Source organism: Plantactinospora sp. CNZ321, assembly GCF_004217235.1.
This window is the reverse complement of record NZ_SHKQ01000001.1, coordinates 3,978,055-4,034,546: the sequence shown is the minus strand read 5'-3', so window position 1 is coordinate 4,034,546 and position 56,492 is coordinate 3,978,055. Positions and strand designations below refer to the sequence as shown.

At 71.8% G+C, this 56,492-nt stretch carries 54 protein-coding genes, 1 pseudogene and 1 riboswitch (2 of these 56 only partly in view); of the genes and pseudogenes, 26 read left to right on the top strand and 29 right to left on the bottom strand.

What is annotated here, in order from left to right; all coding sequences use genetic code 11:
* The 5 genes from EV371_RS17695 to EV371_RS17675 form a co-directional block, all read right to left on the bottom strand.
* Positions 1-593, bottom strand: the 5' end (the start) of a protein-coding gene (locus tag EV371_RS17695; protein ID WP_130463021.1) for an alanine racemase. Its footprint begins 673 nt before the window's first position; only the first 593 of its 1,266 coding nucleotides appear in the window; its start codon is at positions 591-593; the stop codon falls past the left edge of the window.
* Between the two features lie 18 nt (positions 594-611).
* The gene (locus EV371_RS17690; protein ID WP_130463020.1) at positions 612-1,592 is read right to left on the bottom strand and encodes an ABC transporter permease; all 981 of its coding nucleotides are present in this window, start codon (positions 1,590-1,592) and stop codon (positions 612-614) included.
* A complete protein-coding gene (locus EV371_RS17685) occupies positions 1,593-2,621 on the bottom strand; it encodes an ROK family protein (protein ID WP_130463019.1) in 1,029 nt (342 codons plus the stop codon).
* The gene (locus tag EV371_RS17680) at positions 2,621-3,613 is read right to left on the bottom strand and encodes a phosphotriesterase family protein (RefSeq protein ID WP_130463018.1); all 993 of its coding nucleotides are present in this window, start codon (positions 3,611-3,613) and stop codon (positions 2,621-2,623) included. The genes EV371_RS17685 and EV371_RS17680 overlap by 1 nt, the downstream gene beginning before the upstream one ends.
* Positions 3,614-3,737: 124 nt before the next feature.
* Positions 3,738-4,856, bottom strand: coding sequence for a substrate-binding domain-containing protein (locus EV371_RS17675; protein WP_130463017.1), 1,119 nt, complete (start codon positions 4,854-4,856; stop codon positions 3,738-3,740).
* A 406-nt stretch (positions 4,857-5,262) separates the two neighbouring features.
* Here EV371_RS17675 and EV371_RS17670 point away from each other — a divergent pair, with 406 nt between their 5' ends.
* Entirely contained in the window at positions 5,263-6,456 is a 1,194-nt protein-coding gene (locus EV371_RS17670; protein ID WP_130463016.1) for an ROK family transcriptional regulator, read from the top strand.
* A 194-nt stretch (positions 6,457-6,650) separates the two neighbouring features.
* Complete coding sequence (locus tag EV371_RS17665; RefSeq protein ID WP_130463015.1) at positions 6,651-7,658, top strand: RNA polymerase subunit sigma-70; 1,008 nt, start codon at positions 6,651-6,653, stop codon at positions 7,656-7,658.
* 74 nt (positions 7,659-7,732) lie between these two features.
* On the opposite strand, the gene EV371_RS17660 is transcribed toward EV371_RS17665, so the two are convergent.
* The 4 genes from EV371_RS17660 to EV371_RS34370 all read right to left on the bottom strand — a co-directional run bounded on the left by EV371_RS17660 (position 7,733) and on the right by EV371_RS34370 (position 10,581).
* Positions 7,733-8,296: a dihydrofolate reductase family protein gene (locus EV371_RS17660; protein WP_130463014.1), complete on the bottom strand. Its 564-nt coding sequence runs from the start codon at positions 8,294-8,296 to the stop codon at positions 7,733-7,735.
* A 252-nt stretch (positions 8,297-8,548) separates the two neighbouring features.
* Positions 8,549-9,868, bottom strand: a complete 1,320-nt coding sequence (locus EV371_RS17655; protein ID WP_130463013.1) for a tolB family protein — start codon at positions 9,866-9,868, stop codon at positions 8,549-8,551.
* The gene (locus EV371_RS17650; protein WP_486484670.1) at positions 9,865-10,383 is read right to left on the bottom strand and encodes a SigE family RNA polymerase sigma factor; all 519 of its coding nucleotides are present in this window, start codon (positions 10,381-10,383) and stop codon (positions 9,865-9,867) included. The genes EV371_RS17655 and EV371_RS17650 overlap by 4 nt, the downstream gene beginning before the upstream one ends.
* A gap of 72 nt (positions 10,384-10,455) precedes the next feature.
* Positions 10,456-10,581, bottom strand: coding sequence for a hypothetical protein (locus EV371_RS34370; protein WP_486484669.1), 126 nt, complete (start codon positions 10,579-10,581; stop codon positions 10,456-10,458).
* Positions 10,582-10,620: 39 nt separating this feature from the next.
* On the opposite strand from EV371_RS34370, the gene EV371_RS17645 reads away from it, so the two are divergent.
* Positions 10,621-11,016 (top strand): VOC family protein, encoded by a 396-nt coding sequence (locus tag EV371_RS17645; RefSeq protein ID WP_130463011.1) that lies wholly within the window; start codon positions 10,621-10,623, stop codon positions 11,014-11,016.
* 94 nt (positions 11,017-11,110) lie between these two features.
* On the opposite strand, the gene EV371_RS33430 is transcribed toward EV371_RS17645, so the two are convergent.
* Positions 11,111-11,254 carry a hypothetical protein gene (locus tag EV371_RS33430; RefSeq protein WP_165436723.1) on the bottom strand — a complete coding sequence of 48 codons (144 nt, stop codon included), beginning with the start codon at positions 11,252-11,254 and terminating at the stop codon, positions 11,111-11,113.
* Positions 11,255-11,365: 111 nt separating this feature from the next.
* On the opposite strand from EV371_RS33430, the gene EV371_RS17640 reads away from it, so the two are divergent.
* Positions 11,366-12,310 carry a C45 family autoproteolytic acyltransferase/hydrolase gene (locus EV371_RS17640; RefSeq protein WP_130463010.1) on the top strand — a complete coding sequence of 315 codons (945 nt, stop codon included), beginning with the start codon at positions 11,366-11,368 and terminating at the stop codon, positions 12,308-12,310.
* A 323-nt stretch (positions 12,311-12,633) separates the two neighbouring features.
* Here EV371_RS17640 and EV371_RS34365 read toward each other — a convergent pair whose 3' ends face one another.
* Both EV371_RS34365 and EV371_RS17635 read right to left on the bottom strand, forming a co-directional pair.
* Positions 12,634-13,191 (bottom strand): hypothetical protein, encoded by a 558-nt coding sequence (locus EV371_RS34365; RefSeq protein ID WP_486485004.1) that lies wholly within the window; start codon positions 13,189-13,191, stop codon positions 12,634-12,636.
* 38 nt (positions 13,192-13,229) lie between these two features.
* Positions 13,230-13,565: pseudogene (locus tag EV371_RS17635) on the bottom strand (DUF4158 domain-containing protein); the annotation flags it as partial.
* Positions 13,566-14,185: 620 nt separating this feature from the next.
* On the opposite strand from EV371_RS17635, the gene EV371_RS33425 reads away from it, so the two are divergent.
* Both EV371_RS33425 and EV371_RS17630 read left to right on the top strand, forming a co-directional pair.
* Complete coding sequence (locus tag EV371_RS33425; RefSeq protein WP_165436722.1) at positions 14,186-14,341, top strand: hypothetical protein; 156 nt, start codon at positions 14,186-14,188, stop codon at positions 14,339-14,341.
* Positions 14,342-14,466: 125 nt separating this feature from the next.
* Complete coding sequence (locus EV371_RS17630; RefSeq protein WP_130463008.1) at positions 14,467-14,943, top strand: hypothetical protein; 477 nt, start codon at positions 14,467-14,469, stop codon at positions 14,941-14,943.
* A gap of 764 nt (positions 14,944-15,707) precedes the next feature.
* Here the strand turns inward: EV371_RS17630 and EV371_RS17625 are convergent.
* From EV371_RS17625 to EV371_RS17615, 3 genes are all read right to left on the bottom strand, one after another.
* Complete coding sequence (locus EV371_RS17625) at positions 15,708-16,052, bottom strand: peptidoglycan-binding domain-containing protein (RefSeq protein ID WP_349339289.1); 345 nt, start codon at positions 16,050-16,052, stop codon at positions 15,708-15,710.
* 184 nt (positions 16,053-16,236) lie between these two features.
* Positions 16,237-19,029 carry a BTAD domain-containing putative transcriptional regulator gene (locus tag EV371_RS17620; RefSeq protein WP_130463007.1) on the bottom strand — a complete coding sequence of 931 codons (2,793 nt, stop codon included), beginning with the start codon at positions 19,027-19,029 and terminating at the stop codon, positions 16,237-16,239.
* Positions 19,030-19,173: 144 nt separating this feature from the next.
* On the bottom strand, positions 19,174-19,641 hold the full coding sequence (locus EV371_RS17615; RefSeq protein WP_130463006.1) for an HNH endonuclease family protein: 468 nt from the start codon (positions 19,639-19,641) through the stop codon (positions 19,174-19,176).
* A 173-nt stretch (positions 19,642-19,814) separates the two neighbouring features.
* Here EV371_RS17615 and EV371_RS17610 point away from each other — a divergent pair, with 173 nt between their 5' ends.
* Positions 19,815-20,810 (top strand): tyrosine-type recombinase/integrase, encoded by a 996-nt coding sequence (locus EV371_RS17610; RefSeq protein ID WP_130463005.1) that lies wholly within the window; start codon positions 19,815-19,817, stop codon positions 20,808-20,810.
* Positions 20,811-20,864: 54 nt separating this feature from the next.
* Here EV371_RS17610 and EV371_RS17605 read toward each other — a convergent pair whose 3' ends face one another.
* Entirely contained in the window at positions 20,865-21,350 is a 486-nt protein-coding gene (locus EV371_RS17605) for a deaminase (protein WP_130463004.1), read from the bottom strand.
* A gap of 521 nt (positions 21,351-21,871) precedes the next feature.
* Here EV371_RS17605 and EV371_RS17600 point away from each other — a divergent pair.
* The 7 genes from EV371_RS17600 to EV371_RS17570 all read left to right on the top strand — a co-directional run bounded on the left by EV371_RS17600 (position 21,872) and on the right by EV371_RS17570 (position 28,204).
* Positions 21,872-23,095: a sensor histidine kinase gene (locus EV371_RS17600; RefSeq protein WP_207230525.1), complete on the top strand. Its 1,224-nt coding sequence runs from the start codon at positions 21,872-21,874 to the stop codon at positions 23,093-23,095.
* The gene (locus EV371_RS17595; protein WP_130463003.1) at positions 23,092-23,751 is read left to right on the top strand and encodes a response regulator; all 660 of its coding nucleotides are present in this window, start codon (positions 23,092-23,094) and stop codon (positions 23,749-23,751) included. Before EV371_RS17600 ends, EV371_RS17595 begins: the two co-directional genes overlap by 4 nt.
* Before the next feature lie 116 nt (positions 23,752-23,867).
* Positions 23,868-24,185, top strand: coding sequence for a type II toxin-antitoxin system PemK/MazF family toxin (locus EV371_RS17590; protein ID WP_130463002.1), 318 nt, complete (start codon positions 23,868-23,870; stop codon positions 24,183-24,185).
* Between the two features lie 113 nt (positions 24,186-24,298).
* The gene (locus EV371_RS17585; protein ID WP_486484668.1) at positions 24,299-24,796 is read left to right on the top strand and encodes a GNAT family N-acetyltransferase; all 498 of its coding nucleotides are present in this window, start codon (positions 24,299-24,301) and stop codon (positions 24,794-24,796) included.
* Positions 24,797-24,907: 111 nt separating this feature from the next.
* Positions 24,908-25,333 (top strand): Hsp20 family protein, encoded by a 426-nt coding sequence (locus EV371_RS17580; RefSeq protein WP_130463001.1) that lies wholly within the window; start codon positions 24,908-24,910, stop codon positions 25,331-25,333.
* 208 nt (positions 25,334-25,541) lie between these two features.
* Positions 25,542-26,534 carry a tyrosine-type recombinase/integrase gene (locus tag EV371_RS17575; protein WP_130463000.1) on the top strand — a complete coding sequence of 331 codons (993 nt, stop codon included), beginning with the start codon at positions 25,542-25,544 and terminating at the stop codon, positions 26,532-26,534.
* Between the two features lie 227 nt (positions 26,535-26,761).
* Positions 26,762-28,204, top strand: coding sequence for an FGGY-family carbohydrate kinase (locus EV371_RS17570; RefSeq protein ID WP_130462999.1), 1,443 nt, complete (start codon positions 26,762-26,764; stop codon positions 28,202-28,204).
* On the opposite strand, the gene EV371_RS17565 is transcribed toward EV371_RS17570, so the two are convergent.
* Positions 28,193-29,902: an acyl-CoA dehydrogenase family protein gene (locus EV371_RS17565; RefSeq protein WP_130462998.1), complete on the bottom strand. Its 1,710-nt coding sequence runs from the start codon at positions 29,900-29,902 to the stop codon at positions 28,193-28,195. The two genes, EV371_RS17570 and EV371_RS17565, sit on opposite strands and share 12 nt — an antisense overlap.
* 211 nt (positions 29,903-30,113) lie before the next feature.
* Between EV371_RS17565 and EV371_RS17560 the strand changes: the two genes are divergently transcribed.
* Positions 30,114-30,572: an Rv0361 family membrane protein gene (locus tag EV371_RS17560; RefSeq protein WP_130462997.1), complete on the top strand. Its 459-nt coding sequence runs from the start codon at positions 30,114-30,116 to the stop codon at positions 30,570-30,572.
* Between the two features lie 94 nt (positions 30,573-30,666).
* On the opposite strand, the gene EV371_RS17555 is transcribed toward EV371_RS17560, so the two are convergent.
* The 5 genes from EV371_RS17555 to EV371_RS17535 form a co-directional block, all read right to left on the bottom strand.
* Entirely contained in the window at positions 30,667-31,338 is a 672-nt protein-coding gene (locus tag EV371_RS17555; RefSeq protein WP_486484948.1) for a thymidine kinase, read from the bottom strand.
* A gap of 95 nt (positions 31,339-31,433) precedes the next feature.
* Positions 31,434-31,808 (bottom strand): hypothetical protein, encoded by a 375-nt coding sequence (locus EV371_RS17550; protein WP_130462995.1) that lies wholly within the window; start codon positions 31,806-31,808, stop codon positions 31,434-31,436.
* Positions 31,809-31,916: 108 nt separating this feature from the next.
* Positions 31,917-34,250 carry a beta-L-arabinofuranosidase domain-containing protein gene (locus tag EV371_RS17545; RefSeq protein ID WP_130462994.1) on the bottom strand — a complete coding sequence of 778 codons (2,334 nt, stop codon included), beginning with the start codon at positions 34,248-34,250 and terminating at the stop codon, positions 31,917-31,919.
* Between the two features lie 383 nt (positions 34,251-34,633).
* Complete coding sequence (locus EV371_RS17540; protein WP_130462993.1) at positions 34,634-36,010, bottom strand: MFS transporter; 1,377 nt, start codon at positions 36,008-36,010, stop codon at positions 34,634-34,636.
* Positions 36,011-36,054: 44 nt separating this feature from the next.
* Entirely contained in the window at positions 36,055-36,828 is a 774-nt protein-coding gene (locus EV371_RS17535; protein WP_486484667.1) for a PI-PLC domain-containing protein, read from the bottom strand.
* A gap of 42 nt (positions 36,829-36,870) precedes the next feature.
* Here EV371_RS17535 and EV371_RS17530 point away from each other — a divergent pair, with 42 nt between their 5' ends.
* Positions 36,871-38,253, top strand: a complete 1,383-nt coding sequence (locus EV371_RS17530; protein ID WP_486484666.1) for an Hsp70 family protein — start codon at positions 36,871-36,873, stop codon at positions 38,251-38,253.
* An 85-nt stretch (positions 38,254-38,338) separates the two neighbouring features.
* Here EV371_RS17530 and gndA read toward each other — a convergent pair whose 3' ends face one another.
* The 4 genes from gndA to EV371_RS17510 all read right to left on the bottom strand — a co-directional run bounded on the left by gndA (position 38,339) and on the right by EV371_RS17510 (position 44,000).
* Positions 38,339-39,805, bottom strand: a complete 1,467-nt coding sequence (gene gndA, locus EV371_RS17525) for an NADP-dependent phosphogluconate dehydrogenase (protein ID WP_130462990.1) — start codon at positions 39,803-39,805, stop codon at positions 38,339-38,341.
* A 111-nt stretch (positions 39,806-39,916) separates the two neighbouring features.
* Positions 39,917-40,570, bottom strand: a complete 654-nt coding sequence (locus EV371_RS17520; protein ID WP_130462989.1) for a hypothetical protein — start codon at positions 40,568-40,570, stop codon at positions 39,917-39,919.
* Positions 40,567-42,486, bottom strand: a complete 1,920-nt coding sequence (locus tag EV371_RS17515; protein WP_130462988.1) for a dynamin family protein — start codon at positions 42,484-42,486, stop codon at positions 40,567-40,569. The genes EV371_RS17520 and EV371_RS17515 overlap by 4 nt, the downstream gene beginning before the upstream one ends.
* The gene (locus EV371_RS17510; protein WP_130462987.1) at positions 42,483-44,000 is read right to left on the bottom strand and encodes a dynamin family protein; all 1,518 of its coding nucleotides are present in this window, start codon (positions 43,998-44,000) and stop codon (positions 42,483-42,485) included. The genes EV371_RS17515 and EV371_RS17510 overlap by 4 nt, the downstream gene beginning before the upstream one ends.
* A gap of 209 nt (positions 44,001-44,209) precedes the next feature.
* On the opposite strand from EV371_RS17510, the gene EV371_RS17505 reads away from it, so the two are divergent.
* Together EV371_RS17505 and EV371_RS17500 are read left to right on the top strand one after the other, a co-directional pair.
* Positions 44,210-46,894: a helix-turn-helix transcriptional regulator gene (locus tag EV371_RS17505; protein WP_486484665.1), complete on the top strand. Its 2,685-nt coding sequence runs from the start codon at positions 44,210-44,212 to the stop codon at positions 46,892-46,894.
* A gap of 20 nt (positions 46,895-46,914) precedes the next feature.
* Positions 46,915-47,445, top strand: a complete 531-nt coding sequence (locus tag EV371_RS17500; protein ID WP_130462986.1) for a LuxR family transcriptional regulator — start codon at positions 46,915-46,917, stop codon at positions 47,443-47,445.
* 40 nt (positions 47,446-47,485) lie between these two features.
* Here the strand turns inward: EV371_RS17500 and EV371_RS17495 are convergent, their stop codons facing one another.
* Positions 47,486-48,280 carry a lysophospholipid acyltransferase family protein gene (locus EV371_RS17495; protein WP_130462985.1) on the bottom strand — a complete coding sequence of 265 codons (795 nt, stop codon included), beginning with the start codon at positions 48,278-48,280 and terminating at the stop codon, positions 47,486-47,488.
* A gap of 186 nt (positions 48,281-48,466) precedes the next feature.
* Here EV371_RS17495 and EV371_RS17490 point away from each other — a divergent pair, with 186 nt between their 5' ends.
* From EV371_RS17490 to EV371_RS17480, 4 genes are all read left to right on the top strand, one after another.
* Complete coding sequence (locus EV371_RS17490) at positions 48,467-49,969, top strand: cytochrome ubiquinol oxidase subunit I (RefSeq protein ID WP_130462984.1); 1,503 nt, start codon at positions 48,467-48,469, stop codon at positions 49,967-49,969.
* A 25-nt stretch (positions 49,970-49,994) separates the two neighbouring features.
* Entirely contained in the window at positions 49,995-50,990 is a 996-nt protein-coding gene (gene cydB / locus EV371_RS17485) for a cytochrome d ubiquinol oxidase subunit II (RefSeq protein ID WP_130462983.1), read from the top strand.
* Entirely contained in the window at positions 50,987-51,109 is a 123-nt protein-coding gene (locus EV371_RS34360; protein WP_486484664.1) for a hypothetical protein, read from the top strand. Before cydB ends, EV371_RS34360 begins: the two co-directional genes overlap by 4 nt.
* An 85-nt stretch (positions 51,110-51,194) precedes the next feature.
* Positions 51,195-51,608 carry a VOC family protein gene (locus EV371_RS17480; RefSeq protein ID WP_130462982.1) on the top strand — a complete coding sequence of 138 codons (414 nt, stop codon included), beginning with the start codon at positions 51,195-51,197 and terminating at the stop codon, positions 51,606-51,608.
* 185 nt (positions 51,609-51,793) lie between these two features.
* Here the strand turns inward: EV371_RS17480 and EV371_RS17475 are convergent, their stop codons facing one another.
* Positions 51,794-53,254, bottom strand: coding sequence for a glycine hydroxymethyltransferase (locus EV371_RS17475; protein WP_130462981.1), 1,461 nt, complete (start codon positions 53,252-53,254; stop codon positions 51,794-51,796).
* Between the two features lie 19 nt (positions 53,255-53,273).
* A riboswitch (ZMP/ZTP riboswitch) is annotated at positions 53,274-53,364 on the bottom strand.
* Between the two features lie 64 nt (positions 53,365-53,428).
* Complete coding sequence (locus EV371_RS17470; protein WP_130462980.1) at positions 53,429-54,148, bottom strand: hypothetical protein; 720 nt, start codon at positions 54,146-54,148, stop codon at positions 53,429-53,431.
* Between the two features lie 229 nt (positions 54,149-54,377).
* On the opposite strand from EV371_RS17470, the gene EV371_RS17465 reads away from it, so the two are divergent.
* From EV371_RS17465 to EV371_RS17450, 4 genes are all read left to right on the top strand, one after another.
* Positions 54,378-55,106 carry an SDR family oxidoreductase gene (locus EV371_RS17465; protein WP_130462979.1) on the top strand — a complete coding sequence of 243 codons (729 nt, stop codon included), beginning with the start codon at positions 54,378-54,380 and terminating at the stop codon, positions 55,104-55,106.
* Between the two features lie 84 nt (positions 55,107-55,190).
* A complete protein-coding gene (locus tag EV371_RS17460) occupies positions 55,191-55,640 on the top strand; it encodes a helix-turn-helix domain-containing protein (protein WP_130462978.1) in 450 nt (149 codons plus the stop codon).
* 5 nt (positions 55,641-55,645) lie between these two features.
* Positions 55,646-56,056, top strand: coding sequence for a VOC family protein (locus tag EV371_RS17455; protein ID WP_130462977.1), 411 nt, complete (start codon positions 55,646-55,648; stop codon positions 56,054-56,056).
* 178 nt (positions 56,057-56,234) lie between these two features.
* Positions 56,235-56,492 carry the start of an excinuclease ABC subunit UvrA gene (locus EV371_RS17450; RefSeq protein WP_130462976.1) on the top strand. Its footprint extends 2,118 nt past the window's final position, so the window shows 258 of its 2,376 coding nt (coding positions 1-258); its start codon is at positions 56,235-56,237; its stop codon lies off the right edge, out of view.

Sequence of the window (56,492 nt, the reverse complement as noted above, 5' to 3'; positions counted from 1 at the left end):
AACAGCTGGGTCGGGAAGCTGGTGACGCCCGCGAACCGCGCCCCGGGGAGGGCGTCGAGCCGGTCCGCCACCGCGACGATCTCGTCGGCTGGATAGCCGCCCTCGTGACCCCGGTAGAAGCGGTCGCCGGGGGCCATGACCCGGGCGAGCAGTGCCTGCTCCCGGCCGCTCGCGGCGCTCGCGGCCGCCGCCTCGCCGGCCTTGGTGTCGTCGAAGACGGTCCAGTACCTCGGGGCGAGCGCGGCGGCGGTGGCCGCCTCGTGCCGGGGAATCTGCACCAGATGGCCGAGGTGGCCGATGTCGAGCTCGCCGCGCCGGTCGGCGAGCGCGCACCGCAGGTCGACGCCGACCGCCTCGGTGATGCCGGCGTCGCGGATCGTCCGGCAGAAGTCGGGATTGCGCCCGACCTGTTTGGTCATCGCATAGGTGGACAGCCCGAGGCGGTCGGCCTCGCCCCGGATCGCGGCGGCGTTGACCGCGACCGTGTCCAGGTCCAACGCGTAGCAGTTGGCTGGCAGGTCGCCACTGTGGTGCAGGGACGCGGCGGCGGCCAGCAGGCGCGGGTTGCGTCGGCGCAGCAGATCCAGAAACATGCCTTGCTTCCTTCCTGGTCAGCCGCGCTTCTCGCGCAGCGAGAGGGAGACGGCCACGAGGATGATCGCGCCGCGCGCCATCATCTGCTGGGACACGGAGAGCCCGGCCAGGATCAGGCCGTTGTTGAGCATGCCCATGAGCAGGCTGCCCAGCAGCGCCCCGACGATGGAGCCCTTGCCGCCGAACAGGCTGGTCCCGCCGACGATTACGGCGGCGATCACGGACATCAGGTCGGCCTCGCCCAGGGTGTACCGGGCGCCCTGTAGGCGGCCGGCGTACAGCAGACCGGCGAGGGCGGCACACATCGCGCTGCCCATCAGCACCATGATCTTGACGCGGACCACCTTGATGCCGTTGACCCGGGCCGCGGCCACGTTGTCGCCGACCGCGAGGGTGTGCGCCCCGTACCGGGTCTGCCGCAGCACGAAGTAGCCGACCACCACGGCCGCCGCCGACCAGAGCACCAGGCCGGGGATGCCGAAGATCTCACCCTGGCCGAAGAGGGCGAGGAACGCCTCGTTGCCGACCGGTACCGACTGGAGGCCGGTGACCTCGCGGGCCAGCCCGGCCACCGCCCCCATGGTGGCGAGGGTGACCAGGAAGGAGGGCAGCCGGACGAGGGTGACGAAGACCCCGTTGACCAGGCCGACCGCCGCCCCGGCGGCGAGCCCCGCGGCCGCACCGAGCAGCATGTTGTCGGTCTCCCGCAACGTGACCGCGCCGACCAGCGCGGAGAGCGCGACGACCGAGCCGATCGACAGGTCGATCTCACCGGCGGCCAGTACGAAGACCAGCCCGACCGCCATGACGGTGATCGGCGCGGTCTGGATGATGATGTTGGTCAGGTTGCTGGTGGTCAGGAAGCCGTTGCTGCCCTGGGTGACGGCGAAGAACAGGAACACGACGGCGAAACCGATGTAGACCACGTAGTCGCGCCAGTTGACTCGGCGCCAGGCCGGCCGGCTCCTGGCCTGCACCGCCGCATCGGTCTGGGTCATCTAACGTCCCTCCGCTGATTCGAACGAGGTGCTCCGGTCGGGCTCGGTCGCGACGGGCCGCGGCACCGAATCGAGCTGAGGCAGTAGATCGGGATCGATCCCGGCCTCCTGGCGGGCGACCGCGACGGCGCCGAGCAGGCCGGCCCGGTCGCCGAGCCGGCTGGTCTTGATCACCGGTGCGTTCGCGCTCAACGCGGCAACCCAGCGCCGGACCGGTTCGACCAGCTCGATCCGGGAGCCGATGCCCCCACCGAGGATCACCGCCTCCGGGTCGAGGACGGCAGTGACCGCAGCGACGCCGAGGGCGATGAACCGGGCCTCCTCGTCGATCGCCGCCCGGGCGTCCTGATCGCCGGCCGCAGCCCGGTCGAAGACATCGGGGACGCTGGCCGGCTCACCGCTCGCCGTGCGGTACCGGCGGGCGAGGGCAGCGCCGGCCACCGCCTCCTCCAGCGCGCCACGAATCTGGTTCGCCGGATCGAACGGATCGGTGCCCAGCGGCAGGTAGGAGATCTCGCCGGCCGCGCCCCGAGCGCCGCGGACCAGTTCCCCGTCCAGCACGATGCCCATGCCGATCCCGGTGCCGACCGCCACGAAGACGAAGTGCCGGTGGGTACGTCCGCTGCCCAGCCACCGCTCCCCGGCGGCCGCCATGTTGACGTCGTTGTCCAGCACCACCGGGTGTCCCAACCGGTGGACCAGCTCGGCCCGGATGTCGAGGCCGCCGAGTTCGGAAACGTTCGGGGAGAGTTCGACCGTGCCGGTCGCCGGGTGCGGGGCGCCGGGCAGACCGATCGCGCTGACCCGGACGTCGGACCAGTCGACGCCGCCCCGAACGGCCAGTTCGCGCAGCAGGGCGTCGATCTGTGCGGCGACCGCCGTCCCGCCCCGGGGATCGGTGGCCAGCACGTCCTCGGCGACGATGTGACCGGCGAGGTCCGCGAGCGCGGCCCGGAGCTTGGTGCCGCCGAGGTCCACCGCGGCGACGTACTCGGTCGGACCGGCTGGCGAGCGAGGATGCCCGGCCATCAGCCGACCGTCAGGAGTCGGGCCGGGTTGGCCACCAGCATCTGGTCGAGCGCCTCCGGCGGCACGCCGAGCCGGGCGAGACCGGGCACGATCTCCCGGCCCAGGTACGAATAGCCGAGGCGGCCGTGCGTGCCCGGGTTCAGGTACGCCTCGGCGCCGGTCAGGTCCATCGAGAGCAGGATCCGGTCGGCGTACCCGTCCCGGACCAGCCCGGCGAGCACGTCCAGCCGGGCGCGGTCCGGCCGGTGGTACGCCCGCTTGCCGAACTCGCCCTCCGGCAGGTTCGCGGGCAGCGGGGCGAGTACGAAGTCCCAGATCTCCTTGCCGAGCGTGTCGAAGGCGATGTTGACGCCGGTCGCCAACACCGTCCGCAGGTAGTCCGGGTCGGGGTTGATGTCGAGGTGACCGATGACGACCCGGGAGAGGTCGGCGTTCTCCTCGCGCAGGATCTCGACCTGCTCCAGCGCCATCGTGCCGTGCGTGGTGTGGGTGTTGACCGACAGCCCGGTGGCGACGTGGGCGCGGGCGACGGCTCGCAGGCACTTCTCCTCGTGCGGGGTGATCTCGTTCAGCCCGGTGGCCTGTTCCCCGAAGATGCCGACCTTGACACCGGTGTCACCGACCCCGACCGTGGCGTCGGCGACGAACCGCTCCCGCATCTCGTCCACGCTCGCGTCCAGCGCCCAGCGCGGCGAGTACGGCTCCAGGTAGACCGCGGACCCGGCGACGATGTGCAGCCCGGTACGCTGGGCCACCTCGCGGAGCAGGGTCACGTCGTGACCCACCACCTCGTACGGGGACAGGTCCACGATCGTGCCGAAGCCCAGTTCCGGCAGGCCCCGTACCGCGTCGACGGCGAGGTCCGCGCGGTGGTCACCGGCACCGCCGGACAGCCACGGCCCGGGCACCAACGCGCCGAGGTGCTCGTGACTCAGCACCCGGCCGAGCGACTCCGGGGCCACCGGCCCGAGGACTGTCTGGACGTACCCCATCTGGCTTCTCCTTGCCCATCGCTTCGCCCTCGGTCGCGTCACCCGGCCGAGGGCTGGGTGACGCGACCCGGACGGGGTCCGCGGTCCTCCCCCCGGAAGACCCCGGACCCCGGGTTTGCGGCTGTCAGTTGCCGAGTACCTCGGCCGGCGGCTCCTGGCCGTAGTCGTCGCGCCAGGCCTCGGCGATGTTCTCCTTGGTGGCGGCCATCGGCGACCCGACGACCATCTCCGGAGCCTCCTTGCCGAGCAGTCCGTAGGCGGCGACGATGCCCAGGTTCTGGCCGAGCCGGGTGGAGCCGTTGGCGACGATGCCGGCGATGTTGCCGCCCTTGACCATGTCGGCGGCGAGGTTCGCCTCCAGGTCATTGGTGACGATCTTGACGTCGGTACGCCCCTGCTGCCGGGTCGCGGCGAGCACGCCCTCGGCGGCGGTGGCCCAGGCGACGTAGACGCCGTTCAGGTCGGCGTGGCGGGTGAGCATCGCGGTGGCGATGTCCTCGGTCCGGGCCGGGTCGGAAAAGCCGGTCTCCTCGACGATCTCGATGTCCGGGTAGAGGTAGCCCAGCCAGTCCTTGAACGCCTTGTCTCGCTGGTTGGTGAACCAGAAGTCGGCGTCGTGGTAGACGTAGCCGACCTTGCCCTTGCCGCCGAGTGCCTTGCCGAGCATCTCTGCGTTGGCCTTGCCGAACGCGGTCAGGTCGGCGGTGACGATTCCGACGATCTGCTCCCCGGACCTGTAGTCCTTCGGCGGGGTGGTCATCACGACCAGCTTCACGCCGGCGTCCACGGCGGGCTTGAAGGCCGTGGCCGCCGCGGTGGGGTCGACCGCGATGGTGACGATCAGGTCGGGCTTGAGCGCCAGTACGGTCTGCACGTTGTTGGCCTGCCGGGCCGCGTCGAACTCGGCGCTGGTGCTGGCCAGTACCCTGATGCCGAGCTTGTCGAACTCCTGGCGAACCCCGGACTCCACCGCCTTGGTCAGCGCGGAACCCTCGTGCCAGACGAAGGCGGCCGAGTAGTTGCCGTCCTTGACCTTCTGCTGCTCCTCGGGGGTCAGCGAGAGCTGGTCGGCGGCGGTCGGGGTCTCCCCGCCGGGGCCGACGAACGACAGGCTCGGTTCGGTACGAGGGCCGCTCGACGCGCCGCCGTCGTCACCGGATGTCTCGTTAGAACAGGCACCGATCATGAGTGCCAGGGCGCAGAGCGCGCTCAGGGCGGCCCCACGTCTACGGCTGAGATTCATTGCCCTTCCCTCCACAGCAACGGATCCGGACCCGGTGGCTCCGGACGGACACGGGGTTCCGACGCGACCGGCGCGGCACGTGTGGCAGACGCGTGCCGTTACCCCGGGCTCCGGTGCCTACCGGTGGGGGCCGGTGACCTCTATTTCCGTTCAGACTGAAAGTATTATCGCGTTCATCACACTCCGTCAAGGGGGCGGCCGGAGACGCAGACCACTCGATTGGCCAACCAAAGACCCCTGTTCCGCTGGTCTGTAGGCAGCGCAGGGTCAGCGTGCGCACGATCAGCTGACCGGAGCGCCACGCTTGGTAACTCTGCTTGCCGGGCCGGCGCGGAACCGCGGTGTTGCTCTTCCGCGGGGCGGGTCTTAGCATTCGGGCGGAAAATAAATCGGTGGAGAGGTGGACGTGGAAGCCCGAGCACCCCGGCTCGCAAACCGGTCGACCGTACTGGCCCACGTCCTGACGCACGGCCCGGTGACCCGCACGGCCATCGGTCAGCAGACCGACCTTTCCCCCGCCACCGTCTCGCGCATCGTCGAACAACTGCTCGACGAGGGGCTGCTGATCGAGACCGACGGCGCTCCGACCACCGCCCGGGGTCGGCGGGCGACCCGGGTGGCGATCGCCGCCGGACGCGGCGTGGTCTGCGGGGTTGACGTCGGCGGGTCCAACGTCCGGCTGGTCGTGGCCGACCTCGCCGCCACGCCGCTGGTGAGCCGGACCGTCCCCGCTCCGACCGACTACGACGCCCCCCGGCTGGCCAACTGGCTCGCCGACCTGGTCCTGCAGACCGTCGGCGACAACCGGGACCAGCTCGACTGCGTGGCGGTGGGGCTGCCGGGCGCCGTCCGCCAGCACGACCGCGCGGTGTCCAACGCGCCGAACCTTCCCCAGGTGGAGGATCCGGAGTTCCTCCGGCTGCTGGAACGGCGGCTGGCGACCGGACTCGTGGTGGACAACGACTCCAACTACGCGCTCCTCGGCGAGCTGCGCTTCGGCGCCGCCCGCGACGCGCAGACCGCGGTGATGTTCACCATCGGGGCCGGCCTCGGTGCTGGCGTCGCCATCGACCGGCGACTGTTCCGCGGCCGCAGCGGTCTGGTCGGCGAGTTCGGGCACCTGCCGGCCGGCCCGCTCGGAGCCTCGCTCGAACAGATCATCAGCGGGCCCGGCATCCTTGCCCGGGCACGCGACCTCGGCCTACCGTTCGACAACCCGGCCGATGTGTTCCACTCCACCGACTCCCGCCTGGTGCCGGTCAAGCAGTACGTCGAGCAGGCGCTGCTGGTCATCCTCACCGCCGCGGTGGTCGCCTACGAGCCCGAGGTGATCGTCCTCGGTGGTGGCATCTCCCATGCGCTCAAGCCCGGCCTCGGCCGGCTGGGCGGCCGGTTGCGGGAGATCGTGCCCGTTGCCGCGGTGGCCGTGCACAGCGCGGAGCTTGGGGACCTCTCCGGTGCGTTGGGCGCCGTGGTGGCGGCGCTGCACCATGCGTACGGGCGACTCGGGCTCGCCGAACTCGACCTCGCCCACGTACCCCACTCGGACGCCGTCGTCGGCTGCGACCTGTCCGCACTGCCCACCAGGGTGAGCGCGTAGTTGCTCGCGGTACCGTCCTGCGCGTGGTGCCGGAGCGGTACCCGCGCCTGGCACCACGCGCAGCACGTCCCCTGGATCGACCCGACCCATCCGGCCTGGCGAACGGCCTGGTGTGAGTGGCCTCACCGATCAGAAATCCTCCGCCACGTCGTCACTTTCGTTAGCCCTCTCGCACCGGTGGAAGGATTGATGACATGACCGACGCCAGCCGGCTGGGCGCCGACGAGGCCACGTTCGTCGCGGCGGTCCGCGCGGGGGACAGTGCGCGGTTCGCGCTCCTGACCGAGCGCCACCGGCGTGAGCTGCAGGTGCACTGCTACCGGATGCTCGCGAACTACGAGGACGCCCAGGACATGACGCAGGAGACGTTCCTACGAGCGTGGAACAAGCGGGAGTCGTTCAAGGGCCACGCGGCCCTGCGGACCTGGCTGTACCGGATCGCGACGAACGCCTGCCTCGACTTCCTGGAGAAGCGCAACGACCGCACACCCGTACCGTCCGGGCTGCCGGACCCCGGCTCCGATGTGCGGTACCTGCAGCCGTACCCCGACCGGATGCTCCCCGAGGACCCGCAGGAATCGGTGGTGGCGCGGGAGACGATCGAGCTGGCGTTCATCGTCGCCGTCCAGCACCTGCCGCCGCGGCAGCGGGCGGTGTTCATCCTGCGCGACGTCCTCGGCTGGCCGGCGTCGAAAGCCGCCGAGGCACTCGAGCTGACCGTCGCATCGGTGACCAGCGCAGTGCAGCGGGCCCGTGTGACGATGCGCGAGCAGTTGCCCGACCGTCGCCTCGACTGGCGGAGCCCCGCCACCCACGAGCTGTCGAATGACGAGCGCGGCGCGGTGAGGTCGTATATCGACGCCCATGAGCGCAACGACCTCGACCGGCTGGTGTCCCTGCTCCGCGACGACCTGCGCTTCGCGATGCTGCCCGAGCCGGGCACCTTGATCATGACGGCCAAGGACGCGGTGGACGGCTGGGTCTCCAGTGGGCTCTTCCAGCGTGGCTACGACGACTGGCGCGGTATCACCACGACGGTCAACCGGATGCCTGCCGCCGCGCTGTACCTCCGCGCCCCCGACGACCCGGAGTACCGGCTGTTTGCCATCGCGGTCCTGCGCGTCGCCGAGGGGAAGGTCGCCGAGCTCACCGGATTCGACGCCCGCGACAAACCATGGCTGGGCCTGTCCCCGACACTGTAATCAGACCGGGGTCGCGGTGGGCACGCCAGAAAGGATGTCGACCTGGCGTCATGGGCCGAGCATCTGTCCCGTGCTCATCGCCTCGTCTCGTATCGGGTCAGTACCACGCCGCCGGGAAAGGTCCGCGTCTCCACCAGGTTCAGGTTCACCCAACTGTCCAGGGCGGTAAAGAACGGCGTGCCGCCGCCCAGCAAGGCCGGTGCGGTGACCAGCACGTACTCGTCGATCAGCCCGGCCAGCATGGCCGCTGCGGCGAGGGTGGCGCCGCCGATGTCCATCGGGCTGCCGCCTTCGGCCTTGAGCCGGGTGATCTCGGTGACCGCGTCGCCGGTGACCAGGCGGGTGTTCCAGTCGACCGTGCTGGTCGTCGAGGAGAACAGCACCTTCGGCATGTCCCGCCAGCGGCGGGCGTACTCGATCTCCGCCGGTGTGGCGCCGGGCTGCTGGTCGGCGGTCGGCCAGTGGGAGCTCATCGTCTCCCACAGTTTGCGCCCGTACAGCGCCAGGCCGGTCGCGCCCACCCGGTCGGACCACCACTGGAACAGCTCGTCGCTCGGTACGCTCCAGCCGAGGTCGCCGCCGGGCGCGGCGATGTAGCCGTCCAGGCTCAGGTTCATGCCGAAGATCAGTTTCCGCATCGTGCCAGCCTCTCGTGAGTCGATCTCACACGTACAGACGGGTACGACGCGGAAACCTGATCGGTGCGCGATCTGCGTCCGCAGGTGCCCTCGCGTTCCGGACTCGGCACGGCGTACTCGGCTGGGCTCGACCACCACCCACCGGATCCCGACGTCACCCTAGCGTCCATTGCAGTCGACCAGCACGCGGAACTGACGATGTCGGGAGTGTCTCCGGGAGCGGCCGGGCCCGCGTCAACGGCGCGGTATTGGTTACGGCGACAGGTCGGGCTCCGGGTTGGTGGGTGTCGCTGCGGCTGCTGGTTTCGAGGTACGGCTGCGGCGTCTGATCCACCTGCCGATCAGGGCGAGCCCGGCGAGCAGTGCGGCTACCGGTATGTACGTCCACCGTTGGGCCTGCCATGGTGAGGGTGTGATGCCGGGGCCGCCGAGGGTGGCTGCTTGGAGCAGATCGCGGGCGTAGTCGGCGCAGCCGCGTCCGGCGACGGTGAGGGGCAGGGGCTGGGCGCCTGTCTCGGTGAGTGTGATGGTGTCGCATGTACGGTTGCCGTGGGCTTGCTGGACGATGGGTTGGCCGTCGCGCCAGGCGATCGCTTTGGGATCGCCGGGCCGGCTGCGTACGGTCTCGTCGGCGATCGTGCTGGTGGCGAGGTTAAGGCGTTGGAGGTGCCAGGTCTGGTTGGCGCAGTACTCTGCCCAGGCGCAGACCTCACCGGCGGCGAGGAGGATCTGGGAGTCGTCGGGTGTCCACGCGGCCGGTCCGGCGAGCCGCTGCCGTTCGGTGAGGGTCACGGTGTTCAGCGGGTTCATGGTGCGGGTGTCGATGATGGTCAACCCGTTGCTCTGGCCCGGCAGGGAGGTGTGGAAGGCGAGTTTGCTGCCGTCCGATGAGAACGCCGCCTGCCATGGCGCCCCGTCCACCGCGGTAGCGATCTTGTGTGTGGCGCCGCTGGCGACGTCGACGAGGACGATCTCGTCGTCCGGGATGTCGAGCGGTTGACCGTGCGAGTCGTAGGAGACGCCGCCGTCGCCACCGATGTCGCCTACCGCGGTGCGGCTGTCGGGAGCCCATACCGCCGGCCAGCGGCCGCTGAGCTTGCGATCCAGTTTTCGTGTCTCGCCGGTGGTGAGGTCGCGTAGGTTCTGGCCGAGTAGCCACCGGCCGTCCGGGGAGAGGGTGTCGGCTTCCTCCCCCGGCGACAGGTAGTCCAGCCGATATGTGTCATCGCGTCCGATCAGGACCAGCGCGGTTTCCAGGTTCAGGCTGTGGCCGGTGCTGAAGGTGAGCTTGACCGGACCGTTCGGGCTTCCGGCCAGGGTCTGCTGCCACAGGTACGGTTCGGCGACCGATGCGGGCAACACCTCCTGGTCCGTCCCGCTGATCTCGGGAGCGGTCCGGGACTGCACCGGTATCAAGGCCAGGGCCGTGACCAGCAGCAGGCAGGCCAGAACGGCGCCGCCGCGGCGCCGTCGCCGGCGGAGGCGTCCGCGTCGCCACAACGTGTCCGGGGGCGGTACCGGGGGAGCGTCCTCCGCCGCGTCGAGCAGCGCCTGCGTCAACCGGGTCGTCATCGGGGTACCTCCTGCGGGTCGACGAGATCGGCAGCGACGACGCGCAGCCGGGCGAGCGCGTCGCGGACCTGGCTCTTGACGGTGCCGACGCTGATCCCGAGCACTGCAGCGGTCTGCGCCTCGGTGAGGTCATCGAAGTAGCGCAACACCAGCACCGCCCGCTGCTTCGGGGCGAGCCGTCCCAGTGCCTGGCGTACCACGATCGTGGTCATCAGCGGTCCGTGTGGGTCGAACCCGGTCGGCTCGGGCAGCCGCTCGACCGGTACCGGCTCCCGCCGCCACCGCCGCCACCACGAGATGTGCTGGTGGTAGAGGGCTTGCCGTACGTAGGCGTCCGGGTCACCACCGGCCAGGATCCGCTCCCACCGTGAGGCCACCCCGATGAGGGTCTGCTGGACCAGGTCCTGGGCCAGATGCGGGTCGCCGGTTAGCAGCAGCGCCGCACGCGACAGCGCCGGGCCACGCGCGTACACGTAGTCGCGGAACGAGTCGGCGGCCGGAGGTTTACGGGGCACATCATCTACACGCTCACGACATCGCATTTGGAGGGGCGCCAACACACGGAATCCAGGCCCGTGAGGCCGTGCTCATGCCGTTGCCTGCCCGTCCTCGGGATCGAGGGCTCGCCACTCGCGGAGCTTGGTGCGGGTGGCGTCGGCTACCTGGGCGACGTCGCGGTGGCTGTAGGCGGTGCGCGCGCCGGAGATGGACATGCCGGCGGCTCGGCTAGGCGCCGCCCCTACGCTGCCCTGGTGCAGATCGGCCTGGTAGCGCTGATCGTCGAGGAGTACGACCCGGCGATCGCGTTCTTCACTGACACTCTCGGCTTCGAACTCGTCGAGGATTCTCCGTCGTTGACCAACGACGGACGACCCAAGCGGTGGGTGGTCGTCCGGCCCCCTGGCGCGCAGACCGGGATCCTGCTGGCCCGCGCCGACGGAGAACACCAGCGTGCCGCGATCGGCAATCAGGCGGCAGGCCGGGTCGGGTTCTTCCTGCGTGTTGACGACTTCGACGCCGCCTATCAGCGGATGACCGACGCCGGCGTCACGTTCGTCCGGCCGCCGCGTACCGAACCCTACGGCCGGGTCGCGGTTTTTCTCGACATCTCCGGTAACCGATGGGACCTGCTCGGCGCTGCCGTATGACACCCGACCGGCGAGGCCGAATTATCCTGCTCAACGGCCCCGCCTGCGTGACCACCTGACCCTGCCCGGTCCTGGGCGATCGGCAGGACGGCGCTCAAGCCTTGCGGAGCAGCAGGTAGCCCTGCGGGCATGCCTCCGAGTCCTCGGGCGGACGGCTGCCCTGGAACACCAGGTCGCCGGCACCTGCCGCCAAGTCCAGCATCTGCCGGGTTGACAACCAGTACGAGTCGAACTCCACTCCGACAGTTCCAGCGCCTGGCCGTCACCGATGGTGGCCACCTGGTGATTCACCCCGCAATTGGCTAGGTTGCCCTCACCTCGGTCGATTCTCACAGGGGGAGTGGCAGCCGTGCGGCAAGAGCACAAGACCTTTCAGGCGATCGAGGTCGGCGACGGCGGCGACGGGCGGTGGGCCGCCTACGCCCGGGGCCTGTGGCAGGAGATGGAGGGTCTGCTGACCGAGGAGGGCCGGACTCCGGAGGGCGCGGATCGTGTTCGGGCGCTGTTCCGTGCGCACATGCCGGAACTGGTCCCGGTTCTGGACCGCCTGGCCGGCCAACTCAACCGGCCCGAGGCAGAAGTCTTCCTCACACACGTCGCACTGCGGCCGTTCTCCCAGGCGTGCACCCAGATCGGCAGGAACGGCACTCTGCTGCGCAACTATGACCTACGGCCCGATCAGTGCGAAGGGACCATCGTCTCCTCCTGCTTCCTGCGCCCCGTGATCGGGATGCAGGACATGCTGTGGGGCTTGCTGGACGGGATGAACGACGCCGGTCTCGCGGTCTCGCTCACCTGGGGTGGACGTTCCGTCTACGGACGCGGCTTCGCCATTCTCATCCTCGTGCGCTACCTGCTGGAAACGTGCGACACCGTCGATGAGGCGGTCGACAGGCTGCGATTTCTACCGGTCGCCGTCCCCCAGAACCTCACCCTTGTCGATCCCACCAAGGCGGTGACGGTGTTCGTGGGGCCGGATATGTCACCGACGGTGGCACCGGACGCCTGCGCCGCCAATCACCAGCACCTGCCGGTGACCGACGAGCAGGAACGGGCCATGCGGACGCAGGAGCGGCTGCGAGCCATCCGCGCCGCGGGCGCGGATGTGGCGGCGATGCTGAGGCCGCCGCTTTATCGATCCGTCGACGAGCAGGGGTCGAGAACGCTCTACACAGCCCGCTACCAGCCCATCGAGGGCCGTGTGACGTACTACTGGCCCGGCGAGTCCTGGCAACAGTCCTTCGGTGACTTCGCACCCGGATTCCGCACCGTGACCTTGGGCCGGGCCATCTGAGAGGCTTTCCGGACCCCTACTGCATGAAGATCCTGCAAGAACGTGATGTCACCCGCCGCCGACAGGCCCTCCCTCGGCCCGCCCCGCCACGGCCACACGATGAACCGGCAGGGGCTCGGCATCGCTCCACCGGTCGGACGAGCGCCTCCCCCCGATACACCCCCGACGAGGCGTCTCTCGCTACATAGTTACCAATCCACAGGTCTTGACAATTGCTCTGCGCCTCGCGAAGTTCTTCGGTTTGCGCATCCACGGCCAGAGACGCTATCGGCCCGGCCAAGATGGCCGGACATTGCGCCGCCCGGCCGGGCCGGCTCGGTGAGTTAACGCAACGGCTCCAGGTCCTCATCCTCCTTGTTCTCATCGTCCGCAGAGCCTTCGGCGTTGGGCGCGAGGGCTTCGCGCAGCCATCCGAGTTCGTCTGGGTAGAGCGCCACGCTGGTCCACCGGCAGATGGTCATGCCGTCATCGAGGTCGTCTTCGCCGTCGTACTCACCAGACAGCTTGACCGCGATCCAAAGATCATCGCCGAGCAAGCTGGCGGCCTGGCGCAGCCGTGCGACGGTGGGGTCCCCAGGAAGGCGGGAAGGCCGATCGCCCGGATCGCCTCCAGCCGGGAGATCTCCGTGAGCATCGACGACAAGCTCACGTTTCCGGTCGCCGCCCTTGATCGACGCCAGCACGCTCGGGTCCGTCCCGTCGACCTCAGTGTCCGCGACGGCGACCAGTGACAGCAGCCGGGCCCTCACGGCCGCCGGAAGCCGGCTGGCGATCTGTTCGACGAGGATCTTCTCCGCCTGGTGTAGGCCCGACCTGACGATCTTCTCCACCCGGTCCGGCGTGGGTGGTTCGATCGAGCGAGCCCGGGGCTCGGCCAGCACCGCATCCTTGGCCAGCTCGACCGGCGTTCCTTCTGCGCGTAGTCGCTGGCGAGCCAGTGGGTCAGCTTCTCCGCGTCCGCGACCGTACACTCCCGAAACCCCAGGTGAGCAAGGATCTCGGCCCGATGGCGCTTGATCGTGCGACCGGCCCACTGGTAGACGCCGAGCGAGGCGGCATCCACGTCCAACTGCCGCGCGACGAAATCGACTACGTCGTCGTGCGACTCCACCCGCCCCCGCGGGAACCGGCCAAATCGACCGTAGAACTTCAGCAACAGCACAAAGCCGAGCTGGGTGTCGCGGTGTTTCGCCGCGACCAGGTCCTGCTCGGCACGGACCAACGTCCAGTGCTCAACCAGGTCCCCGAGATTCATCGAAGGACGTTTCACGGCCGGAGGTCATTCCGACGCTCGACACACCTCCAACAGCCCTCATGCCTAGATCATCTATTTGACCCCTGGTGTCGCGGTTCTTACCAACACCCCCGGTAGCGCTCGCACCAGATTATCGAATTACTATTACGCGATAATCTGATAATAGCCCCGAGTGGACTGGCGTGGGCTGCCGGAGCGCCACAGCGAGGGATGCACCATAATGACAGTTCTTTGGCGTAAGGAATTGCGCTGGTGTAGTCCGGGTTCCTGTGGCACAGATAAGAAACAACCCGCCAGTTCCTGAGGCGGGCTGGTGAACTGGCAAGCCGTTCCCTGTGCCACCACGCGGCCACGGGCCCATGCAGCGGCTGCCGCCGTGAGCAGCCGCTGCGCAAGAAGTACTGCCGGCTGTGCTGGTGCCAGGCCCGCGCCGAGGCCAGGGCGACCGGTCGGCTGCACGGCAACGCCACCGCCGTGCACTCTCTGGCCCAGGTCGGCGACCACCATCAACTGCCCAACACCGCCAACCCGCACCTGATCATCAACCAGATGAGCGCCGTTAAGACCAGCCCGGTCAGCACGTTCTCCTTCAGGAAGACCCTGCGGGGCGCGAGTTCGAGATGGACCCGTTCGACCTGTTCGCCGATTCGCCGGCGCCGTACTGCTGGTATGGCATCACACCAACGCTGTTCGACGCGCCGTCCCGCCTCGACACCCGGCCGATGAACTGGACAGCGCACTTCGACCTTGTCGACCAGCGTGGTCGGGGGAAGTGACAGTCTGGAGGCTCGCTGTCCCGTCGTCCAGTCGCGCTCCAGATTCTGTCCAGTGCCGGGCGCCATATTCGGATTCTCCCGATGGCGGAGTCGCCCCATCGGAACCCGACCGAGGAGCTGGCCACATGAGTCGACCGTCCGCCGGATCGAGGTCCGGCATCGCAACAACACTGCGGCTGGTGGTAGCCGCGCTGGTCACGTTGGCAGCGTGCGCCGTCATCGCGACACCGGCCTCTGCGGCACCGGCGCCCGCACCGGCACCGGCCGGCGACCTGGCCGTGGGCAAGGGCCACCCGGTGGCCCCGGGGATTTTCACCGTCCAGAAGGGCAAGCCCGACCTTTCCCAGATGACGCAGATGCCCACCTCCGCCAAGACCGCCGCCGTTTCGCAGTTCAACTGCTACTACGGGTACTACCCGCCGGGCTACTCCATCGACTTCTACTGCTACGTCTACACCGGTGCGATCCAGATCTACCTGGAATGCACCGACCCGCTGATCCGTGGGTACAGCCCGGTGCTGCCGGCTCCGGGGGCGTACAGCCTTCGCGCCGTCTGCGGGCCGCCAGCGGTGTGGTCCTACTGGAACGTCGTGGACGCGTAATAGGCCGGTCGTCAACCGACCGGGCCGGGGCGACCAAGCTGCACGCTGGTCGCCCCCCAGTTTCTGCGCGACCCGGTTGGGCAGTCAGCCGGCGTTGCGCATCTAAGAAACAACCCGCCAGTTCCGGAGGCGGACTGGTGAACTGGCAAGCCGTTCCCTGTGCATGGACATCGACTTCCGCTACGGCGAAACCAGCGGGCGCGTATCCGTCTCCTGCGTACCCAAGATGACCCCACCGCACTCGGCAAGACGACCCGCGATCGCGGCCTTCCCGTCTGCACAGCCACAGTCCACTCCACCGGCCATGGCTACTGGGCGCTGCTGGGATGGGTGCAACTGGTCCGCTATCCCGGCAACGCCTCACAAGGCCGCGAGTTCGAGATGGACCCGTTCGACCTGTTCGCCGATTCGAGCGACTTGTGGCACCACTGGCCGGTTCTCGTGGGGCTACTCGGTCAACGACGACGGCGATGTCCGCCTCACCCCGCCCAACCGCCTCACCGGCGCGGACTGGGAAACCCACAACGCGCACCTCATCAGGCAGTACCCCCACTGGACCTTCGGCGACGGCTCCACGCTCGGGGAATCCAGCAGCCGAACCGCCGATTCCAGCGAACCCAAGGAGCCAGGCACGCTGCCCAGCACCAACCCGGTCGACCAGCCATCAACTTCTGCGAAGGATGCGGGAGACCTGCGATGACAACAGATCCCCCAACACCCTTCACGGATGCCCGCAGCCTCGAACGCCCCGGCCTCTTCGTCGATCAGGCGTAGGTCGGGATGACCGACCAGCAGCCGCCGCCGTGCGGCCACATGGGGTAGCCGGCCTTGTAGTTGACCATGTCGATGAGTGCCGTGCCGGTGGCCTTGCCGACAATGCCGTCGACGCCCAGGCCGAAGAAGCGCTGGAAGTTCTCGACGGCGCCCTTGGTCGCCTGCCCGAAGCGGCCATCGACAGTCAGGCCCTGGCCACCGACGTAGTTCAGGCCGGCCTGGACGCATCGCACCCCGGACGTGTTGGACGAACCCAGCCCGATGTTGCCGACCGTCGGCGACGCCTGGGCGGGCGCCACGGACACCCCGAGGAGCAGGGCGACCGTGGCGAGCACACCGATCAGGACACCCGACAGTCTCTTTACTGGCTTCACAGGCCCTCCTCTGCCGCGACTGACATGCCACTCCCGTTGTGAAGGGCGTGGCTGGCAACCTCTGCGGTTGCCGCCTCAGCATCCGGCGGGGCTGTGGGTCGAGTTCTCAACGGATTGTCGACGGCCGCGGGCGTGGGCTGGATCGTCAGCCGGCCAGCTTGGCGCGGACCTGCTCGGCCTCGGGGTGTCCGAGCTGATCGAGGATCTCCAGGGTGCGCTGCCAGATTCGCTGGGACTCGCCGATGTCACCCGCCGCCCGGCGGGTGTCGCCGAGATGGTTGAGGACCGCGGCCTCGGAGTAGCGGTCGCCGAAGCCGCGGATCAGCTCGAGGGCGTGCTCGTAGCAGACCGCGGCCTGGTGGTGGTCGCCGAGCTGGTGATGGGCGTAGCCGAGGCTGTCCCAGGTGTCGGCCTCGCCGGGACGGTCCCCGATCTCCCGATGCAGGACGATGGCCTGCTGGCAGTGAGTCAGCGCCTGCCGGTGGTCGCCGAGCAGGGTGTGGAACCAGCCGACGGAGTTCAGCGCCCTGGCCTGCCCGCCCCGGTGGCCGGCGATCCGGTACAGCTCGAGTGCCTGTTGGGCGTGGCGCAGTGCCTCCCCGCAGCGCCCCTTCTGCTCGCACACCCAGGCCAGACCACGGTGTGTGTACGCCTGGCCGGTGTGGTCGCCCAACTCGCAGAAGAGCGCGAGCGCCTCCCGATAGTGGGTGTACGCGTCGTCCTCCCGCCCCTGCCGGGCATAGGCGCGGGCCAGACCCCGATGGGCGTACGCCTGACCGGTGCGGTCGGCCAGCCGTCGCGCCGCAGCCAGCGCGGCGGTATGGGCGGTGATCTGGTCCTGCCAGTGCCCGCCCCGGTCGAAGAAGTCGGTGAGGGTCCAGGTCAGCTGCCAGGTGTGGGTGCCGAACCCGACCCGGACGGCCAGCCGGACGACCTCGAGCAGGACGGCGTGCTCGACGGTGAACCACTCTGTCGCCCGAGCTTCGTCGCCGAGTTCCTCGGGCGTCGTCCCGGGATGGACGTCGGCCAGGGTGATCAGGTCGCGGTGCGGGTCCAGCAGCCGGGCGGCGCGGTGCGCGGTGTGCAGGTAATGGTCGAGCACCCGCCGCACCGCCGTGTTCCGGTCGTCCTCGTCGTCGAGGGCATGGGCGAGTTCGGTGGCGTAGGCACGCAGCAGGTCGTGCAGAACGTACCGGCCCTGGGCCTGCTTGGCGACGAGGTGGGCGCGGGTGAGTTCGGCGAGCAGCGGTCCCACGTGCGCGGGTGGGGTGCCGTCGAGGCTTGCGGCGGCGGGAAGGCCGATGTCCGGGCCGGGGTGTACCCCGAGTAACCGGAACAGCCTCGACGCGCCGGGGCTGAGCGCCCGGTACGACGAGGAGAACACGGACCGGGCGTCGATCGCCGCATCGGCGCCGGCGAACGCGTCCAGGCTGCCCCGGGTGTCGCGCAGTTCACCGGCCAACGTTGCCAGCGGCAGGCTCGGATCGATGGCTGCCCGGGCCGCCACGATCGCCAGCGCCAGCGGCAGCCGCGCGCACCGGGTGATGATCTCGTCGACGGCCGGCAGTTCGCCCGCCACCCGGGCCGGTCCGAGACGGCGGGACAGCAGTTGTCGTGCCTCGTCGACCGGGAGTAGGTCCAGCGCGATGGGACGGGCACCTTCGGTGGCGACCAGGCCGGGCAGCTGGTTCCGGCTGGTCACCACCACCAGGCAGCCCGGTGCGCCGGGTAGCAGCGGGCGGACCTGGTCGGCGTCCCGGGCATTGTCCAGCACGACCAGTACCCGCCGGCCGGCCAGCAGGCTGCGGTAGAGGCCGATCTGGGCGTCCACCCCGGCCGGGACCTGCTGCGGCGGTACCGCGAACGCGTCGAGGAACCCGCGCACCGCCTCGGCCGGGTTCATCACCGAGCCGCCCGGGCCGAACCCGCGCAGGTTCACGTACAACTGTCCGTCGCCGAACCGGTCGGCCACCCGATGCGCCCAGTGCACCGCCAGCGCGGTCTTGCCCACCCCGGCGGTGCCGGACAGCGCCGAGATGACCACTGCGGTGGGCTGTTCGGCGGCCCGGTCCAGGATGGTGTCGAGCTGATCCAGCTCACCGCCGCGGCCGGCGAACCCGTACACGTCAGGCGGCAGTTGCGCCGGCACGTGCCGGCTTGGCGCCGTGGGTGGCGTGGGTGCGGCCCGGTCGAGCTCTCCGCGCAGGATCGCCACGTGCAGGGCCCGCAGTGTGGCTCCGGGCTCGACGCCGAGCTCGTCGGCCAGCCGCTGGCGGGTCGTGGCGTACCGGTCCACGGCTTCCGCGTCGCGACCGGTGGCGTGCAGGGCCCGCATCAGGGCGCCGGCCAACGGCTCGACCAGCGGGTACTCGTCGAGCAGGTCGGTCAGCGGGCCGACGACGACGATCGGGTTGCCGATCTGTAGTTCGGCCTGGGCCCAGGCCAGCACCGCGTCGAGATGCTGCTGCCGGCACCTCTCGCGGGTCCGCTCCACCCATCGCCCACTCAGGCCGGTGAGTGGCTCGCCGTGCCAGAGATCCAGGGCCTCGCGCAACATCGCGGCCCGTCGGTCTCCGGAGCAGTGCGACTCACCCGCCCGCCTTACCAGGTCACGAAACCGGTGCAGGTCCACCCGGAGACGGTCGATGTCGAGGACGTATCCTGCGGCGGTGCGGCGCACCGGTCGCACAGGCCGGTTGTCGGTGGTGTCGGAGTGCTCCAGCAGGCGCCGGATCCGGGTGACATAGGTGTGCAGCGTCCGGCGTGCGCGCGGCGGTGCGGCCGGGCCCCATACCCGGTCGACCAGGACGTCGACGGAGACCGGTCGGCCCGCGTCGATGGCCAGGGCCGCCAGCACCGCGCACTGCTGCGGCGGCCCGACCGGTACCACGCGAGCAGCTACCCGGATCTGCACCTGCCCCAGCATCCGCAACTCCATCGCCAGCCTCCGGCCGCTCCCGCCTCGCTGCTTGCAGCAACACTCAACGCGCAACACTGCGTCGACATGGTATAGGCAGATAGTTGCCATCGTTGATTTTCCAGTGCCCGGCCCGGGTACGGGACGGAGGTTTCGGCGTCGGCGTCAATCCGTTGCGCGGCCGTAGCTGGCGCGTCCCTCGGCGACCTGGCGTGCCTGCCGTTCGCGCCAGCGCTTCTGCGCGTCACTGTTGCACCGTCGGCAGACCTTGCGATAGCGACCGGTGCGGGCATCGATCTCGCGATCGTGTCCATTGCGGCACCGAGGCTGCTGCCTGCGACTACGACAGTTCTCGGCACGGCTGACCTGACGCAGGTGGGTCGGCTCGATGCAGTCCGGCACGGCGCAGACCTGGTCGACCTCCAGCTCGGGATCGTAGCCGCCGACGAAGACGACATATGCGGCGATGTGTGCCCATGCCCGACCGGCGACCTTCTGGTGCACGCCTCGCCGGCTTCCGTAGCCGCGTACGATCAGGCAGCCGTCCGCCACGCGTGCCGAGCGGTCCAACAGGTACGTCCGGAGTGTTTCCTCGGTGAAATGGCGGGACAGTCCGCTGATCCGGGAGAGCACGTCGAGAGGATAGCGGGGCCGCTCCGATTGTCCTGGCGGTCGGCGGTGGCACCCGCCGGGGACGGTCGGTCAACGACACCCGCCACCCTGCGGCGTGTCGTCCCGGCCGCGATGCCTTTCCTCACGTACGCTTTTCGACTCGTACGGCGTCGGGCACCCGAGGAAGAAGTCGAATGCCGCCTTCCGAAGCCGTGCCCCGCAGGTCGAGCACTCCGGCACTGACGGCCGCCGGGCCCGCCGACTTCACCGAGGCCTGGCTGGACAACCGGCGGCTGTCCACGCACACCCGCGAGGCGTACCGGCGGGATGTCGCCGGCTGGCTGCGCTGGTGCGGAGAGCACGACCTCGATCCGCTGCGGGCGACGTTCCTCGACGTCAACGCGTACGCCCGTGAGCTGGAGGCGACGCTGGCGCTCCGCAGTGGCCGCCCGCTCAGCCCGGCCACCGTCGCCCGCCGCCTCTCCGCGCTGTCCAGCTGGTACGACTTCCTGGTCAAGCTGCACGCCGTCGAAGCCAATCCGGTGGCCGCCGCCGACCGCCCGCGAGTCGACCGGGACCACTCCGCCACCGTCGGGTTGACCCCCGACGAGGTCGATGCGCTGCTGAGGGCGGCCGAGGCCGACACCGGGCCGACCGCCGTCCGCAATCGCGCCACCATCGCCCTCTTGGCCGACCTGGGTCTGCGGGTCGGCGAACTGATCTCGCTGGACCTGACCGACCTGGGCACCGAGCGTGGGCATCGCAGCATCCGCTTCGTCGGCAAGGGCGGCAAGGTCCGCCGCCGCGCCCTCACCCCCGGCACCGCGTACGCGGTGGATGCCTATCTGGCCGCCAGGGCCGCCGCCCAGGGGCTGAGCGTGCCGGAGTTGACCGGTCCGCTGCTGGTCACCGCGACCGGTGCCCGGCTGGACCGCAACGCGGTGTTCCGGCTGGTCCGCCGACTCGCCCGGGCCGCGGGGATACACGCCTGGGCGAGGCTGTCGCCGCACTCGCTGCGGCACGCGTTCGCCACCACCGCCCGGGCCGAAGGGGTGTCGTTGGAGGACGTGCAGGACGCGATGGGGCACGCGGACCCGCGCACGACCCGCCGCTACGACCGAGACCGGCACAACCTCGACCGCGACCCCGCGTACGTCATCTGGGCGGCTCGGGCCCGCCGCCGTCGCTAGCAGGACGGGACCGGCGGGGCAGTGGGGGCCTTCGTATCCCGTGGAAGGCGCTCGTCAACCGTTGCGTGGACCGGCGACCGGTCCGAGCAGGTGCGCGTTCATCGTGACCACGAGCTGACCCAGTTCGCCGATCTCGACGATCTCGACCCCGCCGCCGCGGAGGGTCTCCACGCCGTCGCAGTCGGCGAAGAGCAGCGGTTCCCGCAGCGCCAGCACCACCCGCGCGATGCCGGCATCGAGCAGCAGGTCGGTGCAGGGATCCGGCCGTGACCTGCGGACGGTGCACGGCTCCATCGAGGTGTAGAGGGTTGCCTGGGACAGATCCGGGACTACGCGGTCGGCGAGTTTGGTCAGGGCGGCCTCCTCCGCGTGGTGATGCGGGTCGGTCTCGCCCGTGTAGCCGGTGGCCAACACGTCGCCGCGCCGGTCGACGATGATGGCACCGACCGCGTAGTGGGTCAGCGAGGGTGGTGACAACCGGGACAGCTCGATGGCCTTCCTCAGCCATCGGCGATCCTGTGCCGGGTCACCGGCGTTCATGCCGTGCCGGAAGGGCTCGGTCGCCGTCCATGATCATCTGTACCGCCGCCGGCCGCCGAGCGGGCCGAGAACGGCCCGCTCGGGCGATGCGCCAGTTCCGCGTCTCCGGCACGATGACCGGTCCTGTTCCGCGCCCGCGACGCATGCCCCCGCCTCCCCGAGCCTCTGTTCGGCCATCCCGCACTCCGTACGCTACGGCCGCGGTCGGGTCTACCGCACCCTGGTGGACGACGACGCCATCATGAACGAGATCACCGACCGGGCGGCGGCCGGGGCCGTGGTGACGTGTCGGGTCGTTGCCGCTGCGTACCGCCGGTTGGTGGGCACGGGGCGGTCGTCCGGGCCGACCTCGTCGACTCGGAGCACCTCCCGACGACCGGCGCCCGCCGGTCGGCACGTCCGGAGGAGGTCGACCCCCGCCGGTGTTCGCGGGTGGCGGACCCGGCCGATACGGCGCCAGCCTGCGGGATTACGTCCGTGGACCGATGCCGTGCCGGCCGGTCGGTGGCTAGTCTCGCCGGGTGGACGCCACCCTGCACCTGCTCCGGCCACCGCTGCGGTACCGCCTGCCGGCGGCGGCGCGCACGGCCGTGATCTGGTGCGCACTCGCCGCGTTCCCGATGGCACTGGCCCTTACCGTGGCGATCGTCCCGGACGGCCCCGGCCGTTACCACCAGAGCATGCTGGAGACGATCCCCCGGTACGCGCTGCCGGCCCTGGTGATGGCACTGCCCGCCGTCCTGCTGCGACGCGGCCCGCTGGCCGGCCTGGCGCTGATGCTGATCGCGTCGGCGACGATGACGGCCACGATCAGATCCTGGGATCAGGACTACCTCGTCGACCTGAGGTACCTGCAGCTGTTGGCGATCAACCTGGCCGTCGGGTTCGTCGCGGCGACCAGGTCCCGGCGGCTGTCGGTGCCGGTCGCCGCGCTGACGCTCTGCGCGGAGATCGCCATCGGCTACCTCGACCCTGGCGACAACGCCGTCTACCAGCCGGAGATCCCCGCCCTGGCGATGCTGGCCACCTGGATGATCGGCAACTCGGTACGGGCCCGGCGCCGGTACGCCGAGGCGCTGCGGTCGCAGGCCACCGCCCAGGCGGTCACCGCCGAACGGCTGCGGATCGCCCGTGAGCTGCACGACATGGTGGCGCACAGCATCGGCGTCATCGCGATCCAGGCCGGGGTGGGCAGCCGGGTGATCCAGACCCAGCCGGCCGAGGCCGGCGCCGCGCTGCGGGTGATCGAGACGACCAGCCGGGAGACCCTCGCCGGCCTGCGCCGGGTGCTCGGCGGGCTGCGTCAGGGGGACTCGTCCGACCCGGCGCCCCGGGATCCGGCGCCCGGGCTCGCCGACCTCGACGGGCTGCTCCGGGCGACTTCGGAGGCCGGCGTCCGGGTCGAGCTGTGCCGGCGGGGTGGGCCGCGTCCGCTGCCCGCCGACATCGAGCTGTCCGCGTACCGGATCGTGCAGGAGGCGGTGACCAATGTCGTCCGGCACGCCCGTACGGCACGGTGCCGGGTGATTCTCGACTACCGGGCCGACGACCTGTGCGTCGAGGTCGTCGACGAGGGGCGCGGCGGCCCGGTCGCGGCCACCGGGTTCGGGATCACCGGGATGCGGGAGCGGGTCGGCCTGCTGCACGGCGACTTCGAGGCCGGACCGCTGCCCGGCGGCGGTTTCCGGGTGGCGGCCCGGTTGCCGCTGCCGGAGACCGTTCCCACCCCGGCGGTGCCGCGATGAGTGTTCGGGTGGTACTCGTCGACGACCAGCCCCTGGTCCGTTCCGGGCTGCGGGTACTCGTCGCCGACACCCCCGACCTGTCGGTGGTGGGGGAGGCGGGTACGGGCGCGGAGGCGGTCCAGCTGGCCCGGGAGATCCGGCCCGACGTGGTGGTGATGGACATCCGGATGCCGGGCATGGACGGCATCGAGGCGACCCGGCGGATCGTGGCCGGTAACGGAGCGACCCGGGTGCTGGTGCTGACCACCTTCGACGAGGACGAGCACGTCTACGGCGCACTCCGGGCCGGTGCCAGCGGTTTCCTGGTCAAGGACATGGCAGTGGACGACATCCTCGGGGCGATCCGGGTGGTCGCCGCGGGTGACGCCCTGATCGCGCCGAGCGTGACCCGCCGGCTGATCGCCGGCTTCGTCGAGGCCGCCCCGGCGGTGGCCCGTCCGGTACGCCCGGTCGCCGGCATCACCGAGCGGGAGCGTGAGGTGCTGACCCTGGTCGGGCAGGGCCGTTCGAACGGTGAGATCGCCGAGGAGCTGTTCATCACGATGGCGACCACCAAGTCGCACGTGGCCCGGCTGCTGGCCAAACTCGGCGCCCGGGACCGGGTACAGCTCGTGATCATCGCGTACGAGTTGGGGCTGGTCGGGCCGGGCCGCTGACCCCGACACACGCGTGCGGGCGTCTCCGCCGATGCCGCCGGGCGTACCATCGCCGATATGGCAGGCAAGGTCGTGCTCAGCCTGAACCCGGACACGCTCGCCGGACCCCGTGCCGCGTGAAGCGGGGCGAGATCTGGACCGTCGGCGACCGTACCCAGCAGGCCAGGCACCGGGTCATCGTGCTCTCCGGCGAGGGGCACAACGACCGGCCCTCCGCGTCCCCGTACTGTGCCCCGATCGTCCGGCAGCGCGGCAGTGGTGAACTGCCGCCGTTCGTGGTGCCGCTGGCCGAGACGGATCCGGTGACCGGGGTCGTGGTGGTGAACCGGCTGCGCCGGGTGCCGTCGGCGGTGGCGGTGGAGCGGGTGGGGATGGCGACCGGCGCGAGCATGGCCCGGATCGGCGAGGCGTTGCGAGACCTGTTCGAGTGGTGACCGCCCGGCCAGGCCGCCCCCGCGCCGCGTCGCGCCGACCGTTCGGCCGGCGCGGGAACCGGTAGCGGGACGGTAGCGGGAAAACCGCTGGACGGTAACGCCAGAATGACCAGGTGGAAAGCTATGTGGCCCAGGGCTGGACGATCCGCGCCGAACCCGTCGACGGCCCGGTGGCGGACGCCCTGCTGAGGGACTACTACGCCGAGATCGTCAGCCGCTACCATCGCCGGCCGGCCCTCGACGCCGAGATCGAGCAGGTGCTGGTGGAGGAGCCGAGCGGTGACCTGCGCCCGCCGACCGGGCTGTTCCTGGTCGGCTGGTACCACGACGAGCCGACCGGTTGTGCCGGCGTACGGCTGGACGCCCTGCCGTACGCCGAGGTGACCCGGGTGTTCGTCCGGGCGGCTGCGCGCCGGCGCGGGGGCGGAGCGCGGCTGCTCGCCGCCGTGGAGCAGGCCGCGGCGGCGCGCGGCGCGACGACGATGCGGCTGGACACCCGGCACGACCTGGTGGAGGCCAGGGCGCTGTACGTCCGGCACGGCTACCGGGAGGTGCCCGCCTACTCGGAGGCGCCGTATGCCGAGCACTGGTTCGAGAAGCGAATGAGCTGACCGGCAGAGCCGGGGTTGACGCCGGAGCCATCGCGCGGTAACAAGGAAGAGAAGTTGAGTCACCTCGACTCAACCCGACCTTCGACCCAGGAGAACCGAGGAGGACCGACGATGTTGATGCGTACCGACCCGTTTCGTGAGATCGACCGGATCGCCGAGCACTTCTTCGGCACCAGCAGCCGACCGGCGGTCATGCATCTGGACGCCTACCGCGACGGCGACTACTTCTACGCCGCGTTCGACCTGCCCGGCGTCGATTCGGAGAGCATCGAGTGCACCGTGGAGCGCAACGTGCTCACCGTCCGGGCCGAACGGCGCCGGCCGACCGGCGACAAGGTGGAGCTCGTCGCCGCGGAACGGCCGATGGGGGTCTTCACCCGCCAGCTCTTCCTCGGCGACACGCTCGACACGGACAAGCTCGAGGCGGGTTACGAGGCCGGGGTGCTGACCCTGCGCATCCCGGTGGCCGAGCGGGCCAAGCCGCGCCGGGTCGAGGTCGCCGTCTCCGGCGCCACTCCCCGCCAGATCAACTCCTAATCTCCGCCACCCGCCGCCGCGCGACGCGCGCCCGTCCGGTCGAACCGGACCGGCGCGCGTCGGCCGTCCGGCCAGCGATTCCGGCTGCGCCAGCGATCGCCCCGATCAGCCCGGGCACCTCCGGCGCGACCGCCCGGCCGCCGGGAGTTGGAGATCGTCGGGCGCGTCTGGCGGGGGATCGGGCGAATGGTCTGAAAAACTTCCTCACGTGTCCCGATCCACCCTGGTTCGCCGGCCGGCGGCCCGACCGGTGCCGGTCTCCACCCCGGCCGACTTCACCGACGCCTGGCTGCGTAACCGCCGGTTGTCCGAACACACCCGGGCCGCGTACCGGCGGGACATCGCCGGCTGGCTCGGCTGGTGCGCCAGCCGGGAACTCGACCCGCTCGACGCGACCTTCCTCGACGTCAACACGTTCGCCCGCGAGCTGGAGGCGAGCGTCGACCCGCGCAGCCACCGCCCGCTGACCGCAGCCACGGTGGCCCGGAAGCTCTCCGCGTTGTCCAGCTGGTACACGTTCCTCGGCAAGCTCGGTGCGGTGCGGGCCAATCCGGTTTCCGGCGCCGACCGGCCCCGGGTCGACCGGGACCACTCCGCCACGGTGGGTCTGACCTCGGACGAGGTCGACGCGCTGCTCGCCGCGGCCGAGGCCGACGCCGGCCCCAACGCGCTGCGCAACCGGGTGGTACTGGTTCTCCTCGCCGACCTCGGGCTGCGGGTCGGTGAGCTGGTCTCGCTGAACCTGGCCGACCTCGGTCGGGAGCGAGGGCACCGCAGCGTGCGGTTCGTCGGCAAGGGCGGCCGCGCCCGCCGCCGGGCGTTGACCCCGGGCTCGGCGTGCGCGGTGGACGCCTACCTGGCCGCCCGCGCCCTCGTGGCGGGGCGACCGGTGGAGCAGTTGACCGGAGCGCTCCTGGTGACCGCCACCGGCAACCGGCTCGACCGGCACGCCGTGTTCCGGCTGGTCCGGCGGCTGGCCCGGACGGCCGGCATTCCGGCCTGGGAACGACTCTCCCCGCACTCGCTGCGGCACGCCTTCGCCACCTCGGCCCGCGCCGAGGGAGTGCCGCTGGAGGACGTGCAGGATGCGATGGGACACGCCGACCCGCGCACCACCCGTCGCTACGACCGGGACCGGCACAACCTGGACCGGGACCCGGCGTACGCGATCTGGGCCGCCCGGGCCCGCCGCCACGGCTGAGCCGCTGGCCGCCACGCCCGCGCCACGCCGGCCAACCCGGCGCCCCTGCGTCCCGGTCTTGACAACGCCCCTGGCGCGGCAAATAATTCACCCAATAAACAAATTGTCCACCCGTTCGAGGGCGTCGGGTTCGTTCGGCTCGAACCAGCTCTCCGTAGACCACCTGCTCCGCTCCCCGCTGACCAACCGCACCACCTGCTCCGTACCCGACAACCCGGGAGGGACCGGTGCCACTCGTCGCCGGGGTCGACTCGTCGACCCAGTCGTGCAAGGTCGTCATCCGCGACGCCGAGACCGGGACGCTGGTGCGCGAGGGTCGCGCACCGCACCCCACCGGCACCGCCGTGCCGCCAGCGGCGTGGGCAGCCGCGCTGTCCGACGCGGTCGCGCAGGCCGGCGGACTGGACGACGTGGCGGCCGCCTCGATCGCCGGGCAGCAGCAGGGCATGGTGTGCCTGGACGCCGACGGCACGGTGGTCCGGGACGCCCTGCTGTGGAACGACACCCGCTCGGCCGGCGCCGCCGCAGACCTGATCTCTGATCTCGGCGGCGGCGAGGCCGGGCGACGAGCCTGGGCGGAGGCGGTCGGCCTGGTACCGGTGGCCAGTTTCACCGTCACCAAGCTGCGCTGGCTGGCCTCGGCAGAGCCGGACAACGCCGCCCGTACGGCCGCGGTCTGCCTGCCGCACGACTGGCTGACCTGGCGACTAGCAGGCGCACCAGGGCTAACTGCGCTGCGTACCGACCGCAGCGACGCCAGTGGAACCGGGTACTGGTCGGCCGCGACCGGTGAATACCGTCCGGACCTGTTCCGGTTGGCGTTCGGCCGCGACGACGTGCTGTTGCCGCAGGTGCTCGGCCCGACCGGGCGGGCCGGGCACCTGCCCAGCGGCGCACCGCTGGGCCCCGGCGCCGGTGACAGCGCCGCGGCGGCGCTGGGTGTCGACGCCGACCCGGGCGACGTGGTCGTGTCGATCGGCACCTCTGGCACGGTGTTCACCGTGGCGGACGTGCCGGTCGCCGACCCGAGCGGGATCGTGGCCGGGTTCGCCGACACGACCGGCCGCTTTCTCCCGCTAGTTTGCACGCTCAACGCCGCCCGGGTGCTCGACGCGGTCGCGACCATGCTGCGGGTGGATCACGCGGAACTGTCGGCGCTGGCGCTGTCCGCCCCGCCGGGCGCCGACGGGCTGGTCCTGGTGCCCTACCTGGAGGGCGAGCGCACACCGGACCGCCCGCACGCCACCGGAGCCGTGCATGGCCTGACCCTGCGGACCTCGACCCCCGCGCACCTGGCCCGCGCTGCGGTGGAGGGCATCCTGTGCGCACTCGCCGACGGGCTGGAAGCGATCGTCGCGCAGGGCACGACGGTCAACCGGGTCATCCTGGTCGGCGGCGGCGCCCGCTCGGCGGCGGTCCGCCGGATCGCGCCCACTGTCTTCGGCCGCCCCGTGCTCGCCCCACCGCTGGGGGAGTACGTCGCCGACGGCGCTGCCCGCCAAGCGGCCTGGGTGTTGTCGGGCGGGCAGCGGCCGCCGTCGTGGACGACCGGGCACGTGGAGACATACGAGGCGGACGCCATGCCAGCGATCCGCGAACGGTACGCGGTGGCTCGCGCCAGCGCCCTCGACCGCGCCAAGGTCTCCGACCGCGCCGGCTTAGCTGGTTGAGCAGAGCAGGTCCAGTTCGTGGTGTGCCTCCGCGGCGATGTCCGCGCCGCGCAGCCAGCGCCGCGCCCAGAGCCGGGCGGCCACCTCCGCCGTCTCGTCGCCGCCGGCCGCCTGCTCCACCAGCAGAGCGGTGGCCAGTGCGTGCGCCATCCGCAGCGCCAGCCCGCGCGCGCCGGCCAGCACCGCGACCGCCTCCGGGGTCACCTCGGCGATCGAGTCCCGCAGCTCCGCCGTCGCGGCGGCGAGCGCGTCGGCCAGCGCCGGGTGCAGCCGTCGGCCCAGGTCGGTGGCGGCGTCCAGCCGGGCCAGCAGCGGTGTACCCGCGTCCTCCCGGAGGACGGCCCGGAGCACGTCCAGCGCCAGCACGTTGGTGGTGCCCTCCCAGATCGGCAGCACCTGGGCGTCCCGCAGCAGCCGAGGTACCCCGGTGTCCTCGACGTACCCGGCGCCGCCGAAGCACTCGACGTACTCGCTGGCCGAGCTGACCGCCAGCCGCCCGGTGGCGAGCTTGGCCAGCGGCGCCACGATCCGCAGCTCGGCCGCGGCGGCCGGATCGGATCCCACCTCGACCCGGCCGAGCAGCGCGAACGCGTGCCCGGCCAGCATGAACGCCCCGGCCGCGTCCACCGCCAGGGTGCCGAGGGTGGCCCGGTGCAGGGGTGAGGTGATCAGGCGTCCGCCGGCCACCTGGCGTGCCTCGGCGTATGCCAGGGCGTAGCCGAGTCCTCGGCGCATACCGGCCGCGGCCGCCGCCGCGTTGTGCAACCGGGTCACCACGACCAGGGTCATCGCCCGGTTCAGCCCCGGCCCGGAGGGGTCGCCGAGCGGCCAGGCGTACGCGTCGTGCAGCCCGATCTCGGCGGTCGGCAGCGCCCGGGTGCCGAGCTTGTCCTTGAGCCGGCGCACCGTGATCCCCGGCGCCGGTGCGTCCCGGTCGGCGTCCGGCCCGGCCAGTGGCGAGTCGGCGGCGTAGCGCGGGACCAGGAACGGCACCAGCACCCGGCTACCCCGGCCGGCGCCCTCCGGGCGGGCCAGCGCGACCGCCAGCTCCGCGTCGGCGGCCGAGCAGAACCACTTCTCGCCGGTGAGCCGCCAGGAGCCGTCGGCGGCGGGCCGACCGGTGGTGGTCGACCGGGCCAGGTCGGAGCCACCCTGCGACTCGGTCATCCACTGGCCGCTGCTGACCGCCTCCGCCGGGTCGGTCGCGGTCAGTCGGGGCAGCCACGCGTCTCGGACCGCCGGGTCGACCTCGGGGCGGGTGAGTAGCGCCGCGGCGCCGTCGCTCATCGCCACCGGGCAGGAGAAGGTCGCCGACTCCGGGCCGTACAGGTGCAGCAGCGCGTGCTGGACGACCCGGGCCGCCGCCCCCCAGGTGCTCCGGGCCTGCGCCAGGTAGGGCAGCGCGACCACCGCGTGTCGGGCGGCGGCCGCGCGCTGGGCCTGCCAGCCGGCGGAGGTCTCGATCCGGTCGATCCTGGCACCCCAGGGTCCGTAGCGGACCAGGGTCGGCGGGTGCGCCTCGGCGTCGGCGTGCGCGGCCCGCAGTGGCCCGGTGACATCGGTGGCGAGCGCGGTGAGTCGGTCCACGGCGGCGGCGTGCCCGTCCGGGCCGAGCTGGCGGTCCAGCCAGGACCGCAGCAGCCGGTCGCTGGAGTACGGATCGGCGGGTACCGGAACCGCCTGCAGGTAGCGCTGCATCGTCGTCGTCCTCGGGGGCGAGGGCCGGCCGGTGGGCCGGCGAGAGCTGGCGGGGATGGTCCCGACCGTAGACCACGGCGGGCCCTCGGCGGCACCGCCCGACCGATCATGGGCGGTGCATCGCCGGTAACGGCTGTCCGGGGTCCGGTCGGTGCCGGAACCCGGCCGGTTCGGCACCCACCGGCCGTGGCGGCTCTCTACCGTCGGTGGCATGGGCTACGAGCTGCCCGACGGGCGTGCGGCCCGGCGACCTCGCCGGTTCCGGGGTGTGCTGTCGGTGGTCGCCGCCGGACTCTTCGTCTGCTGTGTGGGTGCCGCCGGCCTCGGGGCCTGGAACTACCAGCACGTGCGGCAGTCCTCCGGCGCGGCCCAGGACGCCGCCGAGGCGTTCCTGCAGGATGTGACCAGCGGTGACGCGGGCGGCGCCTACGACCGGCTCTGCGGGGACACCCGGGAGCGGTGGAGCCGTGAGGAGTTCGAGCGGCGGCTCTCCGTGCCGCCGACGATCAGCCGGTACGCCATCGACGACGTCACGGTCGCCAGCGACCGAGGTCAGCTCCGGGCGACCGCGACGGCGACACTGACCCGCCGGTCCGGTGCCGTGGATCGGCGGGAGATGCCGATGGTCAAGGATGGTGACCAGTGGCGGATCTGCGGCGACCCGTTCTGAATCCTGCATGGGCCGGGGTACTGCCGGGCGACCGTGCTCCGGGGCGGGACGGGGCGACCGTGGGCCGCCGGAACCGCACCGGGATGATCGCCGGTCAGCGGCTGCCGCCCAGGTCGCCGGAGCGGAAGTGTCGTCGGCAGAGCACCTGGTAACGCACCTCGGCCGCGTCGACGGTGTCCCCGATGACCACCTGCTCGCCCTCCCGGGCCACGGCGCCGTCGACCACCCGGGCGTTGAGCTGCCCCGGGCGCCCGCACCAGCACAACACCTCGACCTGGATCCGGGTCACCTCGTCGGCGAGTTCGAACAGCCGCTGTGCCGCCGGAAACAGGCAGGACCGGAAGTCGCTGGCCAGACCGAACGCGAAGACGTCCACGTCGTAGCGGTCGACCAGTTCGGCCATCTGTTCGATGTGCCGGACCGTGTAGAAGCACGCCTCGTCGCAGATCAGGTAGTCGAGCCGGTCGCCCTCGGCCCACCGGGCCCTGACCAGCTCGCGGAGGTCCAGGTCCTCGGTGACCTCGATGGCCTCGTGGGCCAGGCCGATCCGGGTGGTGATCTGCGGGCCGAGCGAACGGTCGATCCTGGTCAGTACCAGCCCGCGGCGCCCCTGCCGGGCATGGTTGTAGTTCATCTGCAGGGCCATGGTCGACTTGCCGCAGTCCATCGGGCCCCAGAAGAACTTGAGGGCGGCGCCATGCCGCAACCTTCCGTCGCCGGCCGCGAAGCACGCCTGGGCGAGCGCGGATCCGTCGTCGGCGGGCACGGTCGGGCGGGTACGGTTGTCGTCGCTCACGGTCCGGGAGCCTAGGCCACCAGGAGTTTCCGGTTCGACCCGCCGTGTCGTCGACCACGGTGCCATCAGCCCGGCTCGGTGCTCCCGTCCGGTTGCCGGGTGCCGGCGGCCCGGGGACGCTGCCCGGCGGACAACGCCGGCACGAGATGCTGGTCGACGAGGGTCCGCAGCTCCGCGGCGAGACTCCGGTCGTCCTGCACCAGCTCCCGCAGCCGGCGTTGCCAGGTGTCGGCGAGGGCCCGCTCCAGGGCGGGGTCGGCGGCGTGCCGGGCGGCGAGCACCTCGGCGCGTACCTCGGTCAGGTCGGCGGCCACGTCGTCCGCCTCCGCCGGCCGGATCCGCCGCCAGAACGCGACCAGCTCGGCCCGGGCCGCCGGCCAGCCGGCGCCGGCCATCGCGCCGACCAGCGCCGTACCGGCCGCCACCTCGATCGGCTCCATACCGCGCCTCCTGCCACGCATCCGCCCCGGGCACAACCCTAGGCCAGATCGCGCGGCAGGGCGGCCGGTAACCGTGCTGACCCGGGCCGCCTCCGCCGGCGTGCCGGGTCAGCTGACGCCCACCAGGCGCCAGCGGTTGTCGGCGCTGCCGTTGTCGGAGTCCTGGACGGCCTGCGCGCCCCAGGCGGTGGAGCCGTCGAGGACGCCGAGGAGTTTGCCGCTGTGGACGTTGCGGATCCGGTAGGTGCCGTCGCCGTTGTCGATCAGTGTCCAGCGGTGGTCGGCGGTGCCGTTGTCCGCCCACTGCAGGACGCGGGCGTTGTCCGCGGTCGACATGTCCTGCACACCGAGGACCTTGCCGCTGTTGACGTTGCGGAACCGTACCGCGTTGCCGTCGGGCACCATGACCCAGCGGTGGTCGGCGGTGCCGGTGTCGCCCCACATCACGGCCAGGCCGCCGTCGGCGGTGGACATGTCCCGCACCCCGAGGACCAGGCCGGTGGCGGCGTTGGTCAGCTTGTAGGTGGAGCCGGTGCCGCCACCCGAGCCGGTGTTCCAGTAGACGGTGTAGTTGAAGCCGTGCGCGTCGTGGAACGGGGCGAGGTTGACCGTCGAGCCGTTCGCGGTCGCGGTGAAGGCCAGCGAGCTGGTGCTGGTCCGGGTGATCGACGAAACGGTCAACGACGGCAGCGAGCCGAGCGTGGAGTTGCCGTAGTTGCCGCAGAGCACCGCCGGGCCGTAGGTGATCGCCTGGACGTCGCCGTTGTCGTTGGCGGCCTGCATGATCACCCGCATGGGCAGCCGGACGGTGACGGTGTCGCCGGCGGACCAGGTGCGGGTGACGGTGGCGTAGCTGCCCGGCGTCGTCGCCACGTTCTGCGGCTGGCCGTTGACGCTGACCGTCGCGCCGGTGGTCCAGGCCGGGATCCGGAACCGGATGCCCCACGAGCCGCTCATCGTCCCGGCCAGGGTCAGGGTGGTGGTGTCGCTCACCGGATAGTTGGTGCTCTGGGTGACCGTGATGCCTCGCTGCGACCAGTCCAGCACCGAGGGCACGAACAGGTTCACCGTCAGGGTGTCGCCGTTGTGGAAGTAGATGGAGTCCATCAACTTCGTGTTCGTCTCGATCCCGGTGCCCTGGCAGCACCAGAACGAGTTGTAGTCGGTACTCCAGGTGCCGCCGCCCCACGCCGGTCCCACACCCCGGCGGCCCCCGGGGCGCAACGGTGTGAAGTACGTGATGTGGCCGTGGCTGTCGGCCGGGTTCTGCGCGCCGACCAGGTGGTTGAGCAGCGCCCGCTCGTAGTAGTCGAAGTAGGCGACCCGGTCCGGTTCGGTCAACCAGAGCTCCCGGGTCAGCTTCAGCATGTTGTAGGTGTTGCAGTGCTCGCAGGTGTCGTTGCCGAGGTAGCCCGCGATGGCGTTGGGCGGGCGGAAGTGCTCCGCCTGACTGTTGCCGCCGATCGCGTACGTGTGCGCGTTGACGGTGATGTTCCACGCGTTGCGGGCGATGTCGCGGTAGCGGGTGGTGCCGGTGGCCTTGTACTCGCGGGCGGCGCCCACCCACTTGGGTACCTGGGTGTTCGCGTGCAGGCCGTTGAGCCGGTCCTGGTTGGCCGCGAGCGGGTCGAAGACCGCGGCGTGGTCGAACCGTCGTGCGGTGGTCAGCCAGCGGCTGTCGCCGGTCTGCTGGTAGATGTCGGTCAGCACGGCGTTCATCCCGCCGAACTCGGTGCCGAGCATCGCCTGCATCTGGCTGCCGCTCAGCCGCGCGGTACGGGTGTCCACCCAGCCGGCGAGGGCCAGCAACACGGTACGCGCCTGGGTGTTGCCGGTGTACCGCCACACGTCCAGCAGACCCGCCAGGGTCTTGTCGATGCAGTAGTAGGGCACGTTGCCGTTGTTCAGGGTGCGTTGTTCGACGGCGGTGAAGTCCGACTCCGGGAAGCCGGACAGGTAGCCGGTGGCGAATCCGGCGGCCCCGTTGTTCGCCTGACACCTGGCCAACTCGGCGACCATGTGGTTCGCCTTGTCCCGGCAGGTGGTGTCGCCGAGCACCGCGTACGCCTGGGCCCATGCGGTCAGGAAGTGCCCCTGCATGTGGGTGCGGAACGGAAACGTCGGCGCGTCCCAGCCACCGTTCGACGCGGCCCCGTTGGTCGACAGCCGGTGGTTGGCCCGGAAGTTGTAGAGCAACCGGTCCACGTCGACGAATCGCAGGTAGTTCAACGTGCGGTTCTGGTTGTCCATGAACCGGCCGGCGGTGAGCCGTACCTGACCCGGATCGAACGGGTACGCCGAGACGCCGAGATCCGGGCGGGCCGGGGGCAGTACCGCGGCGGCGGCGCGGTCACCGAGGAAGGTGGTGCCGGCGGCGGAGAGCAGCGCGCCGCCGGCGGCGGCCCGCAACAGGTGACGGCGGCTCAGGGGCGGGGATGGCATGAGATCTCCTGGGTGGTGATGCGGGGCGGCGGACCGGGGGACTGGCCCTCGACGTGGGCGAGGTGAGGGTCAAGTGAGCGCTAACAACTTGTCCGGATGGTACGGGGACACCCGCCAGACATTCAAGGACCTGACTGTTGATGGAGCCATCGGAGCGGGTCGGCACCGGTGTTGAGATTGGTGTTGACCGCCGGTACCGCACCGCGCCCAGCTGGCGTCCGAGTGACAGCATGTGAGCGCTAACAGATGAAGGGTCGCGGCCGCCGACCGGTTGGCGTGGCGATCGCCACGCCAACCGGTCGGGCCCGGCGTCGAAGGGCATTCGGGGCGACCGATCTACCGACAGGTGCCCTGTCCCGGAGAACGGAGCCGGTGAGGGCCGGTCAGAGCCGTTCCGGCGGGGTGTTGCCGGCGGCGACGATCGCCCGCCGGATCGGCACCGCGGCCAGCAGCACGAACCCGATCACGAAGAACGCCAGCAGCGAGATGATCGCCACCCGGTAGCTCTCGGTCATCCCGTACGCCAGCCCGAACAGCAGCGGCCCGAGCCAGCTCGTCCCCTTGTCCGAGATCTCGTAGAGCCCGAAGTACTCGGCCTCCCTGCCCTTCGGGATCAACTGGCTGAACAGCGACCGGCTCAGCGCCTGGCTGCCGCCGAGCACGATGCCGATCCCGCCGCCTAGCAACACGAACGGCACCGTCTGGTGGGCCGGCAGCCGGTACGCGACCGCCAGCACCACCGTCCAGAGCACCAGGCTGACCAGGATCGTCTTCCAGGCGCCGATCCGCTTCGCCAGTGCCCCCATGCCGAGCGCACCGAAGAAGGCGAGGAACTGCACCATCAGGATGGTCGGCACCAGTACGTCGTCGGGGAGTTTGAGCTCCTCGGTGCCGTACACCGCCGACAGTGAGATCACCGTCTGGATGCCGTCGTTGTAGACCAGGTAGGCGACGAGGAAGAACAACGTCAACGGGTACGCCTTCAGGCTGCGCAGGGTGTGCCAGAGCTGGCGGAACCCGTCGAGCAGTACGGGTCCCTGCGCCGGTCCGGCGACCGGCGGCCGGTTGCGCAGCCGGATCAGCGGGATGGTGGTGAACCCCGCCCACCAGATGCCCGCCGACACCATGCTGTACCGGGCGACCTCGCCGGTGTCCATCCCGAGCGAGTCCTTGAACAGCACCGCCGCGACGTTGATCGCCAGCAGCAGGCCGCCGCCGATGTAGCCGATCGCCCAGCCGATGCTGGAGACGCTGTCGCGTTCCTCCGGCCCGGCTATCTGCGGCAGGAACGAGTAGTAGACGACGATGCTCGCCCCGTAGGAGATGTTGGCGACCAGGAACAGGCCGGCGCCGAGCAGATAGCGGTCGCCGGTCAGGAACAGCAGCCCGACGGTGGCCGCCGAGCCGATGTAGGCGAAGAGCGCCAGCATCTCCTTCTTGCGCGGCGACCGGTCGGCGACGGCGCCGACCAGCGGCAGTACGAAGACGGTCAGGAACACCGACAGCGACACCATGTACGGGAAGAGCGAGCCGGGCGCGATGCCGATGCCGAGCAGGCTGATCCGTTCACCCCGGCACGGGTCGTCCGAGGCGCAGCCGGCCGCCGCCTTCGCGATCGAGGTCAGGTACGGGCCGAGGAAGACGGTGATCACCGTCGTGTTGAAGGCCGAGTTCGCCCAGTCGTAGAAGTACCAGCCGACCCGCTCCTGCCGGGTGCTCAATGGCGCGTCCGGCGCCGCCGTGGGGATGGTCTCGGCCATATCGGTCCTTCGGTATCGGGGGCGGGCGGCCTGGTCCGACCGACCTACCGATCGGACGGCCAGTGGCCACGGCTCTGGTACGCCTCGCGCAGCACGTCGACGTGATCGGTCATGATGCCATCCACACCGAGGTCGAGTAACTCGTTCATCTCGGTGAGATCGTCGATGGTCCAGACGTGCACCTGGAGGCCGAGCCGGTGCACGTAGTCGACGAACCGCCGATCGACCACCTTGATCCCGCGGTAGCGGACCGGTACCTGGGCGGCGACCACCGTCGGCGGCAGCACCAGGCGGCGGTTGGCCAGCGAGGCGAGCCGCAGCCGGGCCACCCCGCGCAGCCCGAGCGAGGTGGCGATCTTCGGCCCGGCCAGCGTCCGCAGCCGGGCCAGCCGGACGTCGCTGAACGAGGCGAGCAGCACCCGGTCACCAGCCCCGGTCCGGTCGACCGTACGCACGGTGGGCCCGACCGCGCCGTCGGCCTTCACGTCGACGTTGAACCGGATCTGTGGCCAGGCGCCGAGCACGTCGTCGAGCCGGGGCACCGCCTCAGCCCCGCCGACCCGGATCGTCCGCAGGTCCGCCCAGCGCAGCCCGGCGACCCGGCCGGGTTCCCCGGTCATCCGGTGCAGGGTCGCGTCGTGGAAGACCACCGGCACCTCGTCGGCGGTGGCCTGCACGTCGGTCTCGACGTACCGGTAGCCGAGCTGCACCGCCCGGGCGAACGCCTCGGTGGTGTTCTCGTCGCCACGCGCGGCGCCGCCACGGTGCGCGAACGCCAGCGGTGTCGGCGCGTCGAGATAGGCGAAGTCCCGGATCACGCTGCGAGTATGCCGGGCCCGGTTTTCGATAGGTTGCTCGGCATGCGGCTGCTCGCCATCGACTTCGGCACATCCAACACCGTGGCGATGGTGCGGGGCGCCGACGGCCCGGCCCGGCCACTGATCTTCGACGGCACGCCGCTGCTCCCGTCGGCGGTCTGTCTCGACCCCGGTGGTACGCCGCTGACCGGGCGCGACGCGTCCCGGGCGGCCCGGCTCGACCCGGCCCGGTTCGAGCCGACACCGAAACGGCGCATCGACGACGGGGCGGTGCTGCTCGGCGACCGGGAGGTGCCGGTCGTCGAGTTGGTCGGCGCGGTGCTGCGCCGGGTCTCGACCGAGGCGTACCGGCAGCTCGGCGGGGTGGACGAGCTCCGGCTCACCCATCCGGCCCGGTGGGGCGAGCGCCGTCGGAGGGTGCTGGTCGCCGCCGCTCGCACGGCGGGGTTGCCGCCACCCCGGCTGGTCGCCGAGCCGGTCGCGGCGGCCGCCTACTACTCGGCGGTACCCGGCCGGGCGGCGCCGCCCGGCCGGGCGTTGGCCGTCTACGACCTGGGCGGCGGCACCTTCGACGCCGCCGTGGTCCGCCGCACCGGGGCCGGCTTCGACGTGCTGGCCGAGTCCGGCCTGACCGACCTGGGCGGGCTGGACTTCGACCACGCCCTGGTCGAACACCTCGGTCGGGGCTACTCAGGCGGCCGGACCGAGCTGTGGCACGGCCTGCTGAGTCCGGCCGACCCGGGCCACCGCCGGGCCCGGGAACTCCTCTACGACGACGTCCGGGCGGCCAAGGAACTGCTGTCCCGGGCCGCCAGCGCCGAACTGCACCTGCCGGCGCTGGACCTGCGGGCGCACCTGACCCGGGACGAGCTGGAGTCGCTCATCCGCCGGCAGCTCCAGCAGACGGTCACCTGCCTGGCTCGGACCGTTGCCGCCGCCCGGCTGGACCCGGCCGACCTGATCGGCATCTTCCTGGTCGGCGGCTCCAGCCGGATTCCGCTGGCCGCCCGGCTGATCCACGTCGAGCTGGGCGTCGCACCGACCACCCTGGAGCAGCCTGAGACGGTGGTCGCCGAGGGAGCCCTCCGGCTCGACGACCTGCCCGCCGGGCCCGCCCAGGTGCCGTCGGCGGGGCGCGCTCGGGTACTGTCGCGGACCGATGCGGCGCCGCCCGGACCGCCCGCAGCGGCCGTCGGCGGACCGGCTCCGAACCGGAGTGTGGCGCCGCTACAGCCGGCTCCGGTCCAGCCAGGTCAGCCGGTTCCGGTCCAGCCAGGTCAGCCCGGGGTGGGACCACCCGGCGTCGTCCCGGCCGGCCGGTTCTGGACCGGCACGACCGGGCTGGTCTGGACCGGAACGCTGGCCCTGCTGGTGCTCGCCGCGCTCGGCGTGCTCGTCGCGGTCGTCAGCGCCGGGCCCGGCTGACCGGCGTCGGTCGCTCCGGCCCCCCCGTGCCGGCGGCGGCGGTCCGTCCCCGGGCCGGGGACGGACCGCCGCCGCGTACCGCAGGTCAGGCCGGCGACTCGGCGCGGTCACCCGCCCACCGGGTGTGGAAGCTGCCCTCGCTGTCCACCCGCTGGTAAGTGTGTGCACCGAAGTTGTCCCGCAGGCCCTGGATCAGCGCGGCCGGCAGCCGGTGCCGGCGCAGTCCGTCGTAGTAGGACAGCGAGGAGCCGAAGGCGGGCGCCGGCACCCCGGCCTGCGCGGCGTAGCTGACCACCCGCCGCCAACTGGCGACGCTCTCCGCGACCCCCTGCACGAAGTAGGGCGCCACCAGCAGCGTCGGCAGCTGCGGGTCGGCGTCGTACGCCTCCCGGATCCGGTTGAGGAAGCGGGCCCGGATGATGCAGCCGCCCCGCCAGATGGTGGCCAGCGCCGCCGGGTCGATGTCCCAGCCGTACTCCTGGCTGCCGGCGCGGATCTGGTCGAAGCCCTGCGCGTACGCGACGATCTTCGATGCGTACAGCGCCTTGCGGACGTCCTCGATGAACGCGTCCCGCTCCACCTCACCGGTCGGCGCCGCACCGCCCGCGTCGGCGTACGCCCGGGCCGCGGCGGCCCGCTGGTCGCCGTGCCCGGACAGCGAGCGGGCGAAGGTCGCCTCGGCGATCCCGGTGATCGGCACGCCCAGGTCCAGCGCGCTCTGCACCGTCCACCGGCCGGTGCCCTTCTGCTCGGCCTGATCGAGGACGATGTCGACGAACGCCTTGCCGGTGCGGACGTCGACGTGCCCGAGTACGTCGGCGGTGATCTCGATCAGGAACGACTCCAGGTCGCCCTCGTTCCAGCCGGCGAAGATCTTTCCGATCTCGGCCGGTGTCGCACCCAGCCGCTCCCGGAGCAGGTCGTACGCCTCGGCGATGAGCTGCATGTCGGCGTACTCGATGCCGTTGTGCACCATCTTCACGAAGTGCCCGGCGCCGTCCGGTCCGATGTGTGCGCAGCACGGCACCCCGTCGACCTGGGCGGCGATCGACTCGAAGATCGGCCCGAGTTTGCGGTACGCCTCGACCGAGCCGCCGGGCATGATGCTCGGCCCGAGCAACGCACCCTCCTCGCCGCCGGAGACACCGGTGCCGACGAAGTGCAGCCCGTGCTCGCGCAGCGTCTCCTCCCGGCGCCGGGTGTCGACGAAGTGCGCGTTGCCACAGTCGATGACGATGTCGTCCGGTTCCAGCAACGGGATCAGTTCGTCGATGACGTCGTCGGTGGGCCGGCCCGCCTTCACCATCACGATGACGGCGCGGGGCCGTTCGAGGGAGGCGACGAAGTCGGCGAGCGACTCGCTCGGCACGAACGTCCCCTCGTCCCCGTGCTCGGCGACCAGGCTCCGGGTCCGCTCCGGCGACCGGTTGTGCACCGCCACCCGGTGACCGTGCCGGGCCAGGTTCCGGGCCAGGTTGCGGCCCATCACCGCCAGCCCGGTCACCCCGATCTGGGCCGTGGCGCCGGTGTCGCCGCTCGTCGTCTCCGCCATCTGCTGCTCACTTCCGTCTGGGGCCTGAAAGGTTCGGCCAGTTGCCACTTCCGTGCCGGCGTCGGAGGAACGCGCCGAAGCCCGCAGCAGCGCGGAAGGCCCGGTGTTCCGTCAGCGCTCCTCCGGCAACCAGAACCGGGCAAGCGTACTCGTCGCCGGGTCCTCGGAGGCGGTCAGCGCCGCCCACGGGTCGCCGTCGGCCGGCAGTTCCTCGCCGGCGTACCCGGCCAACTCGTCCGGGGCGACGGTCGCGGCGTCCGCTCCGGACAGCGGCGGCGGTACCGTGTCGACCGGCTGGCCGAGCAGTGCGGGATCGGCCCACGGAAAACCGTCGACCGGCTCCGGCGGCGCGCCGAGATCCGGCAACTCGGTCGCCTCCCACCAGGCCGGCCCGGTGTCGGCGTACGGGTCGAGGTCCGGGTCGGCGCCGAGCGGCGGGTCCGCGCCGCCGAAGCCGACCTCGGCGGGCACCTCCGCCCAGCCGTTCGCCCCGGACCCCGGCTCCGCCGCCGGGTACGGGTCCGCCTCGGCGTACGGGTCGTCGGTCGGCTGGTCGTCGGTCGGTAGGTCGTCGTAGCCCAGTGGCATCGGCGGGTCGGCCGGCGTCCCGGTCGGGTCACCGGGATCGGGTTCGCCACCGAACCCCTCGGCCGGGAAGCCGCGGTCGTCGTCGGGTGGATCCGGGGTCAGGTCGCCGAAGTCCTCGCCCTCCGGGCCGCCGAACTCCGGCTCGTCGGCGGACCAGCCGCCCCAGTAGTCGGTCATGTCCTCGCCCCCCGTGCCTCGGTGGCCGGGGCCGCCGGTGTCAACACCCGGGCTCGCATCAGCACCTCGTCGACCTGCTTGACCCGGGCCCGGACCGTCTCCCGCTCCGCCTTGGTGGCGGCCCGGCGCCGGGCGCGGACGGCGGTGTCCTCGGCCGCCGCCGCGTCGATCTCGGCGATCCGCTCGTCGAGCTGCCGCAGCCGGCGCTCGATCGCGTCGTCGAGGGCGAGGGTCAGCGCGTACTGCAGGTCGGTGAACCGGTTGGTGATCTCGTCGGAGAGCGCCGCCCGGGCGTCGGTGACCACCTCCCGCAGCCACGTCCGGGCCTGTTGCCGGTCGGTGTGCACCCGGCGCCGGTACAGGATGAAGCCACCGGCGGCCAGCCCCAGGCCGAGCCCGGCGAAGGGGATCAGCAGGCTGCCGCCGACCAGCGCACCCGCGCCGAGCGCCGAGGCACCGGCCATCGCACCCCGGCCGGCCAGGAACGCCATCGACCCGGCCGACATCGCGATCATCATGTTGTCCGGGCCGCCGCCGGACCGGCGCGGCTTGCTGGCCAGCGCGTGCCGCAGGGTGGCGTTGAGCCGCCCGAGCACGAAACGCAACTCCTCCGGCTGGAACACCTCGGCGAGGACCCGCTCGCCGACCTGCCGGAACCGCACCTCCAGATCGTCCGACAGCCGCACCGACAGCGCGTGCAACGCCTCGTCGACCTGCTGTGGCAGCGCCCTGAGCTCCTCGCTGCGGGCATTGTCGATCCGGTTCAGGAACTCCTCCTGGAGGGTGCCGACGTATCCCCGGAGCAGCCCGGTCGCCTCGACCCGGGCCCGCTGCGTCTCGGTGCTCAACGCCAGCGACCACTGCCGCGACTCGGTACGCTTCCGCGCCGCCAGCGCCGCCCGGTCCTGCTTGATCCGGTGCAGGTCCGCCGGATCGGGGTCGATCGCCCGCAGCCGGTCACCGAGCTCAAGGTCGTACCGGACCAGTTCACTACGGACCGTGCGCAGCAGGTTCGCCTGCCGCAGCAGGTGGCCCCGGCCCGCCACCCCGATCAGCGCGTGCTGCAACTGCGCGATCCGGGACTCCTTGAGCAGCTCGCCGGCCGCCTCCGCCGGCATGGTCCGGGCCAGCTCCGCCAGCCGAGCCGAGACGGGAAACCACGACGCGCCGCCGAACCGGGGGGCGTGGGCCTGCAACTGCGCCCGGTTGTCGGCCAGGATCGTCCGCCAGCCCGGGTACGCGTCGGTCTTGGTCAGCGCGAAGACCACCAGGTTGACCCGCTTGCTCGCCTCGATCAGAAAATCGAGTTCCGGCTGGGCGAACGGAGCGGCGGCGTCGACCACGAAGAGCAGGGCGGTGGCCCTGGCCGCCGCGTCCAGGGCGATCTCGGCGTGCGCCGGGTCCAGCCCGCCGGTGCCCGGGGTGTCGACCAGGCTCAGGTACTGCAACAGCGGCGCCGGATGGGTCACCTCGATGTGCCGGGGCGGGCGCTGGTCGTCCGGCAGCCGACCCAGCGGGGTGGCCCAGTCCCGCAGCTCGGCCACGCGCAGCGGCAGCGGCTCGGACCGCCCCGGCAGGAAGGCCCGGGCACCGGCCTGGGCCCCCGGCACGAACTCCAGGTAACAGCAGGTGGCGACCGCGACGTCCACCGGCGACAGCTCCGGCACCCCGACCAGGGCGTTGACCAGGGAACTCTTCCCGCGTTTCGTCTCGCCGACCACCACGATCGAGGGGCGGGTCACCACCTGGCGGCGCAGCGTGTCGACCTCGCCGGCCGCGTCCGGGGCGACCTTGCGCAGGTACGCCAGCCCGCCGTCGACCGCCCCGGTCAGCGCCGCCCCGAGCGCCGCCTCCGGGTCACCGCCGCGCTGGGCCGGTGCGGCACCCGCCCCGGCGGCGGTACGGCCGGCGGTCACCGCAGGCTCCCCTCGGCGCGTACCCGCTGGGAGAGCAGGAAGAAGCCGCGGTGCGCCACCTGTGCCACCCGGGACTGCGCCGGGCTCGCCCCGGCGACCGCGTACACCCGCCACCGGGTGGCGGCCTCCAGCGCGGCCCGGGCCAACTGCTCCGGGGCGGCGGCCGGCAGGCTCAGGATCCACTGCGGGTCGGTGGAGAGCGCCAGCCGGGTCAGCTCCTGCTCCATCGGCTCGGGCAGTTCCACCGAGCCGGAGCTGACCAACTGGGCCACCTCCAGCAGCCGCAGCCGGTGGTACTCCGGCTGTTGCAGCACCTGTTCGATCGCGTCCCGGAGCAGTTCCCGGTCCTCGGGCCGGGGGGCGTGGCTGGCCAGCCTCTCCAGGCTGGACAGCCCCCAGCCGGCCTTGATCGCATCGGTACGCCACCGGAAGGCGTGGTCGAGGGTGTTGCGCAGCCGGGGGAACCCGGAGGCGGCGAAGAGCAGCCGGACCAGGTCACCGCTGGCCAGCTGCGGCTGGGCGGCGAACTGGGCGATGGCGAAGCCGATGCCGTACAGGTCGAGCAGCCGCAGCAGCCGCTCCCGCTGCTCCCGGGGGACCGGGCAGTCCCGGGAGGCGAACAGGTCGACCGAGGCGAGCAGCACCGCCCGCTCGCCGGCCGGCAGCCGGGCCAGCGTGCGCAGCGCCTCACAGTCGGCGGCGGTCAGCCGTCCGGCCTCGGTCGTCTCGGCCAGCAGCCCGACGACCGGCACCACCTCGGAGACCACCCGGCGCAGCACACCGGTCTGGTCGGCGGCGAGTGGACCGGCCACCGGCCACGGGTCGGCCGCACCTCCGACCAGCTTGTCGACCTTGTTGAACAGGCCGAGCGAATTGATCGGGTTGCTGGCCAGCCGGGCCGAGACCGACCGGAACGCCTCCAGCGCCGCCAGGTCGTCGTCCCGGACCGACTGGGTGAAGACGTAGACGATCGCCTCGGCCCCGGCGATCGCGCCGGCCGAGTCGTCGTCGATGTTGTCGTCGAACGGGGCGGTCGCGGCCTCGAAGAGCAACCGGCGGGCGCCGGCGCTGACCGAGGTGTTCGTCGAGGCGAGTCCGGGAGTGTCCAGCACGGTCAGGTCGCGCAGGTGGTCGCTGGTCAGCGTGACGTCGACGTAGGAGATCTCGGCACGCGGTACGCCGAGCCGCTGCGGGATCATGCCGGTGTCGTCCAGCGGCAGGCTGAGCCGACTGCCGTCCCGGCGGACCACGTCGACCCGGTCGGCGGTGCCGTAGCGGAACTGGGTGACGATCCGGGTGCACTCGCCGACCTCGGTCGGCGCCACCCGTCGACCGATCAACGCGTTGACCAGCGTCGACTTGCCGGCCTTGAGTCGGCCGGCGATCGCCACCCGCAGCGGCTCGTCGAGCCGGCGGCGTACCCCCGACACCTGGGTTCCGGTAGCGGCACCGAGTCGGGGACCGACCTCGTCACAGAGGGCGGCGACCCGGGCGCTGAGCGGACCTGCTCCCATCGCTCGTCAGCCGGCGGTGCGGTCGGCGACAATGGCGGGAACCCGGTGGTGGAGCACGATCATCTCGTCTGCTGTCCTTCCGACACGGCGGCGAGGGCGGGCTGCCCCTGCCGGACATCACACTACGAATATCCTGCCGGCGCAGGATCCCATGTTCGTGCCACCGTCTTCCAGCGGTGGTGCGGCGTCGACCCGGGCGGGGGAGGACAGTGCGGCACGCGTCGGTCGGTGATCTGCCCGACCAGTTCCGGCCGGACGACGGGCGATCCGGCGATCCGGCCCCGCACGGCGTCGCGGTCGGCGATCCGGCGCCGGACGTGGTCGCGGTCGGCTCCGGACTGCTCGCCACCCCCGGCCTGGTCGTGTTGCACAGCGGTCCCGGCGGCGGACGCAGCACCGCCCTGCACCGGCTCGGCGCCACCTTCCGGGGACCGGTCTTCGCCGGGGGTGGTCTGGCCTGCCTGCCCGGCGAACCGGCGTTCGCACTGGCCCGGGCGGTCCGGGTCCGGCTGCCGGGGCACGATCCCGCCCTGCTCGCCGAGGCCGTCCGGTCCCGGGTACGCGGCGGCCTGCTGCTCCTCGACGATCTCCAGTGGGTCGATCCGGCCACCCTCGCCGCCCTGGTGCCGCTGGCCGCGCACTGCCGGGTCGCGGTCGCGCTGCGTACGCCGCATCGGCTTCCGGCGCCGGCGGTGGCGGCGCTGCGGGCCGTCGCGGCGGGCTGGCTCCCGGTGCCGCCGCTGGCCGTGGAGTCGGCGACCGCCCTGGCCAGGCGGATCGCGCCGGGGCTGGGCCCGTCGTCCGTCGCCGACCTGGTCCGGCGCTCCGGTGGGGTGCCGCTGGCGGTGGTGACCCTGGCCCGCCAGGCAGCCGCACGGGGGCCGGCCGGAGTACCCCGACCCGGCGGCGCCACCGAGCGGCGCCCGGAGCCGGCAGACCGCGACCCGGAGCAGGTCGGCTACGCCGTGGCGGCGGCGCTGGCCGACCTGACCCGGCCGGCACGGACCACGATGGCCGCCCTCGGGCTGCTCGGCCGCCCGGCACCGGTAGGCGTGCTCGGTGCCGGAGTCGACGAACTGCACGCCGCCGGTCTGGTGACCGTCGAGCAGGGCGGCACCGCGCTGGTCGCCCCGGTGTCCCCGTACGTCGCAGAGGTCGCCGCCGGGCTGCTCGACGAGACCGGCCGGCAGGCGCTGCACCGGCGCCTCGCCGAGCTGGTACCACCGCAGGAGGCGGTCCGGCACCTGGCGGCGGCCGGTGACAGCGCGGCCGCGTACCGGCGGGCACTGGAGGTGGCGGCCGGCGCCGGCGCCGCCGGTGCCCGGGCCGATCCGCTGCTGCTCGCCTGCGCGCTGCCCGGCGTCGAGCCGGAGCCGGCGGTCCGGGTCGACGCCGCCCGGGCGGCGCTGGCCTGCGGCCGGCCCCGGGCGGCGGCCCGGGTGTTGACCACCGGCACACCGCTCGGCGTCGACCCGGACCTGCTGCGGGCCGAGGCGCTGGTCCAGCTCGGCGACCTGGCCGGCGCCCGGTCGGCGGTGGCCCGGGTCCCGGACTCGGCCACCGGCGAGCAGCTCGCCGCCCGGGACCGGATCGTGCTCCTCGCCCAGCTCGGCACCGACCCGGCCGAGGCGATCCGGACCGCGGCCCGGATCGCCCACCTGCACGGCCCGGAACCGGCACACCCGGGGCTGCGGGCCGCGCTGGCGGCGGTAGGCGCCGCGAACCGGGCCCGGGGCTGGGAGTCGGCGCTGGCCTCGGCAGCGGCGGAGGCGGGCGCGGCCGGTGATCCGCTGTCCGCCCGGTGGAGTGCCTGGCTGCTCGTCGAGACGCTGCTCGCCGACGGCCGCCTCGACGAGGCCGGGCAGGCGGCCGAGGCGGCGGAGCAGGCCTGCGGGGCCGACCTCGCCTACAGCTGGCAGACCCGGTTCCTGGCTGCCCGGCTGTGGTGCGCGGCGCTGCGTGGCGGACCGCCCGCCCTCGACGCCGGCGCCGCCTTCGATTCCGATGGGGCCAGCGACGCCGGCGCCGCCCTCGATTCCGGTGGGGTTCTCGACGTCGACGAGGCGCTGCGCCGGGCGGGCGACCTCACCGACCGGACCCTGCCGGCCCCGGCCCGGGGCTACGCGGTCGCCGCCGCCAGCCTGGTCGAGGCCGACGGTGGGCTGCTCGGGCCGGCCCGGTCCCGACTGGCGGCCGTCACCACCGGCGGTTCGGCCGGCGTCGACGCGCTGCTCGACTGGGTGAGCCGGGAGGCGGCCTGGCTCGACGGCCAGCCGGACCGGGCCGCCGGAGCATCCTGCGGCGGCCCGCCGCTGATCGACGGGCTGCGGCAGATCACCGCCCGCTGGGCCGCCTACGACGGCGCGACGGCCGAAGCCGGTTCGGGGCTGTCCGACGGGGCGGTGACCACCGTTCCCGCCGGGCCGGTACCGGTGTGGCAGACCCTCGCCGCCTGGGACAGCCCGGGCGGCGACCCGACCGGCTTCACGGTGGCCGCCGACGGCTGGCGGGACCTCGCGGTCCGCGAGGAGGTGCGCTGCCTACTCGCCGCCGGTTTGCACGAGCCGGACCCGGCGCGGAGCGTTCCGGTGCTGCTGACCGCCGAGGACCGTGCCGAACGGGCCGGCCTGGTCGTACTCCTCGGCCGGATCCGCCGGGCGCTGCGCCGGCACGCCGTACGCCGCGACGTCCGGGGCTCCCGTTCCGACGGCGACCTCACCGACCGGGAGCGTGAGGTGCTCCGCCTGGTCGCGTCCGGCGAACCGACCCGACGCATCGCCGGCCGACTGGGTATATCCGCCGAGACGGTGGAGACCCACGTCCGGTCCGGGATGCGCAAGCTCGGCGCCCGCACCCGTACCGAGGCCGCGGCCCTCGCCCTGGAGGGGCTGTGACAGGTGCTGGAGGTGCAGCGATGACAGACCCGCCGCGCTACGTCGTGCCGTCGGCGACCGACGCGACCACGGTGCTGCGCCGACTCGCCCGGGACGGCTGGACCACCCGGGAGGGGTTCGCGGTCACCGAACCCGGCTGGGACCTGGCCGACGCCCGGCTGGTGCTGTTCGGCCGGGTACCGGACGCCGAGACGGTACGGCTGGCGGTGCTGGCCGCCGCCCGCGGCGCCGGGGTGGTGGCGATCGTCGACCCGGCCGGCGAGGTCGGCCGGGCACTCGTCGACGACCTGGGCCGGCTCGGCCCGGTACACCGGGATCCGGACGAGGCGGCGGTGCCCGAGGCCGAGTCGGTGGTGAGCCACCTGATCCCGGAACAGCGGGCACTGCTGGAGCGGCTCGCCGACGGCGAGACCATCGCCGCCGCCGCGGCCGCGGAGTTCCTGTCGCTGCGTACCGCGAACCGGCGGATCGCTCAGGCCCGCGAGGCGCTCGGGGTGCGGACCACCCGGGAGGCCGTCCTCGCCTACCTGCGGCAACGCCGCTCCGACTGACCGGCGCCCGGCACTTTCGGGATCGACGCGGCGGGGGAGTTCAGGTGCTGGCCGGCCGGTCGGGGTGGCTGCGGCGGTGTTGGCGGCGGGTCTCGGTGGGCCGGGTCGGGTCGACGTAGCGGGGCCGGTCAGGTTCGTCGGGGCGCAGCGGCACCAGCGCGACGGTGAGGGCGTCGATGATCGCGTCGGTGGCCCGGGCGGCGGCGCCGGGACCGGCCGGGTCGATCCCGGCCAGGTCGACGGGTGGGCCGAAGTGCACTCGGATCACCGGCCGGCGGAGCATCGCCCGGCCGACCGCCCTGAGCATCCCGGCCGGTGCGCTGTACGGCAGCACCTCGTGTGCGCCCCACTGGGCGACCGGAACGACGGTGGCGCCGCTGGCGAAGGCAAGCCGGGCGGTGCCGGTCTTGCCCCGTTCGGGCCACATTCCCGGGTCGAGCCCCATCCGTCCCTCGGGATAGACCAGCACCACCGAGCCCCGGGCGACGGCCGCCGCCGCGTGCTCCAGGGCGAGGCCGACGGTCGGGGTGCGCCGGTCGACCCGGATGTGCCCGCTGGCCCGCATCGCGGAGCCGACGATAGGGGCCCGGAACACCCCGCCGGTGGCCATGATCCGGGGCGCGATCCGGCGTACCCGGCAGGCGGCGGTCAGCACGACCGGATCGAACGGGTTGATGTGGTTGGCGGCCAGGATCAGCGGGCCGTGCCGCAACTCGTCCGGCACGTCGCCGGTGACCCGCAGCCGGGCGAGCAGCCCGACCACGCCCCGGGCGAGTACCTGGAGGAAGAGCCAGAAGCGGGGGGCGCGCCACGGGGTAGTGGTGGTGGTCTCCATCAGCGGTCGATCGTCGCACGCGCCGGCCACCGGACAGGCCCCGGGCAGGGGCTGTCGCGCACGCCGGGAGGCTGTCCGGCCCGAGGTCGCCGCCCGCCGAATGGACGTGATCGACCTCCCAGTGCCACCGTCTACGACGGCCAGTAGTATTTACTACGTTCGGTAGTAAATGGCTGGGGGTCAACCGTGGACGCGCTCGACGTCGCCCGGTGGCAGTTCGGTGTCACCACCGTCTACCACTTCCTCTTCGTACCGCTGACCATCGGGCTGTCGGTCCTCGTGGCGATCCTGCAGACCCGCTGGCACCGCACGGGACAACTGCGCTACCTGCGGCTGACGAAGTTCTACGGCAAGCTCTTCCTGATCAACTTCGCGATGGGCGTGGTCACCGGCATCGTGCAGGAGTTCCAGTTCGGGATGAACTGGAGCGACTACTCCCGCTTCGTCGGCGACGTCTTCGGCGCCCCGCTGGCACTCGAGGCGCTGCTGGCCTTCTTCCTCGAATCCACCTTCCTCGGCCTGTGGATCTTCGGCTGGGACCGGCTGCCCCGCCGGATCCACCTCGCCACCATCTGGGCCGTCGCGATCGGCTCCACGCTGAGCGCGTACTTCATCCTGGCGGCGAACTCCTGGATGCAGAACCCGGTCGGCTACCGGATCAACCCCGACACCGGCCGCGCCGAACTCACCGACATCGTCGCCGTACTCACCAACAAGGTCACCCTGGTCACCTTCCCGCACACCCTCGCCGGCTGCTTCCTGGTCGCCGGGGCACTGATGGTCTCGATCGCCCTCTGGCACCTGCGCCCGACCGCAGGATCAGCCGACAAGACCGGCACGCCCGGCACGGCCGACAAGACCGGCACGGCCGGAACCCGGGCCGTCGAAGGGCAGGACGACACGGCGGGGGAGAACCGGGCCGCGTTCCGGTTCGCCGCCCGGTTCGGCGCCTGGGTCACCCTCGCCGCCGCGGTCGCCGTCGTGATCAGCGGCGACCTCCAGGGCAAGATCATGACTCAGGTGCAGCCGATGAAGATGGCCGCCGCCGAGGCGCTCTACACCACCGAGCAGCCCGCCTCGTTCTCCGTCCTGACCATCGGCAGCCTGGACGGCAGCCGGGAACTGTTCGCCATCAAGATCCCGTACCTGCTCTCCGTACTCGGCACCGGCGACCCGAACGGCCAGGTCCAGGGCATCAACGACCTCCAGGCCCAGTACGCCGCCCAGTACGGCCCCGGCAGCTACACCCCGATCATCCCGGTCACCTACTGGAGCTTCCGGTTCATGATCGGTTTCGGGTTGGCCGCCGCCGCGATCGCCGCGATCGTGCTCTGGGCACAGCGTCGTGGCCGTACCCCGAACTCCCGCTGGCTGGTCCGGGCCGGCCTGGTCATGCCGGTCCTGCCGCTCGCCGCGAACTGCTTCGGTTGGATCTTCACCGAGATGGGCCGGCAGCCGTGGGTCGTCTTCGGCGAGATGCTCACCCGCGACGGCGTCTCCCGCAGCGTCTCGCTGCCCGAGGTACTCACCTCGTTCACCGCCTTCACCCTGGTCTACGCCACCCTCGCCGTCGTCGAGGTCCGGCTGCTGATCCGGTACGCCCGCGCCGGCCTGCCGGACACCGCAGCACCGCCGGACCCCGACACCGACACCGACGACGAGAACCGCCCCCTCGCCTTCGCCTACTGACCCACCGACCCGACCGGAGTCCGCCGTGGACCTGCCCACCTTCTGGTTCCTGCTCATCGCCGTCCTCTTCACCGGCTACTTCATCCTGGAGGGCTTCGACTTCGGCGTCGGCATCCTGCTGCCCGTCCTCGGCCGCGACGACCGGGAACGCCGGGTACTGATCAACACCATCGGGCCGGTCTGGGACGGCAACGAGGTCTGGCTGATCACCGCCGCCGGTGCCCTCTTCGCCGCCTTCCCCGCCTGGTACGCCAGCCTCTTCTCCGGCTTCTACCTGCCGATGCTGCTCGTCCTGCTCGCCCTGATCTTCCGCGGCGTCGCCTTCGAGTACCGGCACAAGCGTTCCGAGGCCGGCTGGCGGGCCCGGTGGGATCTCGCCATCTTCCTCGGCTCCCTGATCCCCGCCATGCTGTGGGGAGTCGTCCTCGGCAACCTGCTGCGCGGCGTACCGCTGGACGCCCGGGGCGACTACACCGGCGGACCGCTCGACCTGCTCAACCCGTACGCCCTGCTCGGTGGGGCGACCACGACGGCGCTGTTCGTCACGCACGGCGCCGTCTTCCTCGCCCTCAAGACCACCGGCGAGATCCGGACCCGGGCCGGCCGGCTCGCCGTCCGGGCCGGCACCGCCACCGCCGCGCTCACCGCCGCGTTCCTGGCCGTCAGCCTCTCCATCCGGCACACCCCGGCCGCCGTCGGCCTCGCCGTGGCCGCCGCGCTCGCCCTGGCCGGCATGCTGGCCGCCACCCGGGTACGCCGGGAGGGCTGGGCCTTCCTCGGCACCGCCGCCGCGATCGGGCTGACCGTCGCCACCCTGTTCTCCGCACTCTTCCCGACCGTGCTGCCGTCGACCACCGACCCGGCCGGCACCCTCACCGTCGCCAACGCCGCCTCCAGCCCCTACACCCTGAAGGTGATGACCTGGGTGGCCGCCTTCTTCACCCCCGTCGTCCTCGCCTACCAGGGCTGGACCTACTGGGTGTTCCGCAAGCGGATCGGCGTCGCCAACATCCCCCGGTGACCGCCGACCGCCCGGCCCGCACCGCACCGCACCTCACCCAGGACGACGACCCGACCGACGAGGACCTCGCCGAGGCACGCGAACGCCTCGCCGACGCCGGGACCACCACCGCCGGCTGATCAGGATTCAAGAAGCGCGGTCCCCGAACCCGCTCGTAGCGTGGCTCCCGGATGGTCAACCGAAACACAAGAAAGGGGACAAGACATGAAAGCGCACGTGAGCACGATCCTGCTCGCCGTCCGGGACATGGAGCGGTCCAAGCGGTTCTACACCGAGGGTCTCGGCTGGAAGATCGCGCAGGACTACGGCGACGTGATCTTCTTCGCACCCGACGGCGGCTCGCCCGTCGGCTTCTACAGCCGCGACGGCCTGGCCCAGCATGTGGGTACGAGCCCGGAAGGCAGCGGCTTCAGCGGAGTCGTCCTCACCTACGTGGTCCGCACCGAGACCCGGATCGACGAAGTCATGGCGGAGGCCGAGAAGGCGGGCGCCACCGTCCTCAAGCCGGCCGGCCGGCTGCCCTGGGGCGGATACGGCGGCACCTTCGCCGACCCGGACGGCTACATCTGGAGCCTCGGGTACAGCGCGGAGGGCGAGGACCAGCCCTACGCGGAGTAGCCGCCGACCGGGCCGGATGCGATCCACCCCGAACCGCATCCGGCCCGGAAGATCCCCGGCCCCGGGAAAGCCGGAGGCCCTCGATCCCAGACCGCACCCCGATCCCAGACCCGCGGACGGTCCCAGGCACGCACCCCGATCCCAGGGAACGCGAACGGCGGCTTTCCGGGACCGCTCGTGACGAGTCAGCCCAGATCGACCAGCGGATACAGCGGATAGTCCGCCAGCAGGTCGGCCGCCTGCCCGGCCACCCGCTCCGCCACCGCCCCGTCCAGCACGTACCGCGCCCTGCTCGGGACACCGTCCGGCCCGACCCCCGACCGGGTCGCCGACAACACCGTGTGCAGCAGCCCGGCGATCTCGTCCATCTCCGCCACCCCGAGCCCCCGGGTGGTCAACGCCGGCGTGCCGAGCCGGACCCCGGAGGTGTACCAGGCGCCGTTCGGGTCCCGGGGCACCGAGTTCCGGTTCGTCACGATGCCGGCATCCAACAGCGCCGCCTCGGCCTGCCGCCCCGTCAGCCCGTACCCCGACACGTCCACCAGCAGCAGATGGTTGTCCGTACCCCCGGTCACCAGTCGGGCGCCCCGCCGCAGTAGTCCCTCCGCCAACGCGACCGCGTTCTCCACCACCCGGCCCGCGTACGCCGCGAACTCCGGCCGCCGCGCCTCCGCCAACGCGACCGCCTTCCCGGCCATCACGTGCGGCAACGGGCCACCGAGCACCATCGGACAACCCCGATCCACCTGGTCGGCCAACTCCGGCGCACACAACACCATCCCGCCGCGCGGCCCCCGCAACGACTTGTGCGTCGTCGTGGTCACCAGGTGCGCGTACGGCACCGGGTCGAAGTCACCGGCGAACACCTTCCCGGCCACCAGCCCGGCGAAGTGCGCCATGTCGACCAGCAGCGTCGCACCGACCTCGTCGGCGATCTCCCGCATCAGCCTGAAGTTCACCCGGCGCGGGTACGCCGAATAGCCGGCCATCAGAATCAGCGGCCGGAACTCCCGGGCGATCCGCCGCACCTCGTCGTAGTCGAGCAGCCCCGTCTCCGGATCGGTGCCGTAACTACGCTGGTCGAACATCTTGCCGGAGATGTTCGGCCGGAAACCGTGCGTCAGATGCCCACCCGCGTCCAACGACATGCCCAGCATCCGCTGGTCACCCAGCTCCCGCCGCAACACCGCCCAGTCCTGGTCGGTCAGATCGTTCACGTGCCGCACCCCGGCCCGCCGCAACACCGGCGACTCCACCCGGTCCGCCAGCACCGCCCAGAACGCCACCAGGTTCGCGTCGATCCCCGAATGCGGCTGCACATACGCGTGGGCCGCACCGAACAACTCCCGGGCATGCTCCGCCGCGATCGACTCCACCGTGTCGACGTTGCGACAACCGGCGTAGAACCGGCGGCCGACCGTGCCCTCCGCGTACTTGTCGCTGAGCCAGTTGCCCATCGCCAGCAGCACCGCCGTGGACGCGTAGTTCTCCGCCGCGATCAACTTCAACGACTCGCGCTGGTCGGCCAGCTCCGCGCCGATCGCGTCGGCGATCCGGGGCTCGACCGCACGCACCACGTCCAATGCCGCGCCGAACGCGACGGACTCTGTGGACCTCGTGCCGAGCGGATACACCTGGTGGGCCATCGAAACCTCCTGGGCAGCGAAAATCGGCCCAGGCGCACGGCACACGTCACTCGACGGGACCGCTTCCCGATGGTTGACCCCATCCCAGCACGCCAGTCACGGTCCGGGCCGAGCGTACCAACCCGCCCGGCCCGCCGCGACCAACGATGCCCAACCCGTACCCCGGTGCGCCGCTCAGCTCGCGTCGCGCAGCTCCGCCAACCGCGCCTCGATCTCCGCCAGCTCGGCCCGCAACTTCTCCGCCTGCTGCTCGGCCTCCCGCCGTTCCACCGCCATGATCTGCTCCACCGCCTCGTGCACACCTGGCACATCGATCAACGCCACCATCTTCAACGCCTCGGCCGGCTTGATCACGTACGGCTTCGCCAACGACTTCGCTCCCTGCGTCGCCGCCAGTGTCCACTCGCCCTCCGCGTACGTCAGGGTGACCGTCAATCCGGCCGGACCCTTCGGCTTAGCCGCCTTCGTCGCCCGACGGGCCGGCTTCGCCTCGCCCTCCCCGTCCGCCGGACGGGACGGGGGAGTGTCCACTGCGGTCACTGCTGCCTCCTCGCGGGCCACCGGAACCGGCTCCCTGACAATCTTGAACTCTGGTTCGGCGACCGGCTCGGGCTCCGGCTCCGCCCTGGCCGCCGCCCGTCGCGTCGCACCCTTCGGGGCGATGGCCAGATCGCTGGGGGAGAAGGGCAACTCGTCCCGGCCGAACCGGACCACCACCCACTCCTCGGACACCTCCGGATCGGTCAACTCCACCACCTGGCCCAGCTGACCGGCAACCTGCCCCGCCGCCTCGGTGAACAGCACCCTCGGCTTGCGGCCACCCGCCAACGCGTCCCTGATCTGCTGTAACTCCTCGGTGGACAACCCCTGTTCGGCGGTACGCGCGGCAGCCATCGGATCCCTCTTCCGTACACCTGTTTGATTCATGACTTACTACCAGGCCGGCCCGACAACGTCGAGACGGACACACCGGTCCGAGATCAACGACGCAGCGGCCCGATCCCTACCGGCCCCGCCGCGCCGACACCTGGCAGGATCGCCAGGTACCGGATCCGGCGGCCGGCAAACCGACTACCGAGCGGACGCCGAGAGCCGAGCGGACAGTGACAACGGGGGACAACCGATGACTCCACTGACGGTGGTGACCGGCGGCAGCCGCGGAATCGGCGCCGCGACCGTACGACACCTCGCCACCGCCGGACACGACGTCGTCTTCTGCTACCGCCGCGACGCCGAAGCCGCCGACGCCGTACTCCGCGACGTCACCGCCGCCGGACGCCGGGGCCTCGCCGTCCGCGCCGACACCACCGATCCCGACCAGGTGGTACGACTCTTCGACGCGGCCCGGCAACTCGGCGAGCCCACCGGCCTGGTCAACAACGCCGGAGTCACCAGCCCGGTCGGCCCATTGCAAGACCTAACCCTCACCGACCTGCGCCGCGTCGTCGACGTCAACCTCATCGGCTACATCCTCTGCGCCCAACAGGCCGCCCGCCGGTTCCCCTCCGGCGGAGCCATCGTCAACGTCTCCTCGGCAGCGGCCACCCTCGGCAGCCCCGGCGAATACGTGCACTACGCCGCCGCCAAGGCCGCCACCGACGCCCTCACCGTCGGCCTGGCCAAAGAACTCGCCCCCCGGGGGATCCGGGTCAACACCGTCGCACCCGGCACCATCGACACCGACATCCACACCATCTCCGGGGTACCCGACCGGGCACAGCGGGTCGCCAGCCGGATCCCGCTCGGCCGCGCCGGCCGAGCCGACGAGATCGCCGCCGCGATCGTCTGGCTCCTCGGCGACGGCGCCTCCTACACCACCGGTGCGGTACTCCGGGTCGCCGGCGGCCTGTGACCCGACCCGGCAACGCCGCCGCAGCGACGCCGCAGGCAGCCCTCGACTGGGCAAACTTCGGCACGCTATGGCACGATTCGGCTGGTGAACAGCACACCAGCCGAGACGCAGCACCTGCGCGACCTCGTTCGGCTGCGTCGCGTCCGGGACCGGATCGACCGGGAGTACGCCCAGCCGCTGGACGTCGAGGCGCTCGCCCGCGGTGTGAGCATGTCCGCCGGACACCTCAGCCGACAGTTCCGGCTTGCCTACGGAGAGTCACCGTACGCCTACCTGATGACCCGGCGCATCGAACGCGCCATGGCGCTACTACGCCGTGGCGACCTCACCGTCACCGAAGTCTGTTTCGCGGTCGGCTGCTCGTCACTGGGCACCTTCAGCACCCGCTTCACCGAACTCGTCGGCGTACCACCGAGCACCTACCGGGCCCAGACCGCCGACGCGACCGGGGAGATGCCCCCGTGCCTGGCAAAACAGGTCACCAGACCGATCAGGAATCGAGAAGCACGGCCCCGAGAGCCGCAACTAGCGTGACGGCCATGGACATCAACATTCACGCGGCCTTCCTCCCGCACACCGACCCGGACGCCGCCCTGGCCTTCTACCGCGACACCCTGGGCTTCGAGGTCCGCAACGACGTCGGATACGCCGGAATGCGGTGGATCACCGTCGGCCCCGCCAAACAGCCGGAAACCTCCATCGTCCTGCACCCGCCCGCCGTCGACCCCGGCATCACCGACGACGAGCGCCGCACCATCCTCGAACTGATCGCCAAGGGCACCTACACCGCCATCACCCTCGCCACCGACGACCTCGACGGCCTCTTCGACCGGCTGCAGGCCAGCGGCGCCGACGTCGTCCAGGAGCCGACCGACCAGCCCTACGGCGTCCGCGACTGCGCCTTCCGCGACCCCACCGGGAACCTGATCCGCATCAACCAGCGCCACTGACGCCCAACCGGCACACCAGACCACAAGCGCCACACCAGACCACAACCGGCACCGACGCCACCGACCCGCCGACCATCGGCGAGACCGTCACCGACCCCGGCCCCGGCCCCGTGATCACGCCAGCAACGCCCACGGCGCCCGCGGACGCGGACCGCCTGACAAGGAGAGACACCGCAGCATGGCCAAGAGGACGGACACCCAAACGCCAACGCCACACGCGGCCGACAGCCACGACCTGATCCGCGTGCACGGCGCCCGGGAGAACAACCTCAAGGACGTCAGCGTCGAGATCCCGAAGCGCCGGTTGACAGTATTTACCGGCGTCTCCGGCTCCGGCAAGAGTTCCCTGGTCTTCAGCACCATCGCCGCCGAGTCGCAGCGCATGATCAACGAGACGTACAGCGCCTTCGTCCAGGGCTTCATGCCGACACAGGCA

Excerpts from the sequence above, each read along its gene's own strand:
- EV371_RS17690 (WP_130463020.1), bottom strand. The coding sequence starts at position 1,592 with ATGACCCAGACCGATGCGGCGGTGCAGGCCAGGAGCCGGCCGGCCTGG.
- EV371_RS17685 (WP_130463019.1), bottom strand. The coding sequence starts at position 2,621 with ATGGCCGGGCATCCTCGCTCGCCAGCCGGTCCGACCGAGTACGTCGCC.
- EV371_RS17680 (WP_130463018.1), bottom strand. The coding sequence starts at position 3,613 with ATGGGGTACGTCCAGACAGTCCTCGGGCCGGTGGCCCCGGAGTCGCTC.
- EV371_RS17675 (WP_130463017.1), bottom strand. The coding sequence starts at position 4,856 with ATGAATCTCAGCCGTAGACGTGGGGCCGCCCTGAGCGCGCTCTGCGCC.
- EV371_RS17665 (WP_130463015.1), top strand. The coding sequence starts at position 6,651 with ATGACCGACGCCAGCCGGCTGGGCGCCGACGAGGCCACGTTCGTCGCG.
- EV371_RS17660 (WP_130463014.1), bottom strand. The coding sequence starts at position 8,296 with ATGCGGAAACTGATCTTCGGCATGAACCTGAGCCTGGACGGCTACATC.
- EV371_RS17655 (WP_130463013.1), bottom strand. The coding sequence starts at position 9,868 with ATGACGACCCGGTTGACGCAGGCGCTGCTCGACGCGGCGGAGGACGCT.
- EV371_RS34370 (WP_486484669.1), bottom strand. The coding sequence starts at position 10,581 with ATGTCCATCTCCGGCGCGCGCACCGCCTACAGCCACCGCGACGTCGCC.
- EV371_RS33425 (WP_165436722.1), top strand. The coding sequence starts at position 14,186 with ATGGACCCGTTCGACCTGTTCGCCGATTCGCCGGCGCCGTACTGCTGG.
- EV371_RS17630 (WP_130463008.1), top strand. The coding sequence starts at position 14,467 with ATGAGTCGACCGTCCGCCGGATCGAGGTCCGGCATCGCAACAACACTG.
- EV371_RS17620 (WP_130463007.1), bottom strand. The coding sequence starts at position 19,029 with ATGGAGTTGCGGATGCTGGGGCAGGTGCAGATCCGGGTAGCTGCTCGC.
- EV371_RS17610 (WP_130463005.1), top strand. The coding sequence starts at position 19,815 with ATGCCGCCTTCCGAAGCCGTGCCCCGCAGGTCGAGCACTCCGGCACTG.
- EV371_RS17605 (WP_130463004.1), bottom strand. The coding sequence starts at position 21,350 with ATGAACGCCGGTGACCCGGCACAGGATCGCCGATGGCTGAGGAAGGCC.
- EV371_RS17595 (WP_130463003.1), top strand. The coding sequence starts at position 23,092 with ATGAGTGTTCGGGTGGTACTCGTCGACGACCAGCCCCTGGTCCGTTCC.
- EV371_RS17580 (WP_130463001.1), top strand. The coding sequence starts at position 24,908 with ATGTTGATGCGTACCGACCCGTTTCGTGAGATCGACCGGATCGCCGAG.
- EV371_RS17565 (WP_130462998.1), bottom strand. The coding sequence starts at position 29,902 with ATGCAGCGCTACCTGCAGGCGGTTCCGGTACCCGCCGATCCGTACTCC.
- EV371_RS17560 (WP_130462997.1), top strand. The coding sequence starts at position 30,114 with ATGGGCTACGAGCTGCCCGACGGGCGTGCGGCCCGGCGACCTCGCCGG.
- EV371_RS17550 (WP_130462995.1), bottom strand. The coding sequence starts at position 31,808 with ATGGAGCCGATCGAGGTGGCGGCCGGTACGGCGCTGGTCGGCGCGATG.
- EV371_RS17545 (WP_130462994.1), bottom strand. The coding sequence starts at position 34,250 with ATGCCATCCCCGCCCCTGAGCCGCCGTCACCTGTTGCGGGCCGCCGCC.
- EV371_RS17540 (WP_130462993.1), bottom strand. The coding sequence starts at position 36,010 with ATGGCCGAGACCATCCCCACGGCGGCGCCGGACGCGCCATTGAGCACC.
- EV371_RS17530 (WP_486484666.1), top strand. The coding sequence starts at position 36,871 with ATGCGGCTGCTCGCCATCGACTTCGGCACATCCAACACCGTGGCGATG.
- gndA (WP_130462990.1), bottom strand. The coding sequence starts at position 39,805 with ATGGCGGAGACGACGAGCGGCGACACCGGCGCCACGGCCCAGATCGGG.
- EV371_RS17520 (WP_130462989.1), bottom strand. The coding sequence starts at position 40,570 with ATGACCGACTACTGGGGCGGCTGGTCCGCCGACGAGCCGGAGTTCGGC.
- EV371_RS17510 (WP_130462987.1), bottom strand. The coding sequence starts at position 44,000 with ATGGGAGCAGGTCCGCTCAGCGCCCGGGTCGCCGCCCTCTGTGACGAG.
- EV371_RS17500 (WP_130462986.1), top strand. The coding sequence starts at position 46,915 with ATGACAGACCCGCCGCGCTACGTCGTGCCGTCGGCGACCGACGCGACC.
- EV371_RS17495 (WP_130462985.1), bottom strand. The coding sequence starts at position 48,280 with ATGGAGACCACCACCACTACCCCGTGGCGCGCCCCCCGCTTCTGGCTC.
- EV371_RS17480 (WP_130462982.1), top strand. The coding sequence starts at position 51,195 with ATGAAAGCGCACGTGAGCACGATCCTGCTCGCCGTCCGGGACATGGAG.
- EV371_RS17475 (WP_130462981.1), bottom strand. The coding sequence starts at position 53,254 with ATGGCCCACCAGGTGTATCCGCTCGGCACGAGGTCCACAGAGTCCGTC.
- EV371_RS17470 (WP_130462980.1), bottom strand. The coding sequence starts at position 54,148 with ATGGCTGCCGCGCGTACCGCCGAACAGGGGTTGTCCACCGAGGAGTTA.
- EV371_RS17465 (WP_130462979.1), top strand. The coding sequence starts at position 54,378 with ATGACTCCACTGACGGTGGTGACCGGCGGCAGCCGCGGAATCGGCGCC.
- EV371_RS17455 (WP_130462977.1), top strand. The coding sequence starts at position 55,646 with ATGGACATCAACATTCACGCGGCCTTCCTCCCGCACACCGACCCGGAC.